Raw genomic sequence first — 57,671 nt, forward strand, 5'->3', positions numbered from 1 at the left:
GAGGGAGGACCCGACGAACATCAGCGACTTGCCTACTGGGCCGAGCGGGTACTCCGGCCGCCAGTCGCCGACGCCGCCATGCGGCGAGTTATCGGGCAGGTATGCCACGGCTTTCTGCAGGCCGGAAATCGGGATCATGCGCGGGCCGTGGCCCGCGTTCGTCGCGAACAGGCTCGGCTGCCCATTGAACAACACCGAAACCAGGCTGAGCGGCTGGCCGTTGCCCATATCGCCGACCGTCCTGCCTGTCACCTTGGCGCCGTCCTTGAGCTGTGCAGTCGGAATGAGAACGATCGGGCTGCAGGTGTAGGCGGCGACGAGGGTGTCCTCGCCATCGATGGTGGCGAACTGCATGGCGCGGATGGGCGCGCGGGTCTCGTAGCGCTCGTGGGCGACGTGGTAAATTCGGACGGCCGTCGATGAGGACTGGCCGTCGAAGGGATAGGACACGCGCCGAAGAGTCGATGAAAATTCCTCGTTGGAGATACCGGCAACGAACAGCTCCCCATTGTGGAACTTCATGTCGACAATGGTCATTGATCGCATCGGCGTCATCGCCTTCTGACGGTACTTGTCGCCCGCTGGGACCGGCCAGTCTCCGGTGCGGTCGCGGAAGTGCTCGTCCGGGGTCGGCGCATCGGGGATGGACCAGCTGGTGGGCTTGGCGCGCGCCAAGTCGACCTGGGAAAGCGCTCCGGCCGGCGAGACCTTCACGACGGCCGGCCTTCCAGCACCGAACGCAACCGCGAGATAGACGTCGTGGGTGATGGGATGGACTGCCATGCCGTTGATGTGGATGCTGGATTTGGACGCCTTGAGCATCGCTGCAATCCGGTCGTCGATGCCATCCATCTCCAGTGGTGGCGCGGCGGCGGGGGCCACCCCTTCGCCCATCGGGTAGGCGAAGACCGCGCCGCTGACGTTGTCGCCAACAAACAGCACTCCGTCTGGGCTGAAGGTTAGGACCCCCGCGTATTGCAGCTTAGCCGGGGTTCGTGAGGACGCAGCTGCGACGGACGCGGGGGCGGCGTGCGCGAGCGTGGGGACCATCGCTGGCGCGGCGATCAGCACGGCGCTCACTGTGGCAAGCAGGGTAAACTTTTTCATATCGATTGCTCCATTTCTTGTGGCAGCGCTGGTGGCGTGGCCGAGATAAACTTGGGCTGGGGGGTGGGGAGTTCAGACCGCGCCCATGCCCCGTCGACGGGCGCACGGGTAGAGATGAGGAGCCGCGAAGGGTTTAGTCAGTGGGTCGCCGGGAATATGGTTTATCACCGCGAGGAATAGACGAATCACGCCCGGATCCGACTGTGTTCGTCCCCCGGTGCGCCAAGGCGGCCGGGCGAGGCGTCATCACAGGAGTGAGCCTTGCCGCACCGCTCCGGCATTCCATATGAGAATGGGTGTTAGTCTTCCGGCACGTCTGTGGAGCGCCTGGATTGCCCACATAGAGTGGGATCAACGACCACTTGGCGGAGATTCAGTGAATGCTCGGGCGATACTCGACATGAGTGGCAGGCCTCGGTCTAGGAACGCGACCGGCGGGGCGCCGCTTTCAGCAACTGAAATCGCCTGCCGCGCGGCGCAGGCACTGACAGCCTCAGGAGCCGCAAGGCGTGGCCTCAGGGCTGGCGTGCCAGCCCCCGGCTTCAGTCTCTATGATTGCGAGGGCGGGGCAGTGTCGCTGAGCGACGCTTTGAGCTCCGGACCGGCCGTCGTGACGTTCCACGGCGGTTTATGGTGTCCAACCTGCATCGCGGATTTGCAGGCCCTGGAGGCTGCGTTGCCCGAATATACCTACCGTGGGACCACGCTGCTTGCGATCTCACCACAGACCCCGAACCACAATCGAGCCGTCAGGGAGCAGGCCGGAACAAGCTTTCCCCTGCTCGCGGACCCGCGAAATCGCGTGGCGGCCTCCTTCGGGGTTCTTGTGAAACTGACCCCAGGGCTGATCGATCTCTACCAGCGGTCTGGAATCGACCTGCCGACACTGAATGGTGACGAGAGTTGGACGCTACCACTACCGGCCCGCTTCGTCATCGCTACGGATCGCTCCATCCGGTACGCCGAAGTGAGTGCCGACTTCACGCGCCGGACCGATCCCCTGGAGCTGCTGCCGGTTCTACGCGGCGCCAGCCCGTCCGCCTGACGGCGCGAGGACCACTCTACTGGCCCGCCGCTCGAAGCAGGGGACGCGTCAGACGATCGTCGACGGAGCCGCCGCATCGGCCATCAAGCTGTCGACAAAGCTGACAAACGACCTTGCCTTAGCGGTCGCGGTGCGACCGGCAGGATAGACCGCCCAGAGATCGATCGACGGCAATTGCCATTCCGTCAAAGCCCGCTGGACGGTGCCGTCGGCCAGCTCTGGCGTGAACATCCACTCAGACGCAACAGTGAGTCCCGCGCCAGCGAGCACCGCGGCGCGGATGCCTTCAGCCGCGGTGATCTTCAGGCGGCTATTGACCGTAACGGATACCTCCGAGCCATCCTTCCGAAACGCCCACACATCGCTCCCGCCGCTGTGCGGGTAGACGATCGCTTGGTGGAGTGCCAGTTCGCCCGGCAGCATCGGCTTGCCGCACCGTTCGAAGTAGGCCGCAGCGCCGAGGACTGCCCGGGGACACGAGGCGATCTTTCTCGCGGTCAAACTGGAATCCGGCATCGACCCGAAGCGCAGGGCGACGTCGATCCCTTCCTGGACCAGGTCAATGTTCCGGTCATCGAGGACGACCTCCATTTCGAGGTCAGGGTTCTGCGCCAGGAATTCAGCGATCTTTGGGACGATATGCAGGCGCGCAAAGGTTACGGCGGCGCAGACCCGCAACTTGCCGGATAGACCGGTGCCGGCGCCGCGCGCCGCAAGCTCGGCCTCTTCGGCCTCCTCGACCGATCGCCGCGCCCGTTCGTAGAAATTCAGGCCAGCCTCCGTCGGCGCAAGCCCACGGGTAGATCGCACCAGCAGCTTCACCCCCAGCCGCCGCTCAAGCTGGGCTATAGTCTTGGACACGGCGGGCTGCCCGACGCTCAGTTGCCGCGCGGCCTTCGAAAACGACCCTGTATCGACGACGGTCAGGAAGGTCTGCATTGTCGCGAAGCGATCCATCGGCATGCCCTGCAGGAAATGGCGGAGACGCCACGCAGTTCACTGCCCGTCGCCGTCCCAAGCTTAAAACTTAGCCATTGCCAGCCGTCTCGCAAGGCATGGTTGCGGCCCGGGTGGAAGAAGCGTGGCCAGGAGACGGATCGCCTCGAGCATTCCTAGACGGAATTGATGATGTTGTCGCTAACCAGACGGTTCAGGCAGACGCCTTGCCGATTGAGGCGCCGCCATCAACAAATAGGGTTTGGCCGGTGATGAAGCCCGCATCTTCAGACAGCAGGAATTCGGCAGCCGCTGCGATCTCCCAAGGCTTCGCAAAACGACGGGCCGGCACCGCGGCGAGAAAGCGGGCTTCGGCTTCACTGCCATTGGGGGTGGTGGTTCGGAAGAGCTCCGTTTCAGTTGGTCCCGGCGCCACACCGTTTACGGTGATGCCCTCCTCGGCCAGCTCAAGAGCCCAGGTCCGCGTAAAGGCGATCAGTCCGGCCTTGGCGGCCGAATAGCTAGACCGTTGGCGCATGCCGAGCGCCACCAAGCTTGAGATGTTGACCACGCGTCCGAAACCTGCCGCCCGCATCGCCGGCAGGGCGGCCTGCACCGTCTGCAGGGCCGGGCGCAAGTTAAGATCGAGGACGGATATGAGCTCGTGCGTGGGGATATCGCCAAGCTCGCGGAGCTTGACCAGTCCAACGTTGTTGACCACGGCGGTGATCGCCTCTTCGGAGGCAAGAGCTTTTAGGATCGCTTCGGTCGCCGCTGCGTCCGCCAAGTCGACGGCGACGGCGCGACCCGGAAAATCGGTCGGCAACGTACGCGCGAGCCCAATGACACGTTGGCCATTTCGGGCCAGCCGCTCCGCCAGGGCTCGGCCAATGCCTTTGGTCGCTCCAGTGATAAGAACGGTGCGTTGGGTCATGAGGATTCTTTGTATGGGGACTGAGGTGGCCCCGGGCAGATCTGCGGTAACCGAGGCGGCTGGCGGACAATGGCAACTGGGCGAGCCGAAGCTCGCCCAGCTAAAGTTGTCAGATCTGCGAGACGCCGCCGTCCACTTCGAGTTCGATGCCGTGGATGTATTCGCTGTCGCTGGATGCCAGGAACACCGCAGCCTTGCCGAGATCGGCAGGGGTGCCGAGACGACCGAGCGGAATGGTCGTCGCGACGTGGTCTTCGGCCCCAGCCGGCAACAAGGTCTTCAGACCAGGCGTCAGGGTATGACCGGGGCTCAGCACGTTGATGCGGAAGCCCAGTTCCTTGGTGTCGTGGATCCAACCCCGGATCAAGCTGCGGATCGCCGCCTTGGTCGAGGAGTAGACGGACATCGCCGGGATGCCGATTTGGCTGGCGATCGAGCCGGTCAGGATCACCGAGGCGCCCTTGGGCAGCAGGGGCAGCGCCTTCTGCAGGGTGAACAGCAAGCCCTTCACGTTCGTGTTGTAGTGCCTGTCGAAGTGCTCTTCGGTGATCTCGCCGAATTTCGCGAATTCGTAGAAGCCCGCGTTCAGGGCGAGGACGTCGATCCGGCCATCGGTCGCCTTGACCTGGGCGAACAGCTTGTCGACGTCGGCCATATTCGCAGCGTCTCCTTGAACGCCGACCGCGCCGTGGCCGATTTCGGCCAGGGCCTTGTCCAGCTCGCTCTGGCGGCGGCCGGTGATATAGACCTTGGCGCCTTCGGCGGCGAAGGCCTTGGCGACGCCCAGACCGATACCGGCGCTAGCGCCGGTGACGACAGCGATCTTGCCGTCGAGTTTCTTGCTCATTTGTGACGTCCTTAAATTATTCCCGGACAACGGCGGCCGGGGCTCCGCAATGCTCGGCGCCGGGGTGACGCGAGCGGATGAGAGATATGGGACTGGGCGAAACCCAGTAGTGCTCGTGTTTGACTAAGCCTTATTCCTCCCAGGAATGAAGAAGGCCGAGGTCATCGCTATGGCCACCCCTTTCGGAATGGGTCGGAACGGACTTGCCGGCGACAAGAGCGCTGTGCGCGCATGCAATGGCCAATGCCCGAGGCCGGTTGCGCCTCCGTTGCGAACAGTCTCGGTAAAGCAGCGGTTGGCCTGGTGGCGTGGCCTACGCTGGCGGGACGAGGGCGGTCACCCGTTCAAGAGCGCGTTGGACTGCCGGGCGCGCCGAAATCCCTTCGTACCAACGAGCAATATTCGGCGTCGCCTCGAAGTCGATGCCGGCGAAGTCGCGTCGCCACAGCCAGCCGAAGTGAACGATATCGGCGATCGAGAAGTCCGGACCGGCCGCGAACTTGCGATGCGCCAGCACCCCGTCCAGGACCGCCAAGACCCGCTCCGCCTCCTTTTGGAAACGATCGATCGCGAGGGGAAGGTTCTCCGAAGCCTGACGCTTGAAAAACCCGACCTGACCAAGGGCGGGCCCGATCCCGGTCAGGTGGAAGAACATCTGCTCGAACACGCGGGCGCGAGCGGCCCCGCTCCTGGGCAATAGCTCGCCGGTCTTTTCAGCCAGGTAGATGAGGATCGCGCCCGACTCGGTCAGGGTTAGCGTTTCGCCGTCCGGGCCTTCGGGGTCAACCAGGACCGGGACCTTGCCGTTGGGGTTGATCGCCAGGTAGCCTGGCTGCTTCTGGTCGCCCTTGCGGACGTTTACGGCGTTTAGCTTGTAGTCCAGGCCAAGCTCTTCCAGGGCGATCGGAATCCGGAGGCTGTTTGGGGTCGCGAAGGCATATACTTGCAACATGAGGGTCCCGTTCAAAATTGGACGTGTTGTCCCCGTCGAAACGCCTGGCCACGAGCCGAGGCCCGCAATCTGACCTGTCGAGCAGACGCTCGACAGACGGAGTACGGTCATTTGCACTCGTTCGATCGATGCCCGGTAGACAGCATGCAGACATATCCATCATTCCGGCGGGGAATGAATGCCAATCAGGAGTGCCGACGTTGGGAGACTTTTGAGGGAGCCGGCATCGACTTCCTGCCTACTTACTGCCGGTCTATTAGCCGAAGCGGTGCGGCGTGAAGTTGATTGTCCCGGTCCGGGGGCGCCCGGCCACGCCCACGTCATGGTCCAGAGCCTCGCCTAACCTGTTGCCGCAAACGTCTTCGAAACGGTCTGACACGACGAGACTTTGCTCCCCCGCGCTCCAGGGGTGGCCCGGGATAAGCTGCATTGCTGTTCCATCGGATGAGAGGGACAGCCGCGTCGCGACGACCGCTCCGCAAGACGTCAAGACTCTGATCTCATCCTCGCAAAGGGCAGCGTCCATAACGCGTCCGAAGTGTACGGCGACGGGATCGAGGCTCCCCACATTTGGGGAGACGATCCGCCAGGCCGCCTCGTCGATCGCCTCCAGGACGGGACCGCTTACACGGAAGGTGTGACGCACCGTTTGCCCGAGGGCCGTGACGACAAGGCTGTACGTGCGCCCGACGACAAGCGCCGGCTCGTGAGACGGATCTACGCCAAGACCGCGCTTGATCCTTCCTGGCTCCATCAGCACCGTCAGGCGGCACCCATCAATGGACCAGAGCTCCTGTGAGAGGACGAGGAAGGGGTCAGGCACAACCTGCTCCTCGTCGTTCAGGAGCCAGAGTTGGTCACGATCGAAGTGCGCCTCTCCTGGCCTCGGAAAATGTATATAGAAACGCAGCATGTTGGCGGGAAGGACCTTGGCTTGAGGAGAGATGCGCATCGGCATGTCTGGCGAAGTTTGGATCCGCATCTCTGGCGCCTTCAAAAGTCACGCCCGCCGTTCACGCCGACGGCTTCGGTGGGAACTGGGCGCCCGGGAAATCGAACTCCACCCAGATCTTGTCTAACCGTCCGGGAAGCGGGCTGGTCATCAGGGTCTCGAGCGTCAGATCGCCGGTATCTGCGTAGCGGGTCAGGGAGACGAAGAAGCGGTCGCTGAACAGGTCGGCCCGCAACGACGACCCGACGAACAGCACCTGCTTGCCGACCGGCCCGGCCGGCATGGTAGGGTGTTGGTCCAGCATCTTGTCTTGGGTCGGCCGGTTCTCGGGCGTGTAGCCTTCAGCGGAGCGGATACCCGAGAGCGGAACGATCATGGGGCCGCGACTGAGATTGGTGATGAACAGCTTGTCCTCGTCCCCATCCCGGAAGGCGACCATGCTGATGGGCTGGCCGTTGCCCATGTCGCCGATCGTCTTGCCTCTCACCTTTGCGCCGTGCTTCAAGTCTGAGACCGGAATGGTGACGAGCGGACTGCATGCGTAGGCGGCGACGAGCGTGTCCTCGCCATTGATGGTGGCGAACTGCATGGTCCGGATCGGCGCCCGCGTCTCGTAGTGGCCGTGAGCGAGGTGGTAGATTTCCACTTGGGTCTCGCTGGCGGCGCCAGTGAACGGATAGGGGATACGCCGCAGCGTGGAGGAGAACTCCTGGTTCGAGACGCCGGCGACGAACACATCGCCATTGTGAAACTTCAGATCCACGATCGTCATGGATCGGAGCGGCGTGCGCGCCTTCTCGTCGAAGACCGCGGCCGGCGGATAGGGGAAAGAACCGGCCCGCGACTTAAAGGTCTTGTCCTCGTCGGGAACGTCGGTCAGCCTGTGTACTGTCCTCTTCGACGATGAGAGATCGAAGGGGCGGACCTCACCGGAAAGCGAGACGCTCACGACCGCGGGCTCCAGGCGATCGCCGTTGCGCACTCCGACAGACAGGTATGGCTCCCGCGTGACGGGATGGATGGCCATCCCGTTCATCACCAAGCTCTTCACCGTCACGCCCAGCGCCTCGGCGATCTTCTCGTCAATCGACTCGAAGAGGAAGGGATCCAGCGAGGCTGGGGCCTGGCCCCGTTCCGTCTTGAAGGCGAAGACGGCTCCGAGCTTGTTGTCGCCCAAGAAGAGGACTCCGTCAGGGCTGAAAGCCAGAGCCCCCGCCGCTCGCGGGGTGATTTGGACATTTGTGTTCACTATGGTCTCCATCGCTCAACTGATCATCCGCTCCCGGCGTCCGCAGAGGCGTTTTGCCTGTAAGAACAGTGAGCCTTCAGCGAGATAGGCTGTAGCGACGCTGTGCGACTAGCTGTTATTCCGAGGCGGAATGGAAGACGGCGACAGCCGCGCGCACAAAGCGCGTTCCGTCTCGCCGGCACCGCTTGCGTCAGGACGCGACCTCCGCTTTACCCTAGCGAACTCGATCGAACTCACCCGCGGGCGCAGCAGCCATTCTTTGGTGCACTAAATGAGCGGCTGCTTTTGGGCGCGGCGATCATCACTTCGACCGGCATGCCGTTTGACCAGATCTGGAGTTCCGCTGCAGGACACGGATGCACGATATCGTCTGGATTCACAATCCAAGTGCTCGCTTCTTTCCAAAGGTCCAATCCACTCCGCCCCCTGCACCGATGAGGCCGGAAACATGCTTTCCCAGCTGCCGCTCGACAGACGGCGACCAAGGCACAAGCCCGAAGCCGAGCCCGTCATCAATCATCGCGAAGCGGCCGGAGACGAGCGAAAACCTCTGTCGATAGATGCCAGCTACTTCGTCGCCTTCAGAAGCTTTCGCGAACGGCAGTCCGGTCTCGGCCGCGAGCCGAGCGCTAAGTGCGTTCACCTCGCGATCGCGTAGCGTGTCGATCAGGTTATGAGCGAAGATGACGCGCTGACCTTCGTGTCGTGCGAGGCCCTCCTTGACAAGATGATCGGTGCGAACCTGAAGCGCCTGTTTCACTTCCTGGCCGAAGCCGCCCTCCCCGATTTCGGCGGGTTTGCTCGCGACAAGCTGACGGTCGAGCCAAGTCGCGCCGCCGGCACTGATCTGCTCCTCGATGGAGAAGTCTGAACGGATGGCGAGCGCGACACGACCGCGGCCCTTTGCATCCTCGTAGCGGCGCAGTTCAACGATCGAGCCCGGCGCGGAATCTCCGGTTGCGTCGAGATCTTGAAACCGGATGTGATGGACGCGTCCGTCGACACCATCGACGACTGCATATGCCGAGCCCCGCAGCTCGTTGTCGAGCCCCCGCTCCAACAGCCGACCGATGACAGGATTGGCTGTCTGCTCAGTTGCAAGGACATAGTCGGCCGCGCGTCTCTCGGCGCCACGGCCGGATAGGCTGCGATGCATGCGCTTGATGATGTCGCCACGCTCGCCGAGCGCATGCAACGTCGTCTCAGCCTCCTCCGCAATGGTCCACTGGCCAGGACGGATCTCGCTGGCGAGGCCAAGCCCTTCCAACTTGCGCAGCCGCCCGATCTTAAGCGTGAGGAACTCGTCGGGCTCGTGGCTGCGGAGCGGCGCGAGATCGATGATACCAAGGCGATCGGCATCGCGAACAAGCTGGCGATCGAGCTGTGTCCACCGCTCGGTGTCGATCTGCCGTTCGACTGTTCGGCGGATGTCATTGTCGGTCCGAGGCCCCAGCGTCTGGGTGAGAATGTCGCTTGCTCGGTCGCGCATGCCCTGGCGGATGTAGTCGCGTGAGATGACGAGGTTCTCGCCATCATCGGCCACGCCGCGCACCAGAATGTGGACGTGAGGGTGTTCGGTGTTCCAGTGATCGATCCCGATCCAGTCGAGGTTGGTGCCGAGGTCGCGCTCCATATCGACCATGAGGCCGCGAGCAAAACTCTTGAGGTCACCCAACTCTTGGGCATCATCAGGAGAGACGATGAAACGGAAATGGTGCCGATCATCCTTGCAGCGTTCTGAGAAGGCATCATGATCAGCCCCGTCCTCGTCCGGCCCGAACATTTTTGCTTTTTCGCCATCGCGGGCCACACCCTCGCGACCAAGATATTTGAGATGGGCGGCCAGCGGCGTCGATCCCCTGAACTGCCGGACAACGCGTGCCTTTACGACGGCGCCGCGTGAGCGGCCGTTAATGAGCCGATTGGCGCGGATGCTCGCCGACCTGCCACGACCGAACGTCGAGGCGCGCGAGGAGATGACGTTTCCCTTGCGCGAGATATGTCCCCCTGCCCTTTGTGCAGCGGCCAGTGCCTGGGAGATGAAGGGGCGTGCACGCTGACTGGCCCGGGAACGAATGCGGCCAGGCCGGACGCGGAATTCGTTATCCGTGCTCATGAGCATTCTTCCCGCGAGGTGCGGCTTCTGTTGAAAACTTTGAGAAATTGCTGATCGCGCACATCGCGGATTTCTCGCGCACATCGCAGAACCGGTGCGCAAACCCTTGAGATCCAACACCCCGACCGAGCCGCACATCGCGGCCCTTTATCCTGCCATCCCTCTTCGCCCTCTCTCACGGCCAACCCTCCCGCCGCAATTTCCGCGACGGAACAGGTCGGAATGCGATTGACCAGGAATGCTGAGATCATTGTGGAGTCGCGGCGGAGGTCTGCACAAACGGATTACGAACAGCGGGGTTCGGACTGATACGCCTTCACTGCGCGAGCCGTCCGGTTGCGGTACAAGGGCCGTAAGATCGGTGACCGCTTTGTCCACGGGTGCTCGCACGCTGGGTGAACGGGTCGCCGTGAAGACGGTCTCTACGGGAACATCAGTCTCGCGCTCACCCTGCGGAACCGAGCTATTCCGTGTGTTCACGACGTGCGCGAAAATCGACGCTTCGAGTGCGCTCGCTCTGCCCGCTCCATGTCGTGCGCGAGTTGGAATGGGAACCGCACCGTTGATCAGCGGCACGAGTTTTCGGACGTAGTCGACTGTCTCTCGCGGCAGCGGCCGGCCCGTCGCAAGATGTTCCTGGTAGCGCCTGGGACCGGCATTGTAGGCAGCAAGGAAGCCGTTCCGGCCGAAGCGGTCGAGCATCTCGCGGAGGTAAGCGGCGCCGGCAAGAATGTTGTCGTGCGGTTGGTAAGGATCGTCGCCAAGATGATGCTTGATCCGCAGTTCTTCCCACGTCGCCGGCATGATCTGCATCAGGCCCATCGCGCCCTTGCTCGACACAGCATGAACATCGCCAAAGCTCTCGACCTGCATGACGGCGCGCAGCAATCGCTCGGAAAGGGCAAACCGCTTTGCAGCCTCCTGGATATGCACAGACCAGGGGTCGGCGGACCAAGTCTTGCTGCTCGGACGCGCCGGCCGCTCATTGCGCGATAGTGGTTCCGCGCAAATTGCGGATACTGAGAGGATGAGGATCACGCATGCGGATAGAATGGCCGTGCCTCTGTGGACGGCAGCGCATGCACCGCCGTCCCGACGTGCGAAAACCCTGCCACCGTGCTCGCTTCCGTCAAGGGCAAGGCTTCGCCGGCCGGACTTGCTTGCCGCAAACAGCTCGGCGATGAGCGTCCGCAGCGATTGGCAAGCGTCCGGCCGCCCTTGACCTTCGCTGTGCGCGGCGGCGGCCTGACAGGCGATCGGGTCGAAGGGTTTGACCAGCGCCCGATCGATCAAAGGGTTTGCTGTGAGCGGTTCGCTGTCGCGGGGTCGAGGCATCCGATCAGCCTCACTCGGCACGCTTGGACGGCCGGCTCCAGTGCAAGGCCCAGACATTTTTCTCGGCATCGGACTGGAACAGATTGGCGCGGATCGCTTGTATGAAGGAGGGATCGTCGATGGCGACGGAGAGATAGGCGCCGGCCTTCTCGCCAGTGCGTTCCCACGCCGCACCGATCTCCATTCCTTCGCAGAAGACGCGGTGGTCCGGCGCGTTGTCGGCATCCGATTTCTCGGCAGGCAGGATGGCGAGCTTCGCGTCGAGCGTCAGCGTCGAGACGTTGCCGAAGAAGCCGTCGTTGTTGCGGGTGAAGGTGCCGATCTGGGCCATTGCAGTGCTCCTTTCATGAGCGTTTGACGATGATTGGCACGAGCCTCACGGCTCGCCGGGAACGGGATCTTTGAGAATATTCGGCGTTGGAGCGGTGCGGCGGGTCACCCACACAGGAACAGCGCGACCGATGATCGAAGTGAGCGGCAACGGCCCGAAATACCGGCCGTCGAAACTGTCGGCGACATCCCGGTTCATGAGAAAGACTTCGCCGTCGGCGATCACGCGGCAGCCCTGCCAGACGGGCAACGATCGGCCGCGACTATCGCGCTCGCGCGCAAGTCCAACGGTCACGTCATGGGTGATGGTAGCGGTGCCCTCCCGGCAGACAGTCGTGCCTTGGAGCGCTAACACGCGCTTCAGAAGCGGCACGCCGTGCGGTAGATATTGACGCTCAGCCAGGAAGCTCGCGAGCGGTTCAGGCAGCATGACGACGGCGATGTCGGCGACGTCGATCCTGCTGGCCGGCTCGACACGATACAACCCGATGGGGACGCTTGCAGATGCGTTCCAGATGAAGCTCGGGCGATGGGCGATCCATGCCGGAGCGACGGCGAGAACCCCGCCGCAAAGCATTCCTGCGATGATCGTTGCGCGCATGCTCATGGTTCAATCCTGCGGCGCAGGAGCCAGGCTTCATGGCGCTGGCGCGTGTAGGGCCTGGGCGCCTCGCGCCCGGCAAACCTACAGTGGGCATGGCGCCAGTAATCCGGTGACACATCGACAGGTTCGATGCCGATAGCCTCGATGGCGTCGATGATCTTCAGCACCTTTTCGACGTTCCGCCATCCGATCGCTGTGAGCAGGATCTCGGCGCCAGGGCGCACATAGGCGACGGTCGAGCAGCGCCGACCGGCGGCGACTGCACGCAGTATGTCGATGCGGGACGCGACGGTGCCGAAGTCGTTGCCCATCCACCGGACGAAAGCGAAGATGCTGCCAGGCGTGAAGGTGACGGCACGACGAGTGCGGTCGATGTTCCTGTTCGAAGCAACCGTGCCGAAGCGGATGTGGTTCTCGATGCGCTTCTTCAGCCACACCAGTTCGACCGAGGTGAGATCGCTCATGCCGGCCTCCATGACAGGAGGCCACGAGCAAGCATGGCGAAGCGAGGGGCGGAAAAAGTGATCTTGTTTCGGTAAGAGCAGTGGACGTCGATCGCTCTCGGCATCGCCGAAAGATCAGGGCTCGGCCGTCGCCCACAGCCTCGCCGACCCGCGCTTCGCGTTAGAAAGAATCCGAAGGATTCTCGGTTAGAAACGTTAGAGGAGCCGGTTCGGCAATCGCCACAATGGCTTAGGATCGAATCCGGTTCCTGATAGCACGGGAACCCGGTTCCCGATGGCACGGGAGTTGCGGTTCCTGATAGCACGGGGCTGTCCACAGTCATTTCACAGCCTTGGTCGTTCTGGCGCGCGACGCGCGTTGCGCCGCGTACGATTCTGGCGGGGTGGGTTGAAAGGTCAGGCGCGATCGACCGTCAGCATCGATGACGAGTGCCAGCCGATAGCCAGGCAGGGGTTGGCGACCGACGATCTCGCGAAGGTCGAAGGTGAAGCGCTTGAAGGGCGACAGACCGCCTGACTTCAGATGGAGATGGTGGAGATCAAAGCTCCAACCATAGGTTTGGCGGCCCCCATGTTTTCGCACCAGACGGTAGAGCCATCGCTCCAGGCCCCCCGTCAGCCCAAAGTACTCACGATCAATGGTGAGGATCAGAGCATCGTCGAGAACGCCGGCATAGAACCAGTCGGGCAGGATGAGCTCGATGCCGAGCGGGCGGCCGCTGGCGTCCATTCGCTCCTTCCACTCGTTGATCCAGGAGAAACGATGCCGCCGCCGTTCGGCCGGCTGTCGGATCGATGTGGCAACGGTGGTCGACTGCAGCCGGTCAAGTGCAGCCTTCAGTCTGTCGTAGCTGCGGGCGGAATCGCCACGGCCGATGAAGGCAAGAATCTCATAGGGAGTTGCCGCCATCAAACGCGACGTACGAAGGCCGTTGTCTCGTGCGTCGACGATCTGGCTGGCCGCCCAGATCAGAATGTCGGCGTCCCAGATGGTCGCCATCCCATGTTCGAGGGTCGCCTCGACACGGATCGACACATCTCCCATGTGAAAGTCAATCGGCGTGACGCGGCGGGATTTGGCGAGCGAGAAGAACGGCCACGACATGAGATCCTGCGCGTCGCGCGGCGTGACGACGCTGGCGCGCGCGTGAAACAGGTCAAGCTGGCCTTCGGAGCGGTACTGCACTGACGCCACCCGTGCTGTCAGGAGTCACGATCGCGCCGGCCGGCATAGGCAGGCGCGCGCGCGGCATGGGGCTTGGCCGGCGGAACAAAGGTCGCGTTCGCATCACTGGTGGAGGTACGCGCGCCGAGTTCGATCCAGGCGTGCAGGTCATCGATGTCGTAGAGCACGCGCCCACCGACCTTGCGGTATTTAGGACCGGTCCCATAGGTCCGGTGCTTTTCCAGCGTGCGAGCACAAAGACCGACGATGGGTGCAGCCTCCTTGGTTCGCAGGTATTTTTGGGGCGCGTCCGCGGGACCCTTCGACATCGCTCGATCTCCATCCGGTTTTGCTGTCATCCTGGCCTGCCGGGACGCGCGAAACGGACGATGGTCGAATTGAGGAAAAGCGAGGGAGGGCAAACATCGGGGGATGTGTTTTTGCTACCCCTCGAAGAGGGGCTTCAGCGCCGGGATTTCGGGCTGCGGCTGTGTGGATAGAAAAGAAGGTCGCGGTAGCCGCCGGCGACCAGGCGATCCGCTCTTTGCAGGATCGCCCGTACCTTGTGCCTGAGGTGATGGTCGCGCCAATCTCGTGGCACGATTGGATCTCGTGACAGCAGCGCCTCCGCGATCATGCGAGAGGAGGCCGCTGCGCGGCGGGCGTCGTGAGCGCGCAGATTGAGGATATGCCTGATCTTCGTCTGCTGGGGCAGCGCGCCATAGACTGGGCCGGGCGATCGACCGTTTAGTGCCCGCCAGAACTGGCGTGCGGCGTCCAGTCTTGTTTCGAAGGCTTCGTCGAGCGGGAGAATGATGGCATTGATGCCAAGTGAACCGTCGCAACTCTCGGCAATCAGGCGATGCGTTGCGGTCGAAGCCGACCAAAGAGCCTCAAGGTCTTCGCCCTGCTCCCAAACGCTAGCGTTGCTGAGTTCGCTAGGTAACACGCTCCGATACGATGAGCCAATCGAGGCAGGCATCCGTGTGGCCCGGAGCACGCGCGGCGAGGCCTGTTCCGTCCAGACGATGTTCTCGGCAGATGGAAGTCCGTTACCGGTGACAGTGAAATCGCGCGCCCCAGCGTGCGGCGAAGTCAGTTGGTCCGAGCAGGTCTCCGGTATTTGCGCCCAGCGACGCAAGCTGACTGCACTCGGCGATGAAGGCGTCGTTCCGGATCAGGTATTCGGCAGCGAACTCGGGCGCTTCGTAGTCGCGCATGTGCACATAGGCCGCTGGATTGGTCCAATCGCCTTGCAATTTGCCAGGTCCTCTCCCGATGCCAGCACTTGGCTGCGAGCTTCGGAATCAGCATCGGCGTCGATGCGCGTGCTGGGTAGTTGGAGAGTCAGCAAACCGCTGTGCTGATTCAGCAAAGCGTGGCGCATGGCAGGCTGCACCTAATGGGGCGCACCGCCCGCCAGAAGATACCGATAACCACTCGTCGTCATCCACCGCGCGCGGGCAAGATGGGTCTCCCAGGACTTGAACGCTCTCTCCGGTTCCTGCTCAGGATCGATGTGCAGGACGATCCTGGCGACCTCGCGCCAGTCCGCGTCTTCGGCCGCCGCGTCGAGCAGGCGGATGTAGGTGAGCAGCCGCTCCTCGTCGTATCCGGTCAAGATCGAGGAGTCTGGAGCAACGTCGGCAACATCGGGATCAAGCAGTGGTTTGAGCAAACGCGATTTCCATCTTTGAAGTCATTTTGTAGAGAATACTCCGTGGTTGAATACTCGACAAGACGCTGCACTCGCGGGCATGGAAATACGCGAGGTGTTTGCACGCAATCTGAGGCGGCATCGGCAGGCGGCTGGGCTTTCGCAAGAAGAGCTGGCTCACCGCGCGGAAGTCGATCGCACCTACATCAGCGCGTTGGAGCGCAGCGTCTACGGCGCGACGATCGACGTTGTCGACAAGTTGGCAAATGTTCTCGGGATTGAGGCCGCGGACCTTCTAAGGCGCCCTCTATCGCGCGTCACAAAATAGCGAGTCATTCGGCCTCATTTGTCTTGTTGTGCCTCCATGACAGCAGTCGCATCGCGAGCCGGGCGGAGCCCGGCGAGCGGCCGCCGTGTTTCATAAAAGCGACCGCACGCGCCGACCCCGATGATCTGGTCGCTAGATATTCTTATGATAAGACAATCCGGTTGATGTGGCGGACCAGAAAGGCCGCGCGGCGAGACGTTCGCCGTGCGGCCTTTCGTTCGTTCACGCCGCCTTTTCCAACAGTGCCTTCGCCTTTCCTTCAAGCTCCAGCCGGCTATCCTGATGCGGCTTGGCGCGGGCATGCGCTGTCATGCCTTGAACAAAATCGAAGATGCTTTCGGGTGGGTGACCTTCTTCCTGCAACACAGTCTCGATGATCTTGCCCGTTTCGCCCTTGGAGAAACCGCGCTTGCGCAGGAAGCTTTCGCGGTCCTCGGCGGTGCGGGCTACGATCTTCTCACGCGCGGCCTTGATGCCAGCGATGAACGGCGCCGGGCTTGAGTTCGCAAAGCTAGCTAAAGCCGGCGCTGCCTCATGGGCAAAACGCTGCGCGGCAAATTTTGAGTGCCGGATTGTGATTTCCTCGAAACCCTCCACGCCCCACAGATTGCGGTTCATGCAGACGGCGCGCAGATAGAAACTCGCAATGCCCAGGGTCTTCGAACCGACTTCCGAATTCCAGCAATAGAACCCTCGGAAATACAAATCAGGCTCGCCATTCGGAAGCCGTCCGGCTTCGATCGGGTGTGTGTCGTCCACCAGAAACAGGAACACGTCGCGGTCGCTGGCGTAAAGCGTCGTGGTGTCCTTGGTCACGTCCACGAATGGATTGTGCGTCATCGTCGCCCAGTCCAGAACGCCCGGCACCTTCCAGATAGTGTCGCCAGTTCCGTTGCCCGCTATCTTCATGACGGCGGCGACAAGCTCGTGATCCCAGATGCGGCCATAGTCCGGACCCGTGACGGCGCGAAGCTCAATGCGTCCGTCTTCCGTCTCGAGCGTCTTCATCAACTCCGCCCGATGGCTCAAAAGGCCATGCTGCAAATTGATGCCAGCAAGCGGCGCGGGCAGCTGGCGCATATAGGTGGCCGGCGCGCTGACAAGGCTGCAAAGCTGGCCGAAGCTCCAATGCGTCGGCGCGATTGGCTGCTCCTGTCCGGGAACGATAAGCGAAAGCCGCTCTGCATTGTCGCGGGTAGCTTCCACGCGCACGGCGCGGCTCTCAACGGTGCGGGCGGTCGCTCGGTCCGCGCGCTGCTTCACGGCATCATAGAGCTCGGTAAGGCTCAGATAGCGCTCGTCATCGGGACGCGAAAACCATTCGGAGGAAACTCGTCCGATCCTCTCGCCGCGCGAGATATCCACGCGAAAGCCGCTGGAAGCCACCTGTTCCTGCCTGTTGCTCTCGCTGTTGATAATGGTGGTCATGTTCATTGTGCTCACTCCTTTTTCCGTCAATGCCGAAGGCATGTCCCCCGGCATGCCTTCCGGGGGCGCGTGAGCGCGCGGGAGTGATGGGGGCCAATGCCGGCGAGCGAAGCCGGGTTGCACGGTCGAGCGGAGCGGATGGAAATTGATGGCCACTGTTGCTGCTGTCGGGCCGCTTTGCGAGCCTGCGGCCCTGCTCTGCACAGGCGGCATTGGCGGGGAAGCGAGGGGAAGTTCCTCGCTTCCCATCGAGTCTACAAGGGTATCCGCAGTCGATCAGAACGATGAATGCGAAGCTTACTCTTATAATGTTGTGCAAGAGATTTGGATTTTACAGAGAAACGTACTATTTGCCTCATTGGCGGGACGGGGAAATCAAACGTCGCTCAATTCGTCCGATACAATAAGAGGAAATTAGATGACCACTGCTCTCGAACAAGACGGTCAACTGGATACCGTGTCCATAGCGGCTGACATTGTCGCCGCCTATGTGTCGAACAATCCACTGCCGGTCGCCGAGCTGCCGAAGTTGATCGGCGATATCCATGCCGCTTTGAAAGGCATCGGCACGCCGACGATAGAGCCGGTGATCAAGCAGGAACCGGCGGTATCGATCAAGAAGTCGGTGACGCCGGATTTCATCATCTGTCTGGAAGACGGAAAGAAATTCAAATCGCTCAAGCGGCATCTTCAGCATTTTAATCTGACCCCCGACGAATACCGGCAGAAATGGAACCTGCCCTCCGACTATCCGATGGTGGCGCCGAATTACGCCGCCACGCGCTCGGCCCTGGCGAAATCAATAGGGCTCGGGCGCAAGGCGGCTGCGCCCACGCCTGCCGCGTCGGAAAAACCAAAACGGCCTGCTCGTGCGGCAGCAGCGACGACGACTGCGGCAGCCATCAAGTCGCCGCTGAAGAAGACGCGCAAGGCACCAGCAAAAGCCTAGACCTCTGCACCCTGGCGGACGTGCCGGGCTGTGTAGGACCTGAACATGGCGAAGCCCCGCCTTGCAGCGGGGCTTCGTGTTGAGTCGGATCACTCTGCGGTGCGGCGGGACCAGATGAGCGAGAAGTCGCCCTCGGTGTCGGTCTCGACCAGGCTCGCATAGATCGGAGCGGGGAAGCTGGGATCGTCGAGCTTGACAGAGTGGTAGTCGCGTCCCTCGCGCGAGGTCTTCTTCCATGCCGCCCCGAACTCGGTGGCGCCGGCGAAGATTCGGAAGTCGGGACCCTTTTCATTTTCGCCATCGGCCGGAGAGAACGTCACCGTCTTGACGTTGAGGTCGAGGGTCTTGACCGAGCCGGAGAAGCCGTTGGCGGTGCGGGAGAAAGTGCCGATCGTAGCCATTGTGGTGGTTCCTTCTGTTTTTCTCGGACCGCGCCCATCGCGGCCTCGATGGTGGTCGTGAGACCGGGGACGATCGGTCCGCACCCCGAAGGGGCTGAAACGAAGTGGAAGACGGCGACGCGAGGCTTTCTTGAACCGCGAGGAATGGACGCGCAGCGGACAGGGGAAGAAAACGCAGTGGCGTCGTTGCGGGAAGACGATCGAGACTGAGTGCAGCGAAGTCGGTCTTCGGTCAGACCCAATCCATTCGAGGACGCCGTGGGCGTAGCTTGGAATTAGCGGAAGGAACCGCCACCAGGCTGCGATCTGTCACAGCTGATGTCGTCCGTGCTGTGGCGCTTCTCCGTCCTGTCAAAGAACTGGGCCAAACGCCAGAGTATACGGCCCGTCCTCCAACGGATGAAAAAGGAACGGCCGATTTCCTTCATCTTTGGACTGACCCGCCATCGAGTTTCGGGTGGCACCGAAGACGACCGACTGATTGCTGAACGCAGCGGCTTCCAAGCCGCCAACCATCGTGACGATTTCGCGTTTCAGTCGACTGGATGCGAGCCCGGTTGAGGTCGATAGCCAAGAACATTTCATCACGCCCGATCCTCCGCCGCATCGCCGAACGATCCAACTACGCTGACTTCTGCGCATGGTGAGGCATTGCCGGGAATGGGACGCATCCGCACAGGCACCTCACGTGGGCGATGGCACGCCGGGGAGACATTCGTGTCAGGGACGTTCTGGGTTCCACCGCTTGCAAAACCTTGTGCTGTCGAGGTGTCCGGCCGCGTCATTGGCGCGGCCGGAAAATTCTCGAAAGGCAAGTCGGAGCCGCGTGGCGGCTCCGACCCATTGCGGTCACTCGGCGGCAACGTTGAAGGCCTCGGCTTCCTCGGCTGTATCTGGCTGAGAGGGTTTCGGCTCCAGTTCGGCAAAATCCGCCGATCTGGCATCTGCTGCCTCGTCCTGCCGTTCAACCGACATCGCAGGTTGCTCGGTGCGCAAGAGCGCAGGTAGCCATCCAGTCCCGGCGAGCAACTGCTCGGCGGCCTCCGCCATTGGCTGCTTTTTCAGGTCCGACAGCCTCTCTGCCGCGTCTTCGCTGGCAGCTTCGCGCACGGCGTCGAGGATATGTGCCTTGGTGATGCGCCCGAGATACGTCCGGACGCTTGGCGTCCAATGTGCTGTCATGTCGAGGTTGACCGCTGTCGCCAGCCTGTTCGCTGTCTCGTGGGCGCAAGGCTTGCGCTCCCAAGGCTGCTTTACGGCATTGACGGTGAGCGAGGCGCAATGGGCGAACAACGCCATGACGCTGGCGTGGTCGAGTGAGGCGATGAAGCCCCACAGGTCGGCCACATCGCGAGGCATGTCCGCAGCCCACTCCGCATGTCGATCTGCCAATGCCTTGCCTGCCGCCGTATCTTCGATGCCGTCCGCGTGACCGGCGAGGTAGACGCTGGTTGGGCGGATTTCGAGGCAGTGGGCATCAGCACCCTGATAGAAGGTCTGCGCCGCAAGCGTATGGGTAACCGCAACAAGGGCAATGTCCGGCTGTTCGCCAAGCGCAAGGCGAAGCCCAAGCGTACGATAAGCGGTCAAGTCGCGAATAAGAAGGTCCGACAACGGCTTGCCATCATCCTCCGCTTCTTCGTGGCTGCCACCATCGGAATCCGAACCGCTTCCGTCTTCGATGATCTCGCCATCGTCATTGACGGCGTAGTCCTCGCCGTCTGGAAGCGTTTCCGCTTCCGGTCCCACCTGCTCATCCTCGGCGCGGATGAAACCTCGTTCGATGCGCGCCGCTCCATCATGGGAAAGCACGACGAACACGCCACCACGCGAAACAATATCAGCATCGTAGGCGTGACGCAGAGCGTCGATGCGCTCGATCTCGGCTTCAAGTTTGCCGAAACGCTGATCAACATCGTCCGGCAGTTCCTCGGCGCTATTCCATTCATCTGTGAGCCGGTTGAACTCGTCGGATGCCCTTGCGTAGGCAGCTTTGTCTTCCTCCGACAAATCCACCGGCTGTGGGTAGGTACGGCGCAAGCCGTTTGCGTGGGGGAAGTCGATATGGACATCTGCACATTTCCAACCCTCGGCCTGCCTGACGGTTTCAGAGATGCCTTGCAGCTTCTCAATCACCAAGCGGTCGAGCAAAGCGGCATCCTCGTAGAAGCCGCCGCGATCCTCGGTGAACAGGTCGCGCAGGATGGCACCGCCGGCTTCCATGTAGGCTTCCGCGCCGATGAAGACGGCGCGGCGGTCGTTCGCCGCAACATGCGTCCGCGTCAGTTCGCGGCGGATGACGTAGGGCTCGCGATTGTAGGTGAGGCTTTCGAAAACCTGTTCCTGCCGGGCATGATCGTCCGTGATGGCGAAAGCCATCAGCTGATCGAGGGTCAAATCGCCCTCGCGGTAGACCTGCATCAACTTGGGACTGACCGCGCCAAGCCGCAGGCGCTGCCGCACGACATGTGCGGTAATGCCGAAGCGGGCGGCGATTGCCTCCGCACCCCATCCCTTGTTCTCGTGAAGGTCGCGGAACGCCTCGAACTGATCTGCGGGGTGCATGTCCTCGCGGGTGATGTTCTCGTCCAGGCTGATCTCATGCGCATCGTTGACGGTGTCGATGACGCAGCGGATCGGCTCGGTCTTCTTGATCTGCTTGCGCTTCACACGCAGTAACTGCGCCAGCCTGCGGCCCTCGCCGATGGTGACGAAGTAGAACCCTGTTTCCGCGCCCTCGCCGTCGAACTCCGGCTCAATCACAAGGTTTTGCAGGATGCCCTTGGCGGCGATGCTGGCCGCGTAGGCCTCGATGATCGCTTCGCTGTGCGGCATCTTGCGCGCATTGCGAGGCGACTTCTTGAGCTTGTTCAGCGGAATGAAAACTTCCGTGCCGCTCGCGCTGGCGGTTCCGGTCTTCGCGCTCGTTTCATTGGTCGTCATGGTTCTGGTCCTTTCACGTTACATGCCGAAGGCATGCCCCTCGGCATGCCTTCCGGGGGCGCGTGAGCGCGCGGCAGAGAGGGGGGCGAATGCCGGCGAGCGGAGCTGGGCTGCGCGTCGAGCGGGGCGGCTCGGACCAAGTCAGAGGATGTCGGTCATTCGCCGCCTTGCGAGCGGGCGGCCCCGCTTTGCGCAGGCGGCATTCGCGGGGGAGAGATGGCCAAGACCATCTCCCCCTTTTTGGAACCATATGCATCTAATTGCCACGACGTGATTGGCCGCTTTGCGCCTAGTTCGAGACGTTCACTGGCTCTTGTCGAAGACGCCGGAAGCCGCCATTCATTGTCGTCGGTAGTGTTCAATCAGCTCCAAGCCGGGCAATCGACGAAATACGTTCTTCAGGAGAACATCTCGTCATGACCGCGCGCATCCTTGTCGTCGATAACATTCCTGCCAATGTGAGATTGCTCGAAGTCCGGCTGCTTGCCGAATATTTTGAGGTGCTGACGGCGTCCAACGGACTCGACGCCATCGAAACCTGCGAAAATGGCAAGGTCGATGTAGTGCTGCTCGACGTGATGCCCGGCATGGACGGGTTCGAGGTCTGCAGGCGGCTGAAGAGCGATCCGGCGACATCGCATATTCCGGTGGTGATGATCACCGCGCTCGACCAGATTGCGGACCGAGTGCGCGGTCTCGAGGCCGGCGCCGACGATTTCCTGACCAAGCCGGTCAATGACCTGCAGCTGATGACGCGCGTGAAAAGCCTGGTCAGGCTGAAGTCGCTGACTGACGAATTGCGCCTGCGTGCCTCGACCACACGCAACATCGGCATCGAGGAGGTGTTGAGCCGCACCTTCACGTCCGAAAACGCGACGCCAAAAGTTCTGCTGATTGACGAGCGCAAATCTTCGTTTGAGCGCATCCAGAAGATGCTGCGCGACAGTGCCGATCTCGACATTGCCACCGACCCGCATGCCGGCTTCTTCCAGGCTGCCGAAGCGCCCTATGAATGCGTCGTGATCTCGATGGCTTTTGCCGAATTCGATCCGCTGCGGCTATGCTCGCAATTGCGTTCGCTCGATCGCACCCGCTTCCTGCCGATCATCCTTCTGGCCGAGGAAGGCGAGGAGGGGCGGATCATCCGCGGCCTCGAACTCGGCATCAACGACTACCTCATGCGGCCTATAGACCAGCAGGAGCTGGTGGCGCGGATGCGTACGCAAGTGCGCCGCAAACGCTACAATGACCAGCTTCGCGCCAGCGTCACCCAAACCATCGAGATGGCGGTGACCGATGGACTAACCGGGCTGCACAACCGCCGTTACCTCGATAGCCATCTACAGACGTTGTTCGATCGTGCGGTGGCGCGCCAGCGACCATTGTCGGTGATAATCACCGACATCGACCTTCTAAAGTCGGTCAACGACACACACGGTCACGAGGCAGGTGGCGACGTGCTGCGCGAGTGCGCGCGCCGGCTACGCAAGAATGTGCGCGGTATCGACCTTGCATGCGTTTATGGGGTCGATGAATTCGTAGTGGTGATGCCGGACACAGATAGCACGGTGGCCGAAAAGGTCGCCGAACGCATTCGCGCTGAAATCGCCCAGGTGCCATTTGCCATCGGTCGTGAGGGAAAGACGACCGAAGTTACTGTCAGCGTTGGCGTGTCTTCGGTTTTCAAAGGGGCGGATACAGTAGCGGCGCTGATAAAACGCGCCGACGTCGCCCTTTACAAAGCCAAAAACGGCGGCCGCAACCGGGTGGTCGTTGGTCTCGATTGATGGATTGCTGCCCGGCGTTGTTATGGAATTTAGCTTTCTTTATGTGTCGGAAGTCTACTTGGCCTCGTAGGCGGCGGGCGGTTCCCGCGGACTGTTCAACATTGGAGTGACGGCAAGATTGGAGCAGCGCGTCCTAGCTTGGTTGGAAACGCCACCCTCAATAATCTTGGCGGCTTCGACTTCTATCGAAGCAAAAGAGCCCTCCCGCCCGGCAGTTAAGAAAGGCGACGACCTGAACCAAGGAACCAAGCGGTTGCAGACCGTTAATTGAATGCAATCAGCTAGGTTCCGCAAGATGAACGGATCGATGGACCGTTCACCTCGCGATCATGTTCTTTCAGTGGGCTCCTGCACTCTGTCAGACTGAGAATCTGCCGATCAAGAATTTCCGAAGAGCTTCGGCAGACGCACGCGCCGCAAACGGCTTGAAACGGTCCGCCTTGTTGGGATCGGCATGGTCCATCACCCCCTTGATAACGATCCACTCGCCAATACCACACTGCTTTGCGATCTCACCGATTGTGGCCGCTTCCATCTCGAGTCCCAACACGGTGCGCACGCCGCTGCGCTTCAACATGTCCCAAGTCATGCCATTTTTGACAACGACGTTTCCGCTGGCGATTGGGCCAGTCTTGATTTCAAAGGGGAGTGTTTTTGGTGGATCGACATCCATGACAAGTGACCGTTCCACAGCACTTCGTCCTACTTCCGTAAGTTTTATCGACGTCCCCTCTATTAGCAGCTCCCCCGACTTCTCTAGATCAACAAGCGTCGAGGACCACTCCCCGTCCGCGAAGTAGCGTTTACGCGCTGGCAGCACGCGCGGATCGAAGCCTTGATAGAGCTTGTGCATTAGCCATAATTTGCGCTCCCCACCATTTGGATGGCCGAAACTTGGGAGATCACGAGGATCGAGAGACTGCGCCGCCGCAAGCCACTCCTTAGATATTCGTGCCTGGCGGATATCGCTGAGGAACTCGTCCTTTTCCCGTTTTCCCTCGTCGTATTGATAGGCAAGCTCCGAGACGATGAGATCACCAAGCTCAACATCGCCTGGGTTACCAGCGCAAACCCCACACATCACAAGGCACTTTGGTCGGAGATAGTTGGCGAGGTTTGTCGCCACCGGACTGGTGCTCACGGACCCCATGCGACTCGGTTTCGCTAAAGCTATACTGAAACGCTCTTCACCTCCTACGACGAAGGACCCGACTAGATAATCGTCGTTGAGATGGGTCTTTCGCGGCAGCCATTCCGACACGCCTTCAGGCGACCCAGCACGGGTGCCAAACACCGCGCGTGCCTCGGTAAATTCATCGGCAATGGCTGTTATTAACAAAACATCCACCGATTCCCCCTGTGGTCCCATTACCGCAGCCTGAGACTCGCGGCTGAGTTTGAAGAAGCCCTTCGACAATTGGCTGGTCCAATAGTTCCCGCTCAATTCGCCGGTATGTTCATTTAGTCGAAGGATCGCCGCACCCTTGTATGGGTTGACTGCGTCAGACCACATAGCCTTGGGTTCTACCTCGTACATGTAATGAATGACGGGGCGTCCTGAGACCTCGTGGCTGGGCTTGGCGAGGATCGTGCGGGAATCCGAGCCGATCGAATACACTTGCATGTCGATCCCCCAATCGCTCTGACGAATGATGGCGGTTGCATCGACCTTTCCGGTACGGTCACCCCGTTGCCAATGGATTTCCATCTTCCAAGTGCCGCTCACGGTCGGGAACGCGCCGTCGTCCGACCTTGTCGCTGCGTGCGGCCCGGTCTCCACTGAACGATCATCATCAGGCATCTGTGGCTACCTCCATACCGTCTTTGAAAATGACCACGCCGTAATGTGCACTCGCCACACCTGCCGCCATCACGCCTGGCAACGCCGACCCGAACAGGGCTGCCAGGTACCGTCCGCCATGCCTTGGGTTGGGATGCGGCATTACCACCGACCGCAGGATCGGGGGCGAAAAATACAGGGAGAGCGAGCTGATCTCCAAGGTCGATGAAAGAAGATGGAATCCGTCATGGAAATCGCTGGAGTCCCTGGATATTGAACTCAAGACCTCAGTTGTAGACCCTCTGGGGGGCGTGACAGCCCTTGGCCGTAACGGAAAAGTAGGAAGCGTATCGGGGGTGTCACTTACCAAGACCCCGATACCTGAAAACAGTGCTCCGCTTTCATCGCGAACGCTTCGCAGCAAGCCGTAAAGGCTTCCAACTATAGTTTTTTCTTGGTCTGTCATCATCTCCACAACCTACATAGTTTTCGCAGCACAGACTCCATGCAAGTGCGGTCCGCCTTGCGTCCCGGAGCCGGCAGCCATTAAGCATGGAAAGAAACGTGTAGTCCGTCTGGAAACGGTGCCAGACCGACGATGCAAAGTAGCAGACCCGAAGTATAGAAGGTCGAATTTCTGACTACGCTCTCGATACTGGCGATATCGTCGTGAGACGGCGTCGGGGCCTTCTCCGGATGTGTATGCCAGTCCCCCACGTACTCAAGCCCTGTTGCGAAATGCTGGTCAATCTCCTTCTGCTCCGCTTTGCGATCCGGCCAAAAATGAAACCGCCCCCGTCGATCCGCCGGCCTGGGGCCAGTCGCCGCTAACACACGCCAAACGTCACCCTCGATGTCGGCGAACAGCTGTCCTCCGGCCTCCCTACTGAACCAGCCCGTCTGTCGGTAGCCGTCGAAGACCCTGAGCACGTCTGGCGAGAACCGGACGGTTACGCGGTGGAACCGAGCAACGACTGAACTATCTTCGAGGGTTACAGCCATTGTCGCTCCATCACTCCTGACACCGACACCGTGGGCTTCATCGCCTTGAACTCCTCCGTCCATTGCCCTTTGGCACGGGCGAGATTGCGATCCGAAGTCCACCATGTCCGCCACGTGTCGGCCAACCCTGACTCTTGCAATCGATCGAGGCAGAGCTCGGCGATCATCGCCTGGACCGCGACAACCTCAGGTGCCCCGAAAGGTGTCGTGGCGTTACCGCATTCCTTGGGCGGCTGACGATCGTTCCGCGATGCCGGACGCCGAGGCGCGCCCTTCTCAAACCCATCCGTGAACCGGGCGCCATCTCCCGACAGCAGTAACGCGTGCCCGGCCACCCCCCATGCCTCCATCCAGCCAAACACCACGGCTATCGGTGGAGTCCCGTGCCGCGCGAGCTCGGCGATGTAGTTGTCGGCGTGCAAGGATCCCGTAGTGGCCACGATGAGGTCCGCACCCTTCAATATGTCGCTCCCGGACACGACGAGGTCCTGGATGGTTTTCGAGAAAGCCCTCACTTCGACCACCTCCGGCAAGTCTTGTCGTAGGTCCGATGCTAAGGCTTCCGGCTTCGAATGGCGGACGCTACGGCCACCAAGCTCATGACGTCGAATGTTCTCCCAGCCAAGAGTCTCGTGATCAACGAGATCTAAGCGTCCGACGCCTGCCTTCGCGAGTAGGCGCGCGACGCCCGCGCCGACAGCGCCACATCCGACTACGACTACTCTCTTGTCGGCGATATTGGTCAGGTCGACGATGCTGCGGGACGCCGAACTGTCAAGCAGTGAAGTCCGCAGGCGCTGAATGGTATAGTGCTCGAGAAGGTCGCCCACGGCGAGTTTGTCACGGGGTCGAAGCTTGAGCCTCGGCTTCCGTCGAGAGCCCTTCTTCTGCGGAGGAAGAGTTTTCAGCAGGCGGACACCCGCAAATTGGCGGCGGCCGGAAGGCGCAACGCCGACTAGCACCAAGACGATCCCATTCGGCACCGCACTCACAGCCTTCAACAATGCCTCTCCACCATCGACGGCGTGCGTCTGGAGGAGTTTGACAAGGCCTAAAGAATCCGTGGGAAACTCGGACGGCAAAGGGAACTTCTTGAGCTCGACGAAAAGGGCGGCATTCGTATGCTTGGGTGCCTCCCCGTTCCGATTCCCCCACCACCGAAGCATCAATTCCTTGCTGGCAAATACAAAGACCTCGTTGCCAGTCAGGAGATATGACCCTGTCGATGCACGTTCCTCGTAGAGCAACGAGAGCGTCGGGCTGCCGACATGAGCACGTTGGCTCCAGTAGTTGGTGAAGTCTTCCTTGAGATCCTCGTCTTCAGACCCTGTCTGATGCGCATAAAGGAGCTCGAGGGCTTCCGCCAGCACCTGCCGGGCGGCATCTGCCGGATCGGTAGTAAACTCAACCTTCGTCAGGCATAAGCGGCCATCAAGCTCGACATGCGGCAGGTTTCGCTGGACGTCGTAGTTGATGATATAGGCGTTCGGTCGCGAATACGGGAACGCGGCGTCGGCCACGATGGACAGATCCTGGCCCCACACCTCGAACAACCACAGATGACGGCCCGTCGGTCGCCCTTTGGCATCCTCGCAGGCGCGATATCCCCTGTACTCCGGCCGATAGGCCTCGAAGAGCGCCGAGACAGCGTCAATGGCCTGAGCGATGGTGAGCAATGGACCGCGCGCTCAGGCGTACCGTGTCTCACCCCGCTTGACCGCCGGACCTACTTTCTGGGTGAGGGACTTTGCCCCATCCGGGTCGGGCTGCTGGGAGAACCAGTCCGTATTGAAGAACTTGTCCCAGGCGCTCATCGCTTTCGCGTGGTCGCAGTCCCATTCGTCGAGAACGTCGAGATGCTTGAGGTTCTCATCGAGTTTGTCGTGGAGGAACTTGGCCTTCGCATTGCCGTCCTCGATAATGTTATCGTCAAGAACCGGATGCTTGACCACCTGTTTCCAGGCAAGCGTGTCCCTAATCGCCTTCGCGATATTGCGAAGCGTCTTGTCATCGTGGTCAGCAACCTCGGCCCAATGATCGGCCACGAGCTTCGAGATGACGAATCCATTCGAAATCTTTCCCTTCCAGCTTGAGCGGCTCCGCGCAAAGGCTTTGAGAAGCCTGACTACTTCAACAAACTGTCCCTTATCGCCGTCCTTGGACGCATTGGCGCAATTGTTCTTGTTGAAGTCCTGGAACCACGAAGTCACTGCCAACGCATCCGATCGCTTCCAGCTGGAGCTAGCCAGCTCGTAGTGGTCAGACTCCTTTCCGGTCCAGGCGTCCTTCACAACGACGTGGCGGTAGACGGGCACGTCGATGTGGTAACCCTCGTGGTAATAGACCCGCACGCAGTTCTTGAGGACTTCTCGCGAGTCTTTGAAACGATCGTCCTGCAAAGCGTTGCACACCATTTCACGGGCCGCGAGGGGTGACTTGTCAGCTCCTTTCGACCCGACGAGGTCCTCCTTCTTGAAATAGACGCCGTCGTCGATGTCATAGTCTTCGCCCTTTTCGACGATCATTGTGCGCATCGCGTAGGAGCCCTGAGTCCGCTGTCCGATCGGGGTCGGATCGTTGTTGGCGGCTAGGCCGTCCTTCAGCCGCTTCCGGTTGGTCTTTGCCTTGGTGAAGATGCCTTTGCGGCTGTCATTCGGAAGCCGCACCTCGTCACGCTGGTATTTCGCTAATTGGAGATGGCAATCTCTCATTCGAAAAACTCCTTGGGTACGCCTGCCTCCGGCATCGTAGGCAGAGACATCATGAGATTGTGGATCAATTGACCCTGCGGGTTCCGAGGATCATCACAGGCACTCTTGACCATGTCGGCGTCCGTCGACGCCTGGCTCAAGAGCGCATTCATCGCCTCCGACCTACTGTCGTCGAGACCGAGATACTCGAGTTTCGAGGCCGGGATTTTCTGCTGCGGAAAGCGAACGTGGTGCACCTCCCTGCCGCATTTGCTCAAAACATTGGCGAACATGCGGGCCATATTATCAAAGGCGAACTCCTGGGCCGTGATGCTAAGCGGCGCGACATCGGCACCCAGCTTCCACTGGAGCATCGACCTGTGGACTTGTGTCGACGAAATCTCCTCTCCCTCAGGTCGAGAGCATGTGCCCAAGGAGAATATCTGGATGGGCTGTCCCTCGTCAGCGTTCATTAGCGCATCCAGCATCCCCACCATGACTGGGTTGTTCGCCCACAATCCACCGTCTGCAAAAACCTCAATCTGCTCGTGCTTGCTGTCGGGGTTCTTTATCGCCGCCAGGGACCGGTAGATCGGCGCCGCGCTTGAGGCCAAGCAGATATCGACTAGCTTATAATTGTCATCGCGGACTCCGCTCGTCTTCGTCTTCTTGAAAACCCACGCCCGGTGGGTGCTCATGGCCACCGTGGGGATCGAAAGCGAAATCCCTCGCTTCCTGTAGACATCGAGCATGGTGATGTCTCCGAGCTCCACCCTGAGGGCTTCCCGCAGCGCTGCATCGCCGGCTCTGACTATGCTGCCACCCTTCGCTATACGGGCAATGAGCTTTACTCTGCTCTCGGTAATGCGCTCGGGGAAAATCTTCCTGCCCCAGACTTGGTAGAGCCTGACTAGATCGCTCATAGGGCGGCCGATTGCCGCGGCGCAGGCGATGATGGCCCCCGTGCTCGTTCCAGCGATGAGATCGAAGCCGCCGCCCAGGTCGAGATGTTCCTCCCCGCGTGTCCTGCGATATTGATCGAGCAAGCGATCGAGAAACGCCGCAGTGTAGATGCCACGCATACCGCCGCCGTCGAGGCACAGGACTCTGAAGGGCCTTCCAACGGGAGTTGTAAGTTCAGCAGCTTCTTCCATTGAAATGGATGCCTTTTTTATTCCCTGCGAGCTACGGATTGTGCGTCAGAAATCTAAAGTATCCCGATTCTTCCCTCATTCCGAGAACATACCATGCTCAAGTATGATTTATAACGTCGCGCAAATTCGAGGCGACGAAATATGTTGTAAGATGAAATGGTGCCTTCGAATTCGGTCGTACGATTCGGCGCCCTAACCTACGATGAGGACGATCTTTGGAAATAGCAGCTATTGGCGCGAAGCCGCCATCACGTATACTGATTCTAGTGGCCGATTCCGGCGAGACATCAGTGCCGCCGTTTCGAGTGTAGTGGGTTGGCTGTCCGAATGGCAGCTGTTCGGTCAAGACGCCCGCCAGCGGACGGTCTCCTCCCGGCCCCCAATCCGGTCATTCCGTACCGCATGCTGAGATGGCCGCTCCTGGCAGAAAGTAGACATTCTATTCGGTGGCCCAAACTGGGCGAAGGGTTATATCACTTTGGCCTGCGGCGCGAACCCTAGAAGCGTCCCATAATGGAGTTGGTCACTGAGCGCTTACTCGGCAGTAATCCGCAAAGCGTTCAACGTCTCGGGTGTAATGGTACCCGTAACTTTGAGGTTGTAGTCAGACTGCATTTTTTCAAGGCCAGCCCTCATCTCCGGGCTCATCTTGCCGTCCAGTTCGCCATTGTAGTAGCCGAACGACAGCATGGCGAATTGGACCTGAAGAACGATTTCCTTGAATTTGTTGGCGTTGCCGGGAAGCACGACTAAAGGCGCTGGAGCCGCCGGCGCAGTTGTGGGCGGCTGGTAGGTCGGTGCTTGATAGACCGGTGCCGGCGCCTGATAGACGGGCGCTGGCGGCGGGTAGTATGTGCCGCCTGCCGACGATCGGTGGCTGCTGTGCGAGCTGTGGCTGCTGTGTGAACTGTGGCCTGCCAATGTGAATTTGTGATCCAGCTTAAAAATATCGAAAAGCGATTTTGTCTTGCCGCCATCGCCGGGAGGCACAAGAGGCATTGCGACGCTCTCGATCGGCATGAAACCGGCAGCGAGCAACGATGGGATCGCGAAAAGCCGCTTTTTCATGCGACGCCAAACCTCTCGTATCCATGTGCCTTCGGATGCCACTCAAAGAAACCGCCGCACTCGTTGCGCAGACTACAATCGGCGCAATCCGAGACGTAGGCTCTTTTCCAGTCCGAGATAGTCGAAGGTGCGAACATCCGATAATTGGCGGGAACTGTGCAGAGCGGAAAGTTATAGAGCTTGGTCTCGATCCCGCGGCTGATCGCAAAATCCAGTGCCTTGCCGACTACGTCGAAGCCCTTGGAACTGTCATAGAACAACGAGCTCCAATTCTGCCGGCCGTAGCCAATGTTTTCGAGCTGCATGATTGCCCATTTGTCGACGAAAGGCAGCGCGGTCGTCACAAACTTCGCCAGGTCAAATAGCTTGGGAGCATTGGGTTTCATAAGGACTGTGCGCAGTTCAATCTTTGCGCCAGCCTCGCAAAGGAGTGACAGGCTTTTTCTAACCTGGTCGAACGCACCTGGTTTCCCCACGATGCGATCGTGGACATCACGATCGCTTGAGTACACAGGGATGCCCCAAAGGATACGATCCAGGTCCATACGACGAAGTCTGACGACGTCGTCACGGTCAAAATGCTGGGCATTGGTCAGGACGTGGAAATTGATGTCGCGACGGGCGGACATTGTTGTGTCCAGAAACTCGAGCAACTCCGATTTGAAGAGCGTGGGCTCCCCTCCCGATATGCCGATGGTCGAATTTCCTGGCGATAAGAGCACGGCCGTTTCGAAGAATGGAAACATGTCGATGTGCCGCTCTTTCGGAGGTTGAGAGCACATCAAACAGAGCTGATCGCACCGTTCCGTGATCAAGAGGGTGTTGTGTCGGGAATTCGCTCGGATGAGGCGGTGCGCCGTCCCTCGCCAGGGCACGACAAACATCACATCACCATTGACCTCGCTCGGATCGACGCCGAATACACGAAGCTTGCCCATCGCTCCGGCGAAGTCGGCGTTTTCCGCACTGGCATTCTCCAACGTCGCGTCCAGCGAACCGGCATCGCTACAGTCCTCCGACAATCCTTCGAACGACCTGAGGCGAACAACGTAGGGATCTACGACATCGGTTTCGATTTTGAGACGAAGCGGGATCATACATGCACCGGGATCATGTGATCCCCCCACGATGGCACGCGGGCCCAGCTGGCGAGCGACCGGATCGCCGCATCGTCGCGGCGACTGACTACCTCGACGACCTTATCGAAAAGGGAAATGTGTCTCTTGCAGAACCAGGTCTCGTTGCGAACCAGATCAACGCGTCCGTCCCGCGACAGGTCATCGACGACGTCCGTTCCGCAGAAGGGTTGATAGACGCAGTGGATGCAGTCGGCGTCGAAGTTGTTGATCGACGCGTGGTTCAGGAGCCGAACTTTCGTCTGATCAAGACCTTCGGCAACTGTGCCAATCGACAGATCAACGCGTCCTATACGCGAAAGCATCCGAGCTTCGTCGGTAGGGTACAATTGCCCATCGTGATCGACGACGATATAGTCCGACGCGAAGAAATTTGGATTGCGCAGGTCGACGTGGTCATCGGCTCCCGATCTGAGAAACCGGCGCAAACACTGGCTGAAATAATACTCCTCGACAAATCGGCCGGTGCGGTGATTGCGGTCGATAAGGGAGTCGATGAAATCAGAGTGAAGCGCATTCCATTTGGCTATTGAATTTGGATCGCGCTTTCGACGTCGTGCGAAACCTTGGTGATTTATCGGCCGCAGATAGATCGATCTTATTCCGTGAAGCTCGAAATTATCGACGAGGTCTGTGAAATCTGGCGGTCGGTCTACGTCTATCGTCGGCAAGGCTGAAACCCTGCCGGGGCCAAGGCGACGCACGGCCTCTGCCAGGTTGCCAAAGAACGTGTCGGTAACCAGAGGATCATGCGTACGCTGACGCGTGTGGGTCTCGTGATTTCCGTCCAACGAGGTGCTGACGAACGTGTCCGGCTGGTCAAGGAAAGTCCACTCTTGGTCGCCCAAGCGCTGCAAATTTGTGCAGACAACAAACTGGCTATTCGGAAACTTTGAGCGGGTGAAAGCGCGAACCTGCTCGAGCAGATCGATCCGAAGCAAGGGTTCTCCACCCTGAAACTCGATCTTGATCTCCGGACCCTTCATCGCGTCGATGAAGTCGAGCACGGCCTTCAATGTTTCAGCGTTCCAGTCGAAGCCCTGTGCGGATTCCGGGGCGCGCGAAACCTGGCAATAGCCGCACGTCAAATTGCAGCGGAGTGTGGGGACCAAGATAAGGTAGGAGAGGTCTTGCTGCTTCGACTGCCTCCGTGCCCATCGATAGGCAAATGACATCCAGTCAGGATCGCCTTCGCGTTCGAACGTGTGACCGTTTTCGCGAAGAAAATGCCGATCGACAACCGACAAAGCGCCGCCTGTGTACCTCTCTAGAAAGTCACGATCTGCTGCGAAGAATCCACCGGCATCATCGGTGAAAAGAAGTTCGCCGTTTGGACGCTCTCGAAACTTAAGTGGCCAAACGTTCATTTCGCAGTGACCGCATTGATCAGCGCCTGGCGAAGCGGCAGGGTCTCGACGTAGATCTTTTCTCGATAAACGGTATGCAGAATGCTCTTGCGCACCTTATCCAGATGGTCCGGCGGAAGAGAAGCTATCTCTATGCCCTCACTTGATACTGAAAAGCCAAGCGACGGATACTGGGCTTGAACGCGCAGCAAAGCGCCTTCCACAAAACTTCGAAAGCTCTGTGGAATTTCGATTGTAATCCGCTCTAGATTGCGTCCGTCCACCACACAGAGGCCCCCCCAGCCTCTCGCCACTATACTTAAGATTCTCGGTTTTGACATCAACGCAATTCGATCTGGGTAAATTTGCGAGTCGATCGTGTCGGACTGAATTGCTTCATATGCTGTGACCACCAACCGGTTGGCCCTTGGCAAGCTGAGATGGCCGGGTGTTGACCGATTGATGCCTCGAATAACCGGTCCTTTGAGAGGGCCGCTTTGACAACCGTCTCGGCGGGCGAGTGACCAGCGGGGCTTGCGGATTCGCTGCGATTCCGCAATCCTAATGAAATGCGACGTTTGTCTATTGGGTTCGTGCTGGCTCTGGCAAAAGTACGAGTGGCTGAAAGGCCTTCAGCGAGTGCGGAGCAGTGGAAACCGCTATCGACGGCCGCGGCAGCCGCGACGACTATCCCCGAGTTGTACTACCCGCTAGAGATGTTGGAACGCTGGCGCGAAAACACGAGGCGAGCTAGGGAGCACGCCTCCGCCTACATTACAGCGGAGCTGGAAAAGAAAAAGGGGCGCAGAGAACGGCGCCACAACCGACGATGACGCGCCTGTCCTTTGCTGAAGAGCTTGAAAGCGCCGCGGATCGCATTGCCAACATGTCGCGACCGGATCTGCAGATCATCCTTCGTCGCGCGGCTTTGATGCTCAGGAACGTTGCCGGCGTGTCCTTAGAGCCAGCGACCGAGGACGCGCTCAACAGTACAGCGGCGGGTATGAAAATAGGCCGATCGGACGTCATACAGATTGTGTTGCGCGAGTGGCTGGAGACGAACGCGTATCTGCCGGTATGTGCGGTCGACGAGGAGAGCGACACAGACGGCAGCGCTTAGCCGTGGATGAATTCCATCGTCGCCCTTCAATCACAGGATCGATGCCGGGCCCGGAATCGGCAATTCGATGAGTACAGGCGATGGACGCTGGCGCGGCCGCTAAGCCGCGCTATTTGGCATAACCTCGCAACCGACGGAACGCGTGGGGCAGCTATGTGCAATGATTACGAGCAGCATATCGCCTGGGCAGAATATTGCCGGATGATGCAATCGCTGGCGCTCGACATTCCCACCCATCAAACTGAACTGGATCTGCTGCAGGCGGATGACATCCGCATCAGTGACCCCGCCCCGATCATGTGCGCCGCCGGCGACACGATCGAACTCACGCGCATGACCTTTGCCTTTCCGCCCTCCGGGCCAAAAGGCGGGCCGGTCTTCAACTTCCGCTCTGACGGACGGAGTTTCTCCAACAGCAAGCGCTGCCTTATTCCGGCATCAGCTTTTTTCGAATTCACCGGGAAGAAGTCTCCAAAGGCGAAGCATCGCTTCACGCTCAATGGCGCTCCCTTCATGGCGATCGCCGGCCTGTGGCGCGATGGCGAAGGCAACAATCCACCGACATTCGCCATGCTGACGACAGAACCCGGGCCGGATGTAGCGCCCATCCACAATCGCCAGATTGTGGTGCTGCGCCCGGAGGACTGGGCGGCATGGATACACCTCACGAAACCGGAGGGCGAGCTCTTGAAGGCCCTCCCGGCCGGGTCGCTGGCGGTAGAAACCGTACGAGAAGGGAGCGACTGACTCGGCTATTCTTAACGTCAACGGGGCATTCATCGACCCAAGGGGTATATGGGACAAAGTAACCTTTCACCTGTCCGGTTCTGAGCCTCAGCAAACCCTCCGACGTGAAGCCAGCATGACTGCTTTGCGCCCAACGTCGGCCGTTTGCCTCCATCTGCCTAATTTCTGCAAGCGGACGTTCTCCTGGGCTCTCAGGCCTTGGACGCTGACTTCGACAGGCTCTCCTTCATCTTGCGCTAGTATGTACGGGTAACTTCGACGGCAGGCCGGGTTACGACCATGAAATCGTGCCCATCGGGACGGGCGGTCAGCAATGCCGCAGAATAAGGGGATTGGGCAACGGAGTATCCTGCCGCGTCTATCCATTCGATCCCATCGGCTCCGACAATTGGACGAACGTCATAGGATTCTCGTCGCCCATCCACATGCGTAAGCTGAGCCGCACTTCCCCGCACTATCTCGACGGCATCTCTCTGTGCCGCAAGCGACCTTTGCCACGCCAGGAAGCATTGCGGATCTATCAGCGTCTCGGCGTTGAGATAGAGCCCCTCCCCTACAAGCCACGCTTCGAACTCGGGACGCCGGGCAACGGCTTCTTGACGCGTTCGCGCCAGCCCTTGCGCAAGTGCGAAGGCGACGAATGGATCGAGCGTTCCCCAACGCAGCAGCTCGCGAAACCAGAAACCGATCCAAGGCAGGCCGCTGGTCGCGCGCCAGGTCTCGAGGGTCGGCGTTTCCAGCGTACCGGCCTTGTCACCCCAGGCCTGCGCCACCGCCGCGCCGACCGCGACCCCAAGCTTGAATTCAACATTCTCAGCCACGAACCGCTGCCACGCCCGGAGGCGCTCGGCGTCCGGCGCAACCGCGCCTGGCAATTGCATCCACCATCCAAGGACGCCGCGCCAGTTGGCCAGAACCAGCTGGTCGCCGACCGTGTCGCGGACCCGAAAGCCGATCCCGGGCTCGGCGCGCACCCGTTCACCCAGCCGGACTAGCAAAGCGAAGCGCTGCTCAGCCGTCCATGTCCCATACTCAGCAGCCGCTTGTAGCTCCGAGATCAGCTGCGGCGCGACCAGCTCGAAACGACGTCCGATGTAGGGCGTGAAGCCATACTGGTAGAGCCGGCGCCGTTGCTGGGGATCAGGGTAGAGCCGCTCGACAAATGCCCGCCCGCGCTTGATGAAACTGGCCTCCAGCCACGCCTCCTCGGCTGCGGCGACCCGGGCGAATGTGCGTTGCCAGAGGTCGCGCAGGAAGGCTTCGGTTCTCGCACCATCGATGCCCACCAGCTCAATTCGCGTCAGCTCCTCGCTGGCGGCGAGAAGAAACCCATCGAGCTCATCGAGGCTGTCGCCAAGCTGGTCAGCCGTCGTTCGCGACACCACACCTAGGTTGGCGCCGGCCGCTTCGGGCAGCGTCACTTCCAGCCAGGCGAGGAACTGATCGAGGTTCTGCAGCCCGAACTGCGCCGCAGCCTTCACCCAGATCGAACGCAACAGTACGACCAGCGGACTGTGGACGACACCGGCTGTATCCTCAGCCTGTAGCCGACCAAGCAGGTTATTATAGTCCTGTGCCGCCGTCTGTATTTGATTCAGCTGCTCGTTGCGGTGGCTCGGCGCCGTGGTTGAAGGCGCCTCGGGCACGGCTACCAGCGTCATGCCCTCGATTGATTCAGCCGCCCCCGGCCGCCCGGCTCGACCTGCTAGGTTACGGAACTCCGCAGTCGACATCGGCACGACAATCGCTTGTTGCGCCTGCGCATCGAAGCTCCTTCTCTCGAGGCTGGTCAGGAATATGATGTCGAACGGCAGGTTCACCCCTTCCGTGAGTGTTGCCGTCGCAAGTGTGACCGGACAGATTCTACGGTCGATGAGATCCGTCATCAGCCGCCGCAGGCGTTGTGGCATCTGGCCATGGCTTGTCGCGATGCCGTGGTCGATCAGCCGCACCTCAAACGACCCCGCACCGCAATAGTCGATGCAGGCTGCGCGGGTTTCCTGGAAACGCGCTTGTCCATCCGGATCAGCCGGGGGCACGAACTGCGGCACATTCTGCCAGCCCGGTAGATCGAAAGCCTCGGCGTAGCGCTTCATGAGCCGTTCGGGTGACTGGGCCACGGATATCAACACCCGCCGGTTGCCTTCGAGCAGATGCAGCGCAGTCCACAGCACATAGAGCTGATTGTAGTGCGGCAGGCTGTTCCGGATGATCGGTGCGGGGAGCGGCATCAAAGGGATGCGCAGTGGCAGATAGACTGGAGCATCACGCCCGCGAACGTAAAGCATCTGCCCGTTCATAATATCGAGCACGGCTTCCGGTGCACGTCGGGTGTCCACTCTTAGCCCGCCTATCAGCTGTCGGCTGCTGCGATAGCTGAGCCCAACTGGCGTCGCGTCTAGGCGGCCTTCTATCCATTGGGCGACAGGGAGCGCTGCGCCGCCCGCCACCGCCGTCAACGCGATCCGCGCCATGTCGGGCTTGATCGCCAGCAAACGCGAGACCATCGACTCAAGTCGCATCGCGCGACTGCTGTGAGACGCAAGCGCTTCCTGCGCACTGGCGTCGACCTCGCTGACAACCTGATGCGCCTCGTCGATGATGAGGAGACGCAGCCGCTGGACAAGCAGATGGCCCACATAGCGCATCAGCGCTTCTGCCTTCTCGACGGTCGCGATCAACACGACGGGACGATCAGCGGTCAACCAATAGTCTGTAATACCCCAATCCGCCCCGCCATAGAGGCCAGTCACGATTAGGTCGTTCCCCAGCTCAGCCGTCAGCTTTGCTTCCACCTCGCTCGCCAGGGCCCGCGATGGGACAAGATACAGCGCCAGCGGCGCTTGTCCCGGCTGGGCATCGACGAGAAGTAGCTCCTTCACGATCGCCATATTCGCGACGAGCGTTTTTCCCGATCCGGTCGGCGTACAAAGCGCGAAGCTGTCGCTCGCAATCAGGCGCTCCAGACCCTGGACCTGCGACGTCCACAAGACGCCCCGACCCCGGGCGAACTGTTCACGAGCGAACCGCCACATGCGAGGCTGTAGCTCGGGCGCCCGCTCGGCGAGCCGCGCTACGCGGCGATGGAGGCTGTTGGCCGCAAAGCGCCCTGCTGTTGCCTCGATAAGGTTGATCAGGATCCATAGTTCATCGCTCGAGAGACGGGTCGCCAGTGCGCTGAGGCCAGATAATTTGGTGATTGCCTGTGTGAGCCTGTCCTCATTGCCACGGCGCAGGCTGTCGCCAATGAGACCGACGGCCCGCACCAGCTCGACCACCACATACCACCCGATCTTGCTCTCGGTGCGTGGCGCCTCGCCGACGTGTGGATCGCCCCCCGCGAAGGCGGCCTGAGGACCGTCTTCGGCGGGATCGTCAGTCTCGGTATCCGCCTCATCTTCAGCGGCCAGCAATGGGCCCGAGCCGTCGCGGCCAGTGAGCGCCGCGTTGTCAGCCCAAAAGGCCGCAGTACGCGCGAGCAGACGCTCGAAATCTGCGCCAAGGAAGGCTGCGAAGATCTCGGCGACGCCACCACCGTAGCGACCCTGGCGTAGCAGGCTGGTCGCCATCGCCGGCAGCCCGGCCAGCTGGTACGCGCCGGCGGCAAGCAGGCCGACTGGCACATCGCGTGTCACCGGATCGGAGGATCGCGCGAGCCATTCGAGCAGCTCGGCCGCGCGACGATAGCAGCTAAGCGATTCCGGCGAGTCCTCACCATCAATCTCACGGAAGATCCCGGCGCCATGCAGAAGTCGCCGCGCATCATCGAACTGCTCATGCGATTCTCGCGGCCCCCACGCGATCGGCGGCACCAGCCACGAGGTTTGCAGGCTTCGGACGAACAGACGTGCCTGCGCGGGCGTCAGCTCATTCTCGGCGCCGCGATCGGAGCGAATGTTCATTGCGAGGGCGCGCCGTTGCTCGTCGAGCCGCGCCATCAGGGATTGACCCAAAGCGAGCGATAGAGCCGCTCGATGAGGTCGACGCCCCCCTCGACAACCAGCTCGATCACTTGGAGTGGCCGTCCTGCGGTGTATTCCACTGGCGGTGCGACGCCCGGCAAATAGGTATCGCCGGGATTCCGTCTAGCGGCCTTGTTCCCCGCCACAAATACCAGATCGGTTCGCGGAAGAGGGGTAGCGCCTATCAGCAGAGCGCGATCAAGCGACACGATCGCCTCAGCATACTGCTCGCGCGCCTTCTCGCACAGCAGGCGGTGCATCTGCTCCAGGCCCTGCGGCGCCGTCAGACCGCGGTTCAGCTCATTCCAGACGCCATCATTGGCACGAACACGAGCGTCCGCCGGGCCGGTCCAACTGCCGAGCATCATCTCGTCCATCACGCTTGGCGTAAGCGAAGCGCGCCATTTGGCCTCGCCGGCTATGAACCGCACCACTTGGCCCGTGGCCGGATCGATCCCGAGCGCGATGAAGTCGTTGCCATGACGGCCGGAGATTTCCCGGACGCGCGCCGGATCCCGCGCCAGATCGAAGATATAGGCCTCGACCTCCGCATGGTAGCGGAACAAGAAGATCGGGATCGACCATTGGTGGCCGCCGATGAACTGGTAGGCCTGGGTCATGAGCCCGGCCATCACCTCGCCGAACAGCCCTTTCTTGGCGGTGGCGGGCAAACAATTTGGATACTGCGCATTGCCACCTGGGCCGTCGGCATCGGGATGCAGGTCTATTCGGGCGGCACTGTGAAACACGTCACGCGCGTCGAAGTGCGCGGATTCGAAATAGGGCCGCAGTTCAGCGACGACATCATCATCGATCGGCGCCGCCTGCTCGAACAGCAGATGTCCGTAATTGCCATTCACCCGCGCAGCTCCGCGCAGCCAACGGTTGAGGAGCGGTATTGGCGGGGGACAGTTATGAAGCATCTGTGTTGGCACTCACTAGGTTGAGGTCTGCGCGATGTTCAGTATCGTGTGTTGGACCATGCGCAACGCTTGATTATTTTTCGCCTTAAAAACGATGAAAGGGTTCATAGTCAGGCTCTATTATCAAGTGCCGGTGCCGACAACGGACATGTTGCGCGGATTGCGCGCGGCGTCGCTGACTCCCAAAGCGCTGGCCACTCTTTTTACGGAATTGCATGCGAGCCTACAGCTCGCCAAATTAGCCTGCAGCAAAAGTGACTGGGCGAATCGATGGCGCAACTAACAACCACTGACATGGCGTTGATTGACAACATCTTTGGGATGTACGGGGGCTACGTGCTGGACTTCAGCAACGACCGGTTCGCAGCGTTCTTCAATCGTGATCTTAAGATCGACATCTACCACGACCGCTACGCAATACATGGAACGTCCAAGGGGAAGCACTTCCGCGCCTTTCTCGAAATAGCGCCCAGTACCGAGGTAGTGCGGACGCTCACGGCCCTGTGGGAGTATCGCGAAGCGGGCATGCTTGACCGCGGCGAGGCCGAGACCGTGTACAATGCTCGGCAGCGCCTAGGCAACCTCCTGGTCAAACTTGGGGGAAAACCGCTGCCGACCGATCCGAACGCCGCGCCACCGCCACCACCGATGCCTGAGCCGAAGGGGCCGAGCGATGCCGTAATCGCAGCTATGGAGCAGGAATTCCTGGCGATGACTGCGATGGACGAGGCGCCGCAGAAGCGGGGCTACGCGTTCGAGCGCTTTCTCAAACGCTGGTGCGACATGTGGGGCTTGGATGCCCACGCCTCTTTCCGCACTGTTGGAGAGCAGATCGACGGCTCGTTCCAGCATGACAGCAGTACCTATCTGGTCGAGGCCAAGTGGCAGACGCGCCCGGTCGATGCCGCGATGCTGCATGGCTTTCAGGGGAAGCTGCTTGAGCGCCCGGATTGGACAAGGGGCCTCTACGTCTCGTATGGCGGCTTCTCGGGCGAGAGTTTCGACGCCTTCACCGCACGCCGCTTGATCATGATGGACGGAACCGACATCTACCACGCACTCAATCGGCGGCTCGACTTAGGGGAGATCATCCGCAAGAAGGCGCGCCATCACTCTGAGCGACGACAGCCGTTCGCCCGAGTGACCGACCTGTTCCGGGCGTGAGGTGAGACGATGAAGCTGTTTGCCACCTGCGTCTGGGGCTTTGGCTTCTCGCGAGCGCCGCTCGCCACCATGAAGGGGCACGTCGATCGACTGCACGGTCTCGCGTACCGAGGCGATTGCGTAGCGTTGGTAGGCACGCAGACTGATAGCAATGTCATGGAGCGCCGACCCGCCCTGCGGATGACGATGTTGACACTTGGCACCCCACACTTCCAAGATCCGCGTTTGGCATCGACAGCGGAAGGACCGCTTTAGATGATCTCGTCCCGTTAGCTGTCGGTCTATCCGGCCCAGATCTGTCGATCAGGAATGCGCCCAAATTTCGGTCGGCAGAGACAGGCGGCCCGCATGCCAGGAGGGGACGTTCGCGCCGCTTGATTTTGGCAGGCATCGAGATTCCATTCGCGGACGCTAAGTCGTGGTAGCAAGCGACGTTCGAACTCGATGCAGCAGACCTAGATGCTCAGAGTCACGAGCCCGCAATGCGATCACCTAGCCGCTTTCGGACAGCCTCTCGTAGTTGAACCTTGCCAATGTCGTCCAGGATGGAGGCGGGGACCCGCTTGCGGTTGGCACCAGATAGCCATTGCCCAATACCAGCTCAACCTGCCATAGCTCCTAGGCCGCTGCCACAGTGTTGATGCCTTAAATCGAGTATGGATCGGCCGCAGTCGCGGCAGCCAGGGCAGGCTTCCAAAAGGCATGCGCCTCACCCATCCAGATCTCCTCCCTTTCCTTGAAATCGAGGTTGCACCCCCGAAACGCAATGCACGCATGCGAGACAAGATCCGACGCAATATCGAGCAGGAGAAATAGCTCGTTGTAGCGATTGGCGTTCCAAACCCGCGGTTCGGCGTAAAGGTGCGCGACGTGGTCATCACGGAAAACACCCAACGCGGCTGCTGCGCGTCGACCAAGAGGCGATGTCAGGCGGCGTGCAGTATCGTCGCAGCGATGCAAAGCCGCCATGCAATCGCCTTCCCACATCTTCGACATGCCGAGAGAATTTCCATCCCAGCCTGTCGACGCTCGTTCGACCAATTTGGCACGGCAACGTTTCTGCCTGAGCAGATGAAGGAACACTGGGATTGAAGCCAGGTCGCTGCGGTTGAAGGCCGTCACCTCGGACTTTCCCTGACGGCCGCGCGGCCTCTCGAATAGCTTGCAGAGCGACAGGATTAGAGCTGTCTGCGTGCTGTTTCGAAGCACATTGTAGCAGTTGGCACCATCAAACGTTTGGCCGTGATAGTCGGCCATCACGATAGTGTTTCCGACCTCAAGCGTCGCCTTCGCCCAGATCGCGCCCCTTATCTCACTTTCGAGGGCCTTCAGCATAAGGTCGAGCCGACACATGGCGTCGGAAACGGGCACCGGTTTGGAGCGATTTGCTTTTCTCTTCTGGCTCCCAGCCACCTCGACCTCGATCGCCATTCGAATCTAGCTGGACCAGCCAGACGTATCATCTACCTTCTTCATTGCGTCACGTGTCCAACATGTCCCATTCGTTGCCGAGCACCCAGCGCAAAGCCGAGAGTTTGCCGTTGAGCATACCCCATTCGAAATCGTCCCAAGGACCAAGGTTATCCGAGCCAACCTCATCCTCAGTTCGCTTGGCTGCTTCAAGCGCTGCGGCCCACGTGTCGCGCGTCATCAGGGATGTGACCGGGCGCTGCGTCAGGTCGATCGCATCTACCAACTTGGTCTCACCGGTGCTGACTCGACGCCGCAGATTCTGGTGGCGATTATACCAAACCTGCCGAAACAGCAGATGTTCGGCTTCGAGCAATTCTGACAACTTCCGAGGCTCCTCATAGAAGTCATCTCCGAAAGTGTACTCGTCGAGGATGCTTTCGTCGACATCGCGGATCACGTCGGCGATCTGGGTCGAGTAGGTGGATCTCTGGTCGGCGAAGTGCGGTTCGAGGTCGGGGTGGGGCATCTGCTTGTCGCCGGCACCGCGGAAAAGTCGTTGGTGTTGGTCGTGACGAAGACGAATTGACTGTCCGGCGCGCCGTCCGCCGCCATGGCCTCGAGATAAGCCTCGAGGATTATGGCATCGGCGATACTGTTCTTGGTCTGGTGACACGGCGCCGCACGCGTAAGCGACCGGTCGGCGGCCTTCAGCTTAACGCTGTCGGTCACGGCGATCACTGGTGCCTTCGCCATTAACTCCGTGATCCGCGTTATCACCTTCTCACCGGTGTCTGCGGTGAGCGCCAGCTTGTGGTCGATGGCGCTGACAGCCTGCAGTGCCTGCTCGCGCTCGGCCTCGCTGTCGATCTGCGACAGCGCTTCGCGAAAACGTTTCACGGTCCCGACTAGCGTGGTCTTTCTGGCGTCCTTGACCCTGTCCTTGTTCCTGTCGAACTCGAACACGATCTGTTCTGGCATGATCAGCGAAATGGCTTCGACGGCGACCAGGTCCTCGATCGCGGTGAGCACCGGATCGAGACGGGCGTTCTTTAGGATGTCCAACCAGACGCTGCTGTCTATGAGGATGCGTATAGTCATTACCTGGCTGCGCCTTCCCGTTGCCGACCAAATGCTGTCACAGGTTTCGGTGAATCTCATATGCCCCTGCTCGTGTCATCCGACTTGAGTCCGCTTCTGGCGACCAACGGCCTGACCTAGATCAGACAACGCCGTCGTTCGGGTCGGACTCAGGGGGTTTGTCGAAAGGAATTCGTGCACGGCCTTCAATTTGCCGAGCAGTTCGTCGAAAGTGATGACTACGACTTCGCGCTGGTTTCCTCTGAACAGTTCGAACGACTGCCTCAGCCACTTGTCTTGCGGACTGGTGCCAATGATGAGAAAGCACGGAACGGACCAAGCGTCGATGTGCATGTTGTCGTCGATCGACCGTTTGATATGGATGTTAGCGACAAGGTTGTAGCGCTGCTCAAGTACCTGATTCACGCCACCTGAGCGCGAGCCAATTCAATCTGCAGCATCCTGAGACCCGCCTCCGTGACGAGGTTAATCCGATCGGAGATAGGGCGAGCCGGCAAGATGGTTTCCGACGCGGCGTCTGCACTTTCCTACTTAGCAAATGCTACGCTCAATTGTTCGGGTCTCCTATCAGACTCTTGGATGCCGGTGGCGTCATCATGTCCAGGGTCGCCGTCCATGATGAACCCGTCCATGATGGGACGTCTCTGTCGGCCGAGCCCTTAGGAACAAGAGACTGGCGTGCCTGCGTCTTCAAGGTTCAAGTGCTCAACCTAGCCAGAGCCACCCCCAGCCGATTTCCGCGCTCAGAACTATTTGAAATCCCGTGTCCTCACCTTGATCTGGTCAATATGCAGATAGGGATCGATGATATTCCTCGGCCGCGGCCCTTTCGGCAGTCCGCGCGGGTCGGGCGTCGGGCTGCCGTGATGAAACTCGTCACCGCGCCCATGCGGCAGGGGGAAGGCAGCATCCCGATCACCAACGCTAGCCAGATCGGCGGAAAGATCGCTCAAACGGTGAGCGACGAGATGGACCACCTCGCCTTCGCGCTGAATCCGCCCATGGACGCCGATCATGCCGGCGCCGAGCACGACCCTGCGATATTTTTCGAACACCTTGACCCACACAACCAGGTTGGCGATCCCGGTCTCGTCCTCGATCGTGATGAACATCACGCCCTTGGCTGAGCCAGGCCGTTGGCGAACCAGCACGAGCCCGGCCGCCTCCAGCCATTGTCGGTCACGCGCCTGCATTGCTTCTCGACAAGAGACGATGCGCTTGCGGCGCAGATCGGCGCGCAGGAACGAAACAGGATGCTCGCGCAGAGTCAGCCCGACATGTCCGTAGTCTTCGACGACCTCGCCGCCTGATGTCATGGCACGCAGCGTAACGCTGGGCTCCTGGATCTCCGGCACCGTCCGCTGCTCGCGCGCGGAGGCGGCAGCAAACAGCGGTAGCGGCTCGTCGCGTAGGGCCTTGATCGCCCACAAGGCCTCCCGCCTCGCCAACGACAATGAAGGCTGAAACGCGTCGGCCTGGGCGAGTTCAACCAGCGAGGCGGCGGGAACACCGGCTCGATGCCAGAGGTCGTCTACGGACACAAACGGTTGATCGGCTCGTGTGGTGACAATGGTCGCCGCATCGGCATTGGCCAGGCTGCGGACCATCCGCATGCCGAGGCGAACGGCAAACCGATCTTCTTCGTGCTCAGTGGGCTCCAGCGTACAGTCCCAGCGTGAAGCGTTGACGCAGACTGGACGCACCTCGACGCCATGGTCGCGGGCATCGCGAACGATCTGCGCCGGCGCGTAGAAGCCCATCGGCTGAGCATTGAGGAGAGCGGCGCAGAAGACATCGGGGTGATGGCATTTCATCCAAGAGGAGGCGTAGGCGATCAGCGCGAAGCTCGCGGCATGGCTTTCGGGAAAGCCGTAGCTGCCGAAGCCTTCCAGCTGCTTGAAGGTCTTTTCGGCGAACTCGCGCTCATAGCCGTTTTTCACCATGCCGCCGATCAGCTTGGCGCCGAAGCTGGAGACGCCACCAGTGTGTTTGAAGGTCGCCATGGCGCGGCGCAGCTGATCGGCCTCGCCTGGCGTGAAGCCGGCGCATTCGATCGCCACCCGCATTGCCTGTTCCTGGAACAGCGGCACGCCCAGCGTTTTTCCGAGCACCTTTTCGAGCTCAGGCTTGGGATAGACCACCTCTTCCTTGCCTTCACGCCGGCGCAGATAGGGATGCACCATGTCGCCCTGGATCGGCCCTGGCCGCACGATCGCTACCTCGATCACCAGGTCATAAAAGGTCCGCGGCTTGATGCGCGGCAGCATCGACATTTGGGCGCGGGATTCGATCTGGAAGGTGCCCAGCGTATCGGCCTTGCGGATCATGGCGTAGGTGCGCGGATCCTCTGCCGGGATCGTTGCGAGATCGAGCGTGATGCCCTTGTGTTGCGACAGGAGATCGAAGCCACGCTTCATGCAGGACAGCATGCCGAGCGCCAACACGTCGACCTTCATGAACTTCAGCGCATCGATGTCGTCCTTGTCCCATTCGATGACCTGACGATCCTTCATCGCGGCTGGCTCGATCGGCACCAGATCGTCCAGCCGATCGCGGGTCAGGACGAAACCACCGGGATGTTGCGACAAATGCCGCGGCGCGCCGATCAACTGCCTGGCCAGATCAAGCGCCAGACGCAGCCGGCGATCGCCGAGATTGAGGTTCAGCTCCTCGGCGTGCTTGGGTTGGACGCCTTCGTCCGACCAGCCCCACACCTGCGACGACAGCATCTTGATCAGGTCTTCAGGCAGCCCGAGCGCCTTTCCGACATCGCGCAGGGCGCCTTTGGAGCGATAGCGAATGACGGTAGAGCACAAAGCCGCGTGTTCACGGCCGTAGGTGTCGAACACCCACTGCATGACGATTTCTCGCCGATCATGTTCGAAGTCGACATCGATGTCGGGTGGCTCGCGGCGCTCTTCCGAGACGAAGCGTTCGAACAGAAGATCGTTGCGGTCGGGATCGATCGACGTGATGCCCAGGACATAACAGACGGCGCTGTTGGCGGCCGACCCCCTGCCCTGGCAAAGGATGTCCTGACTGCGGGCAAAGCGAACGATCGCATTGACCGTCAGAAAATAGGGCGCGTATTGCAGCTTCTCGATGAGCTGCAATTCATGCCTGAGCGTGCCGACAACCTTGTCCGGCACACCTTCGGGAAAGCGCTCCTTCGCGCCTTCCCATGTCAGTTTCTCCAAGGCCTGCTGCGGTGTCAGACCCGGCAGCATGCGCTCCTCGGGATATTGATAGGCAAGCTCGCCCAATGAGAACCGGCAACGCTCGGCGATTTCAAGCGTCCGCGTAAGCGCCTCGGGGTAGCGACCAAAAAGCCGTGCCATTTCGTCCGGCGGTTTCAGGTAGCGGTCGGCATGCCGCTCGCGGCGAAACCCGGCATCATCGATCGTGACATTGTGGCGGATGCAGGTGACGATATCCTGCAGAATGCGCCGTGATGGTTTATGGAAAAGGACATCATTGGTGACGACCGTTAGCACGCCGGCCTGTCCGGCAAGATTGGACAGATCGTGCAGCCGCAGCGCGTCATTGGGACGGCGCCGCAGCGTAAGCGCCATGTAAGCCCGATCGCCAAATGCCTCGCGCAGCCGCCGCAGCCACATCGAGCATGTGTCGTCGGCCTGGTCGGGGACGAGCACCGCAACAAGGCCTTCGCCATAGGCGACAAGGTCGGCCCAATGGAGCATGCATTTCGCCTTGCCGCCACGCTTCTTGCCCAGCGACAGCAAGCGGCAAAGCCGTGAATAAGCCGCGCGATCGGTCGGATAGACCAGGATGGAAATCTCTTCCGCCAGATCCAGCCGGCAACCGACGATCAGCCTGACACCGGTTGCCTTGGCGGCCTCATGCGCGCGGACAATGCCGGCCAGACTGTTGCGATCACAGATGGCAAGTGCCGGCATCTCCATGCATGCTGCTTGGGCAAACAATTCCTCGCAGGAGCTAGCGCCGCGAAGGAAGGAGAAATGCGAGGTGCATTGCAATTCGACGTAGGAAGCCGTCATCCAAAAATGCCGTGCAGAAACCACAAATGGGAACCGGTCGCGGCATCCTCGCCATCGCCTGCGCGATAGATCCAGAACCGCTCGCCGGCTTCATCTTCGACCTGGAAATAGTCGCGCACGGCGGCAAGCTCGGCATCGCGCTTCCACCACTCGCCGAAAACCCGCTCAGGACCATCGGCGCGCTTGACCCGTCGCCGGATGCCTCTCCAGGTAAAGCTCGCCGGCGGATGATCGGGCAGTAGCGCTATCGCCTCGATTAGCTCTGGAACGGCAAACAAGCGGGCCGGACGCGGCCAATGGTCTGGCCATGCCTGGCCAGTTTCGGCTGAGGCGGGGGCCACCCGCCGGAATGATCGCTCGGGCACGTCGCTGGCCACCGGGGCAAACCGATAGAGCCTCTCCTCGCCGACACGATTGCCGAGGATGTCGATCAGGTCTGAGATGTCCGCGTCCTGTTGCTCGATGAGTGACGAAATGGTCTGCCTGGGTGTCAGCGGTTCGGCCACAGGTGCGGACAAGCGCATCAACTCGATCCCGAAGCCCGGATCGACCGTCTCGATCTTGTCGCAGAGCAACCGCGTCAGCCGCTTCACATCGCGGACAGGCAAGGCCATGCCGACGCGAACGGCTTCGATGCGGTTATCGACGCGGTAGAGCAGCAGGTCGAGCCGCCGTGCGCCGAGGCCTTTGCCCTCCAGTTCGGCACATAGCGCTTGAACAAGCTTGCCGACATAGCGCGCGATTGTCTCGGCCGCACCAATCGGCTCGCCAAAGGCACGTTTGACTTCGACCACATCCGCTGACCGCACCGGCTCTATCGGCTCGGCGAGGCGTCCAGCAGCCTGGTCAAGGCGGCGGCCGAGTTCCGGCCCGAAGCGTAACGTCAGTGGCGCGCGCGGCTGCTGCAGAAGCTCGCCTACCCTGTCGAAGCCGAGAACCTGCAAACCCCTGACGATTGCGTCGGGCAACCGCAGTGCCGCGATGGGCAGTGGAAGAATCGCATCCTGGGTTGCGTTGATGGCGACCACGCTGACGGTCTGCTTGACGTAACGCGCAACAGCGTAAGCAGCACCCCAGCTATCCGCTATGGCTGCGCGCGCCGAGAAGCCGACCTGGCTGAGACGTTCGACCATATCGGCCAGCATCAACTGTTCGCCGCCATGAAGGTGGTCGGCGCCTGTGGTATCCATGACCAATCCGTCCCGAGGATCCACAGCGACGATCGGCGCGTACCGCCGCAATGCCCACAGGGCCAGCCGCTCCAATGCCTCAGCGTCTGCCTCGGGTTCGGCATCCATGACCGCCAGCCCCTGAACGAGCGCCTGTGCCTTCGTTGCCGGCATTCCCACCCGCAGGCCCGCTTCCACAGCCGCGCGATCTGTTGCTACCACCAAGCGACGGTTGCCTTGCTGCCCGACCAGCACCAAGGGTCTATCCGGTGGCGGCGAGACGTCGCCCAATTTCCTTCTGAGCCGGTCGGTCGACCACCTTGGAAGGAAGAGCGAGACGACCCTTTGCATCACAAGCCTCCACTTCGATATCGAGCGTTTCCCCTCCACGTGATCGGATCAATTCAAGTTGCCATCGTGCCCGGCCGACGCCTGGCACGGGAAGCGGTCGCGACGGCAAGACAGAAACCCGCCAGCGCGTAACAGACGCCGTCGGCTGCCCGAAATCGGCGGCTTCGGTCTGGCGGCGCCAGCGGCGGATGGCGATGCCCATCGCGCCGGAGCCTTCCGATGCGAGCTGCAAACGTCGCGAGGCCGTCATCGACAGCCGGGCAACTTCGGCAACCACAGCGCCAAGCCCCACATGCCGCAAACCTTCCTCGAAGCAGGCGAGCAAGGATTTGTCGTCACCGGCTTCGACATAGATCACTCGGTCGGGGTGAAGTCCGACCTGGGCGATTGCCGGCGCAAACAGATCCTGGCGCGTCACGCACCACAGCACCTTGCCTTGCGTTCTGGCCGCAATACCCGCCGCAAAAAGCGATGCGGCGGCGCCATCGATGACGCCGTTGCCGCCGCCGGCAACTTCATGGAGCGCGCCAAGAGCCACACCGCCCCCTGGCAGATGGCTGTCGATGGCAGTGACGCCGAAGGGGAGCACCGCTCGTTCGCGCGTATTGCCGCCTTCGAGACGCGCAATGCGCTCTCGCAGATCGGTAATGGCAGCGTTTGGCGCCGATGCACTCATCTGTCCCCTGAACGCGAAATGCCGATGGTATGTTCCTCATTTGTTCTCTTCCTAATAAAGAGTCAATGGCACGGCGAGGTGGCGCTGCGGAAGAAAGGTTTGGAGCGACCACTGCCTGGTGACGCCGATAGAGTCGTTTACCGACAGCACGATACGGTCGAAGGCCACGATAGCCCGCTGGGCGTCGCGCCGGCGACTGCCGGCGGCCAAAGGAAAAACGGCGCATAAACCGCAGTCCTGCGCGCGTCCGCAAATGCGGACATTGTCGCGCGCAGGACGGAGGACATTCGCCCCCGCCGCGGGCGGTTAACAGGACAGCCGTAGGAGCGTCAGCATAGCGCCGGCCGCAGGACGGGACGCGGGACCGACTGTCCCCGTCCGCGGCGGTCCGCATCTTGATCGGCGATGGAAGCAGTTGCCTTGGAAACGGGATCATGCGTCGATCATTGTCCAGTGGGCTATCGCGTTGAAAAGACAGATCTTATTCTTGTGTCGGCAACAGCCTATTGACTCCAATGTTCTTATTTTGTTCACTGTCAACACGATTGGCACAGGAGGCGAACCATGGAACTTCGCTTGAACATTGAAGGTGCAACGTCCAAAGAACTGGCACGCGGTGTCGCGGCAGCCGAAGCAGTTTTCGCGCGAGCCGGCATAACGGCCTTGCAAGGCGCGGAAGGTTTGTTCGCGTTGGAAGGGTGGGATATCAAAGGCTTTCCGGAAGACGACAAACCTACCGAGGATGAGGACCGAGCGGCCATAATCTGGGAAGAAGCCGACGAAGCTGCGACAATTGCATGTTGTGCGGGCTGGCCGGAGGACACAATTCCGCGCCATCAGGTCATGGAACTGATCGACGTTCCCCGAACGAGATTGCAAGCCGAGGCGCTTCCGGACACGTGGCCGGCGCGCAAACAGCTCTATCCTGACGTCGTCAAACGGCTTGAGGTCACAGCTGGCCCGGACCGCCAGATTGATTTCGATATTGCCTTCGTTCTTGGTTGGGTGCCCGAGCGGCCGACGCTGGATCGGGTCGAGCCGCTTTCGGAAGATGGCGACCGTATCCCCTTCTTCACCAGCGACCTTGCCCAGGTGGAAGAAATGGCCCGCAAGGCGCTCAAGGACTGGACGATCGAGGTTGAGCGAGATCCTTGCGACGCTCACGTCTTCAACCCGGCAGCCGGGGATGATGATGATGACGAATTGCGCATGGCGGCGTGGCGCGACTTCGACGGTTCCTTGCTTATGGAGAAGCCGCCTGCAAATCCTGCAATCGCACTGACCCTGGCGATGATGCGCGGCCAGTCGATGCATTTCGAATAGTGGTGAGCGGGTTCATGGCCGCCATCATCTGTCGATCGCGCTTGGCCACTTCAGTTCGCACGGCCGGATGGCCGAACTGCCGACAAGCCCACACCGCATCTGAGGAGAGAGACCATGTCAGAAAAACCACCCTATATGCCGACCGGCATTGGAATGGGCATGATGAGCGACGCCGAGACCAAGGTCGGCGTTCTGATATTCGAAACGGTGCAAGGTAACTTCGATTTCGCCGTCAATCTGCAGGCTGTCGATGTCCTCACCAAGGCAATCAACAAGATCGAGATGCATCTCCGCTCCGGCAGGACGCACTGAGTGTCCGACGATGTGCCAGATCAGAAAAAGCCGAAGCTGATCGTTGTCGTCGCGTTCGACCGCGGCGAGGATGGCGACCTGTTCACCGCATACGGCCCGACCGACCAGCAAAGCGAAGACCGCGCGATCCGCACGGCAAAGGCGCTGGCTTCAAACCACGTCGGTGTCATAGCATGGAGTCGCGACGCCGACCCGGCGCTTGGCGACTATGGGCCGCCGACAGTGCTGTTCACCAACGGCGAAGTGCCGGACATGGAGTGAAGAATGATCGATTCGCCCAGACACCAGGATGACCATGACTACGCGGACCGCGCGCTAGACTGCCAGGAGGCCATGGAGCCCGGCTTTCAGGCGATCCTCGATTGCATGTTGGAGGTGGGCTGGACGCGGGGTGAGACATTGCGGGCGCTGAAGCGGCTCATTGCCGCCGACAACATGACCCAGAAAGAGAATGCCAAGACGGAAGCCGAGCTCGCGATCGCACGAGCTATGGTACGCGCCGGCAAGCCGCTCTAGCCTGTTAGCTACAGTTTGCTGACCCCAGCTTCATCGACCTCCGCTTCCATCTGATCGCCGACGGGCTCGGCCTTGCCGGCACCCTGGATGGACTGGCCATCGAAGCCCTGCAACCAGGCGTCGGCATATTCCCTCCAGAACTCCGGCACGACCCGCTCCCTTCCGTCCTTGCGCGCTTGCACCCCATAGAGCCAGGCATATCCGACGCGCTCCTGATCCTTCTTAGCCACGGCCATAATCGTCCTCGCGCAAGATGTCTGCGTCAGCCGCGGCCTTCACGAACGCCGCCCTTGCCACGCTGGCTTCTTTGATCCCGTCCAAGACCGCCAGGCAGGCCCTTCGAGCGGCCACATGGCTTTTCCCCGTCACCGCCGGCCAACGATTGAGAAGCACATCGGCCGCCTGCGCCACGCGCTCAACCTTGTAGATAGTGTTGCCCGACCGGCCTAACGCGACCGAAACGGGCATATCGAAACGCTTGTCTTGCATCACGCCACCCAGAGCTACTCGAACCCGATTCAAGCATCGGCGCGCGATTCAGTTCCGCGTGGCACCCCGGAATGCCGCCCGCACTGTTGGCGACGGCTGCGACCATGATCGCGAAATACCGACCTTGGCTGCATCCTCCATCGCCCGGTCGGCAAGATCTGTCAGCAGGGAAGGATCAGTTAAGGGACATTCGGGCCGTGCGATGGACCCTTTTGCACGCCGCAATGTCCTAATTGCCCCACCAGCGATCCCATGCCGTTCCCACACTGCTCTCGGTGCGTACATTGCCCGCGCAAACATCTGGAAAAGGGAACAACGCACGTGACCCAGAACCGACTTATGCCATGCGTCCATCCAACAACATCAGGGGTCGAAGTCTGATGATCGTAGCGCACCTGCTCGATATGGACGGGGTTTTAGTCCGCGGCGGCCAGCCGATTGCAGGCTCGATCGACTATGTCGCCGGGCTGGTCTCAAACGGCAAGCCGTTTCAGATCTTCACCAATAACTCCCGCTTCACGCCGGAGGATCATGCCGAACGTTTGAGGGCGGTTGGCTTCCTCGTTCAGCCTGAGCACATCTACACATCGGCGCTCGCCACTGCGCGGTTCGTGGAGCTGCAAAAGCCCGGATCATCCGCGTATGTCATCGGCGACAACGGACTGGTCGAGGCCCTTCGGCACGCAGGCTGTCGGATCACGCAGTTTGCCCCGGATTTCGTGGTCCTCGGCGACACCACTTCGTACCACTATGAGCAGATCGCCGCCGGCGCCGAGCTTGTGGCAAAGGGCGCGTGGTTTCTCGCCACCAATCCGGATGCCACCGGCCCGACCGAGCGCGGCTTCCATCCGGCCTGCGGCGCGGTCGCAGCCCTGATCGAAAAGGCTACCGGCCGTCAGCCCTATTTCGTCGGCAAACCGAACCCGTTCATGATGCGAAGCGCGCTCGACCGCCTAGGAGTTAGCGCAGCCGATACGATCATGGTCGGAGACAGAATGGATACGGACGTTGTCGCCGGATTGGAATCGGGTCTGAAGACAGCCCTTGTTCTTACTGGGGTGAGCACGCGGGCTGACATGGAGCGATTTCCATTCAGACCGGACCACGTGATCGACCGCCTCGCCGATCTTGGCGAGATCCTCAAAAAGGAATGAACATGTGGAAACGACGCGCACTGGTGCCTACCCGGTCGGTCGCAATCTCTTTGTGGGCTTCCGTTGTCCCGGACCCGTCGAGCGCACCCGACAGGATTCGAACCTGCAACCCCCGCCTTCGGACGGCATCGGCTAACCTCTGTCTCGAAATTGGAAAGTTTTGCACTAAGCCGCGTGCCTCCGATAGCAGAAGAGCGCCCCCTCAATAGTGGGTCTTGCGATGTAGCGCTCTTCCGACTCGAACGCCAAGATAAGGGCATCGATCAAAGTCGCAACACTGCAGATCCAGACCCACCAGTTTCCTTCATCAGCGCGCGCAATTCGGCTGGAGGCTCAAGGCAGCAAGTTCGGAAGGCATGCAATAACCCCAGTCGGTTCTTGATTATAGAACCGCCAATCGTTTGCGGGTCCGCTCTTCTACCCTAAAAACGGCAGAAGCTTAATTATGGAACTAATATTTATCTCGTCTTATCAAAGACTTAGATTCTAATAGTATCCATTATGTTAAATCGCTTCAATGAGGTGTTTCCGACCGCGATCGCCGAAGCCAAGGGATGGCAAAGAGGTAAAGCGCCTGGACCGCTTCGCGCGTGATGTGCCACGGGTCCAGTGACGTGAGGAAACCTTCGAGATTTTGCCCGAGTGCAACGTCCAGGCGTTAAGACACAGAATAGGGCTGTTCAATCAGATGCGGGGCCAGAGCAGGTACGGGCACGTAGGCTGGAGGCGGGGTGCCGAGATTTGCTTCATTAAGACGCCAGTCCTTCCGCAAAGGAATGTTGGTGAGGCCCACAGGGAAGACCGTAACTTTGTCGTTTTGAATGCGCAGCCTCAGGAAATGCCGGTGGGTGTCACGCCGCATCGAACTGAACGCGTCGTTGTGGTTCATATTCAGCCAGCGTGATGTGCCGTAGAGGTAGACCCCGAACAGAGTGCCGGCAATCACACCGCCAACCACGATCATCTCGGCCCCGTAAAGGCAAAATGACAAGCGGGGCCATGCCCCTAGGTCAACAAAGCGAGCGTTGAACCGTGATACGATGTCAGTGGTCGCAGCTGCGCCCAGGCAATGCAAAAGAGCATTTGCAGCCGACACCAGCATGGTCTTGGCGCCACCACCTTCTTGCTTACTTGTATATCCCCAGAAACCCGCAAAAAACAAAACCGGTGCAATGTAATAGATGTCGACAGGCAGGAGCCGCCCCGCCAAAGCCACCAGCCAATAGAGTCCGCCCAGCACCATAGCGAACGGAGGATTATAAGCCGCGAAAGCGAAGTTCCCGGCCAACATGGACAGGCTTTCGGTTTTCGACGGGTACACCGCTTCCCCACCCTGTCCATCGGTCGCCAAGGTCAGTTTCTTAATGTGGCCATTCAGCCAGCTGTAGCCGTCGTCTGGGCGATTGAGATCGACTGACGCTTCCACCTGATGGGTGGGATGAAGGAAGGCTCCTCCCCCACCGGATGTGACGAACTGGGTATTGCCATCATCCGCAACATATCTGCTGTAATGATGAGTATCGCCAGACAAGACGAGTGACACAGTCAGCCCTCGCCGCTGGTTCAAGGCGATCCATCCGATATAGCTCATGACACTCAGGGCTTTGTTTCCGGCCTGCCCTGTGTAAAGCCAGCCGGGTTCCGGACCGCAGAGAATGATCTTCGCATTGTCCGGCATGGCCTTGGCGATTTCGAGAAAATACTCTTTCTGGGGTTGGTCGACATCGTCGTCCAATTGGGCATCGATCGCCCATATCCACCAATTGTCTGTCAGCTGGACGGCAAAGTAGCTGCGTCGCTGATGCGAGCGCCATCCTCCAAGATGCAAATGGTCCTTCCGGCAGAAAAGCGAAAGGAAGACGACCAGGCCGTCGTACCAGTCATGATTACCCGGCAACGCGTAAACGGGAGGACCTTTTACAAGGCGCAGGTTGGGATCCGGGAATGCCCATTCGTAAGGATCGCGCAACTGCTTTCGATATGTTTCCGAGGTCGCGCGCGGGTAGACTTCGTCTCCTCCCATGAAAAGCATCTGTCCGCGTTTCAAGTCATGGCCATCGATTGAAAGCTTCTCCTGCGCGAGAAGCGATGCAATCGCATAGGTAGCGTCGAACCCGTCCCCCAGATCAGCTACAAAATCGATCCAGATGGCGCCCTCACCGTCCGGCTCCAAGGTCCACAGCTGCTCGTTGTCCTTACCAGGCAGGAACTGCTGGGCGCGGGCGACCAGCTCTTCAGGAGGAACTGTATCAAGCGCCGCGACGATAAGCCGTCGATCCGCATATTGCCCGAAGAGGTCTGAAAGAATGACCCGCCACATCAGGCGCAGAAGCAGCACTGGACTAAACCAGCCGGTCATGGTGGGGTACTTGGAAAGGCCTTTGAGATCGGGCGGGGCCGTCGGCATATTCCAACTCCAAATAGAGCGGCAGAGACTCGGATACATCCCTACGCCGACTCGCGACAGAGTCTAGTACCGATAGAAATAATAAACAGGATTCGTTACTCACCTACTTTGTCCTAGCGCGGCTCTGCTAATGCTAGCAGAGATATTCAGGCATCGCATGCAATACGACTTAAATTGCGTGACAGTTTGATCCCGGCTGAAACACGAGGAAGTCAAATACACCTAAACTGACCCGAACTAGACCGGAGGTCTCCCTCACGAAAGATCAAACGGTCAGGACATGACCGGAATGCGGAATTTGAGTTTGAAAACGCGCTGACCGCGGCGACGATCTAGGAGGCGACATCCCGTGCTAAAGACAACCATCTTGCCGTCATTACCGATATCAGCTGAAAGCTTCTGTTCTACGTCGGTCGCGACTAAAGGAAGCCGGCAAATAGGTGAGTGATGGACCTTTCGGCGTACTTCGATGACTCCGGCAGCGATATCGGTGAACGCGATCTCGTATTCGCGGGACTGGTTAATCGCGACGACGCTTGGGAGCAATTCAGCGTAGCGTGGAGTCTGGCGCTGGCAAAGTATCCGACGATTGGGTACCTCAAGATGGCGGAGGCGAACAGTCTACGCGGTCAGTTCGCGGGTTGGACCCGAGAAGCTCGCGACCAAAAACTGGAGGGGTTGGCAGAGGTCATCGATCGCATTCGGCCCCCTTGGACTTTTGATATTTCAGTCAGTCGGGCAGACTACGAAAGTCACGTGTCCCCGGCGTCGCCTCGGGGCCTTTCCACGGCCTATTTCAGCCTTACCTTTGGAGCGGTTTCGGTCGTCGCACGTCATTTGGCTGGCATGGGCACCATCACACCGGTCAGGTTCATCTTTGATGAGCAGAGCGGGGTAAACACGGACGTCGCCCTGTTTTTCGATTATATGGTGGAAAATTTAGACTCGGTATCTCGTGGCCTGATCAAAATGCCTATCGGCTACGGCGACGATATGCGGGACTTACCGCTGCAAGCGGCAGACATGTTGGCGTGGCACATTCGCCGCCAACGTGAGGGCAACGGAGACCCTACGGTAAATCGCCGAGCTAAGTACCTCCGCTCGGAGAGCCATATCGAGGCCC

53 protein-coding genes and 1 pseudogene (1 of these 54 running past the window's edge) are annotated in these 57,671 nt (G+C 60.4%); 14 read left to right on the plus strand and 40 right to left on the minus strand.

Annotated features, from left to right (window positions below; genetic code table 11):
* A partial coding sequence (locus tag EOC83_RS28830; RefSeq protein ID WP_127326004.1) for a hypothetical protein occupies positions 1-1,107 on the minus strand: 1,107 nt, incomplete at its 3' end.
* Between the two features lie 400 nt (positions 1,108-1,507).
* Between EOC83_RS28830 and EOC83_RS28835 the strand changes: the two genes are divergently transcribed.
* A complete protein-coding gene (locus EOC83_RS28835; RefSeq protein ID WP_063170722.1) occupies positions 1,508-2,152 on the plus strand; it encodes a peroxiredoxin-like family protein in 645 nt (214 codons plus the stop codon).
* 48 nt (positions 2,153-2,200) lie between these two features.
* Here the strand turns inward: EOC83_RS28835 and EOC83_RS28840 are convergent, their stop codons facing one another.
* The 16 genes from EOC83_RS28840 to EOC83_RS28910 form a co-directional block, all read right to left on the minus strand.
* Complete coding sequence (locus EOC83_RS28840) at positions 2,201-3,109, minus strand: LysR family transcriptional regulator (RefSeq protein WP_063170723.1); 909 nt, start codon at positions 3,107-3,109, stop codon at positions 2,201-2,203.
* A gap of 193 nt (positions 3,110-3,302) precedes the next feature.
* A complete protein-coding gene (locus EOC83_RS28845) occupies positions 3,303-4,022 on the minus strand; it encodes an SDR family oxidoreductase (protein WP_063170724.1) in 720 nt (239 codons plus the stop codon).
* Between the two features lie 109 nt (positions 4,023-4,131).
* On the minus strand, positions 4,132-4,869 hold the full coding sequence (locus EOC83_RS28850; protein ID WP_063170725.1) for an SDR family oxidoreductase: 738 nt from the start codon (positions 4,867-4,869) through the stop codon (positions 4,132-4,134).
* A 313-nt stretch (positions 4,870-5,182) separates the two neighbouring features.
* Positions 5,183-5,821, minus strand: a complete 639-nt coding sequence (locus EOC83_RS28855) for a glutathione S-transferase N-terminal domain-containing protein (RefSeq protein ID WP_063170726.1) — start codon at positions 5,819-5,821, stop codon at positions 5,183-5,185.
* 256 nt (positions 5,822-6,077) lie between these two features.
* A complete protein-coding gene (locus EOC83_RS28860) occupies positions 6,078-6,803 on the minus strand; it encodes a hypothetical protein (protein ID WP_063170727.1) in 726 nt (241 codons plus the stop codon).
* Positions 6,804-6,834: 31 nt separating this feature from the next.
* Positions 6,835-7,950: a hypothetical protein gene (locus EOC83_RS28865; protein ID WP_063170728.1), complete on the minus strand. Its 1,116-nt coding sequence runs from the start codon at positions 7,948-7,950 to the stop codon at positions 6,835-6,837.
* A 448-nt stretch (positions 7,951-8,398) separates the two neighbouring features.
* Positions 8,399-10,138 carry a VirD2 family relaxase/mobilization nuclease gene (locus tag EOC83_RS28870; RefSeq protein ID WP_063170729.1) on the minus strand — a complete coding sequence of 580 codons (1,740 nt, stop codon included), beginning with the start codon at positions 10,136-10,138 and terminating at the stop codon, positions 8,399-8,401.
* A 147-nt stretch (positions 10,139-10,285) separates the two neighbouring features.
* Positions 10,286-11,431 (minus strand): lytic transglycosylase domain-containing protein, encoded by a 1,146-nt coding sequence (locus EOC83_RS28875; protein WP_063170730.1) that lies wholly within the window; start codon positions 11,429-11,431, stop codon positions 10,286-10,288.
* Positions 11,432-11,483: 52 nt separating this feature from the next.
* Positions 11,484-11,804, minus strand: a complete 321-nt coding sequence (locus tag EOC83_RS28880) for a DUF736 domain-containing protein (protein ID WP_063170731.1) — start codon at positions 11,802-11,804, stop codon at positions 11,484-11,486.
* Between the two features lie 45 nt (positions 11,805-11,849).
* Complete coding sequence (locus EOC83_RS28885) at positions 11,850-12,410, minus strand: S26 family signal peptidase (RefSeq protein WP_063170732.1); 561 nt, start codon at positions 12,408-12,410, stop codon at positions 11,850-11,852.
* Positions 12,407-12,871 (minus strand): DUF2840 domain-containing protein, encoded by a 465-nt coding sequence (locus EOC83_RS28890; RefSeq protein ID WP_063170733.1) that lies wholly within the window; start codon positions 12,869-12,871, stop codon positions 12,407-12,409. The genes EOC83_RS28885 and EOC83_RS28890 overlap by 4 nt, the downstream gene beginning before the upstream one ends.
* Positions 12,872-13,190: 319 nt before the next feature.
* On the minus strand, positions 13,191-14,057 hold the full coding sequence (locus EOC83_RS28895; protein ID WP_245441365.1) for a replication initiator protein A: 867 nt from the start codon (positions 14,055-14,057) through the stop codon (positions 13,191-13,193).
* 17 nt (positions 14,058-14,074) lie between these two features.
* Complete coding sequence (locus EOC83_RS28900; RefSeq protein WP_063170735.1) at positions 14,075-14,365, minus strand: helix-turn-helix domain-containing protein; 291 nt, start codon at positions 14,363-14,365, stop codon at positions 14,075-14,077.
* A gap of 134 nt (positions 14,366-14,499) precedes the next feature.
* Positions 14,500-15,018 carry a DUF2285 domain-containing protein gene (locus EOC83_RS28905; RefSeq protein ID WP_063170736.1) on the minus strand — a complete coding sequence of 173 codons (519 nt, stop codon included), beginning with the start codon at positions 15,016-15,018 and terminating at the stop codon, positions 14,500-14,502.
* A gap of 70 nt (positions 15,019-15,088) precedes the next feature.
* Positions 15,089-15,295, minus strand: coding sequence for a DUF6499 domain-containing protein (locus EOC83_RS32915; protein WP_063170737.1), 207 nt, complete (start codon positions 15,293-15,295; stop codon positions 15,089-15,091).
* Between the two features lie 140 nt (positions 15,296-15,435).
* Positions 15,436-15,714: a DUF2285 domain-containing protein gene (locus EOC83_RS28910; RefSeq protein WP_063170738.1), complete on the minus strand. Its 279-nt coding sequence runs from the start codon at positions 15,712-15,714 to the stop codon at positions 15,436-15,438.
* Between the two features lie 79 nt (positions 15,715-15,793).
* Here EOC83_RS28910 and EOC83_RS28915 point away from each other — a divergent pair, with 79 nt between their 5' ends.
* Positions 15,794-16,021, plus strand: coding sequence for a helix-turn-helix transcriptional regulator (locus EOC83_RS28915; RefSeq protein ID WP_063170739.1), 228 nt, complete (start codon positions 15,794-15,796; stop codon positions 16,019-16,021).
* Between the two features lie 222 nt (positions 16,022-16,243).
* Here the strand turns inward: EOC83_RS28915 and EOC83_RS28920 are convergent, their stop codons facing one another.
* Positions 16,244-17,449, minus strand: coding sequence for a DUF932 domain-containing protein (locus tag EOC83_RS28920; RefSeq protein WP_127224555.1), 1,206 nt, complete (start codon positions 17,447-17,449; stop codon positions 16,244-16,246).
* Between the two features lie 418 nt (positions 17,450-17,867).
* Between EOC83_RS28920 and EOC83_RS28925 the strand changes: the two genes are divergently transcribed.
* Entirely contained in the window at positions 17,868-18,398 is a 531-nt protein-coding gene (locus EOC83_RS28925) for a MucR family transcriptional regulator (RefSeq protein ID WP_063170741.1), read from the plus strand.
* An 89-nt stretch (positions 18,399-18,487) separates the two neighbouring features.
* Here the strand turns inward: EOC83_RS28925 and EOC83_RS28930 are convergent, their stop codons facing one another.
* Both EOC83_RS28930 and EOC83_RS28935 read right to left on the minus strand, forming a co-directional pair.
* Complete coding sequence (locus EOC83_RS28930) at positions 18,488-18,799, minus strand: DUF736 domain-containing protein (RefSeq protein ID WP_063170742.1); 312 nt, start codon at positions 18,797-18,799, stop codon at positions 18,488-18,490.
* Between the two features lie 849 nt (positions 18,800-19,648).
* Positions 19,649-21,742 carry a ParB/RepB/Spo0J family partition protein gene (locus EOC83_RS28935; RefSeq protein WP_063170744.1) on the minus strand — a complete coding sequence of 698 codons (2,094 nt, stop codon included), beginning with the start codon at positions 21,740-21,742 and terminating at the stop codon, positions 19,649-19,651.
* A gap of 416 nt (positions 21,743-22,158) precedes the next feature.
* Here EOC83_RS28935 and EOC83_RS28940 point away from each other — a divergent pair, with 416 nt between their 5' ends.
* Positions 22,159-23,529, plus strand: coding sequence for a PleD family two-component system response regulator (locus tag EOC83_RS28940; protein ID WP_063170745.1), 1,371 nt, complete (start codon positions 22,159-22,161; stop codon positions 23,527-23,529).
* Positions 23,530-23,887: 358 nt separating this feature from the next.
* Here EOC83_RS28940 and EOC83_RS28945 read toward each other — a convergent pair whose 3' ends face one another.
* The 8 genes from EOC83_RS28945 to EOC83_RS28985 form a co-directional block, all read right to left on the minus strand.
* Positions 23,888-25,330 carry a hypothetical protein gene (locus EOC83_RS28945; protein WP_063170746.1) on the minus strand — a complete coding sequence of 481 codons (1,443 nt, stop codon included), beginning with the start codon at positions 25,328-25,330 and terminating at the stop codon, positions 23,888-23,890.
* Between the two features lie 971 nt (positions 25,331-26,301).
* Positions 26,302-27,987, minus strand: coding sequence for a ThiF family adenylyltransferase (locus EOC83_RS28955; protein WP_063170748.1), 1,686 nt, complete (start codon positions 27,985-27,987; stop codon positions 26,302-26,304).
* A gap of 12 nt (positions 27,988-27,999) precedes the next feature.
* Complete coding sequence (locus EOC83_RS28960) at positions 28,000-29,022, minus strand: cyclic GMP-AMP synthase DncV-like nucleotidyltransferase (protein ID WP_063170749.1); 1,023 nt, start codon at positions 29,020-29,022, stop codon at positions 28,000-28,002.
* Positions 29,019-30,155, minus strand: a complete 1,137-nt coding sequence (locus tag EOC83_RS28965; protein ID WP_082826781.1) for a patatin-like phospholipase family protein — start codon at positions 30,153-30,155, stop codon at positions 29,019-29,021. Before EOC83_RS28965 ends, EOC83_RS28960 begins: the two co-directional genes overlap by 4 nt.
* A gap of 534 nt (positions 30,156-30,689) precedes the next feature.
* Entirely contained in the window at positions 30,690-31,223 is a 534-nt protein-coding gene (gene hxsA, locus EOC83_RS28970; protein WP_063170750.1) for a His-Xaa-Ser repeat protein HxsA, read from the minus strand.
* Positions 31,220-32,320 carry a His-Xaa-Ser system radical SAM maturase HxsC gene (hxsC, locus tag EOC83_RS28975; protein ID WP_063170751.1) on the minus strand — a complete coding sequence of 367 codons (1,101 nt, stop codon included), beginning with the start codon at positions 32,318-32,320 and terminating at the stop codon, positions 31,220-31,222. The genes hxsA and hxsC overlap by 4 nt, the downstream gene beginning before the upstream one ends.
* The gene (gene hxsB / locus EOC83_RS28980; protein WP_063170752.1) at positions 32,317-33,726 is read right to left on the minus strand and encodes a His-Xaa-Ser system radical SAM maturase HxsB; all 1,410 of its coding nucleotides are present in this window, start codon (positions 33,724-33,726) and stop codon (positions 32,317-32,319) included. Before hxsB ends, hxsC begins: the two co-directional genes overlap by 4 nt.
* On the minus strand, positions 33,723-33,992 hold the full coding sequence (locus EOC83_RS28985; RefSeq protein WP_127224628.1) for a hypothetical protein: 270 nt from the start codon (positions 33,990-33,992) through the stop codon (positions 33,723-33,725). Before EOC83_RS28985 ends, hxsB begins: the two co-directional genes overlap by 4 nt.
* 542 nt (positions 33,993-34,534) lie before the next feature.
* Here EOC83_RS28985 and EOC83_RS28990 point away from each other — a divergent pair.
* A complete protein-coding gene (locus EOC83_RS28990; RefSeq protein WP_063170754.1) occupies positions 34,535-34,825 on the plus strand; it encodes a hypothetical protein in 291 nt (96 codons plus the stop codon).
* Between the two features lie 153 nt (positions 34,826-34,978).
* Entirely contained in the window at positions 34,979-35,572 is a 594-nt protein-coding gene (locus EOC83_RS28995; RefSeq protein ID WP_063170755.1) for an SOS response-associated peptidase family protein, read from the plus strand.
* 236 nt (positions 35,573-35,808) lie between these two features.
* Here EOC83_RS28995 and EOC83_RS29000 read toward each other — a convergent pair whose 3' ends face one another.
* Together EOC83_RS29000 and EOC83_RS29005 are read right to left on the minus strand one after the other, a co-directional pair.
* On the minus strand, positions 35,809-39,510 hold the full coding sequence (locus tag EOC83_RS29000) for a DEAD/DEAH box helicase (RefSeq protein ID WP_063170756.1): 3,702 nt from the start codon (positions 39,508-39,510) through the stop codon (positions 35,809-35,811).
* Positions 39,510-40,394 carry an aminotransferase gene (locus tag EOC83_RS29005; RefSeq protein WP_245441364.1) on the minus strand — a complete coding sequence of 295 codons (885 nt, stop codon included), beginning with the start codon at positions 40,392-40,394 and terminating at the stop codon, positions 39,510-39,512. Before EOC83_RS29005 ends, EOC83_RS29000 begins: the two co-directional genes overlap by 1 nt.
* A gap of 333 nt (positions 40,395-40,727) precedes the next feature.
* Between EOC83_RS29005 and EOC83_RS29010 the strand changes: the two genes are divergently transcribed.
* On the plus strand, positions 40,728-41,621 hold the full coding sequence (locus tag EOC83_RS29010; protein WP_063170758.1) for a restriction endonuclease: 894 nt from the start codon (positions 40,728-40,730) through the stop codon (positions 41,619-41,621).
* 645 nt (positions 41,622-42,266) lie between these two features.
* Here EOC83_RS29010 and EOC83_RS29015 read toward each other — a convergent pair.
* Genes EOC83_RS29015 through EOC83_RS29025 form a run of 3 tightly spaced genes read right to left on the minus strand, consistent with a single transcriptional unit; the run spans position 42,267 to position 44,192 of the window.
* Entirely contained in the window at positions 42,267-43,052 is a 786-nt protein-coding gene (locus tag EOC83_RS29015) for a hypothetical protein (RefSeq protein ID WP_063170760.1), read from the minus strand.
* 49 nt (positions 43,053-43,101) lie between these two features.
* A complete protein-coding gene (locus EOC83_RS29020; RefSeq protein WP_063170761.1) occupies positions 43,102-43,491 on the minus strand; it encodes a hypothetical protein in 390 nt (129 codons plus the stop codon).
* Positions 43,488-44,192 carry a PIN domain-containing protein gene (locus EOC83_RS29025; RefSeq protein WP_127224722.1) on the minus strand — a complete coding sequence of 235 codons (705 nt, stop codon included), beginning with the start codon at positions 44,190-44,192 and terminating at the stop codon, positions 43,488-43,490. Before EOC83_RS29025 ends, EOC83_RS29020 begins: the two co-directional genes overlap by 4 nt.
* A gap of 114 nt (positions 44,193-44,306) precedes the next feature.
* On the opposite strand from EOC83_RS29025, the gene EOC83_RS33375 reads away from it, so the two are divergent.
* A complete protein-coding gene (locus tag EOC83_RS33375; RefSeq protein ID WP_244514435.1) occupies positions 44,307-44,546 on the plus strand; it encodes a hypothetical protein in 240 nt (79 codons plus the stop codon).
* Here EOC83_RS33375 and EOC83_RS33380 read toward each other — a convergent pair.
* From EOC83_RS33380 to EOC83_RS29050, 4 genes and pseudogenes are all read right to left on the minus strand, one after another.
* Positions 44,537-44,683: pseudogene (locus EOC83_RS33380) on the minus strand (transcription elongation factor); the annotation flags it as partial. The gene EOC83_RS33375 and the pseudogene EOC83_RS33380 sit on opposite strands and share 10 nt — an antisense overlap.
* 198 nt (positions 44,684-44,881) lie before the next feature.
* The gene (locus EOC83_RS29040; RefSeq protein WP_063170764.1) at positions 44,882-48,151 is read right to left on the minus strand and encodes an error-prone DNA polymerase; all 3,270 of its coding nucleotides are present in this window, start codon (positions 48,149-48,151) and stop codon (positions 44,882-44,884) included.
* Positions 48,148-49,671 carry a DUF6504 family protein gene (locus tag EOC83_RS29045; protein WP_063170765.1) on the minus strand — a complete coding sequence of 508 codons (1,524 nt, stop codon included), beginning with the start codon at positions 49,669-49,671 and terminating at the stop codon, positions 48,148-48,150. Before EOC83_RS29045 ends, EOC83_RS29040 begins: the two co-directional genes overlap by 4 nt.
* A complete protein-coding gene (locus EOC83_RS29050; RefSeq protein WP_063170766.1) occupies positions 49,583-50,347 on the minus strand; it encodes an ImuA family protein in 765 nt (254 codons plus the stop codon). Before EOC83_RS29050 ends, EOC83_RS29045 begins: the two co-directional genes overlap by 89 nt.
* Positions 50,348-50,911: 564 nt before the next feature.
* Between EOC83_RS29050 and EOC83_RS29055 the strand changes: the two genes are divergently transcribed.
* From EOC83_RS29055 to EOC83_RS29070, 4 genes are all read left to right on the plus strand, one after another.
* Positions 50,912-51,670 carry a hypothetical protein gene (locus EOC83_RS29055; RefSeq protein ID WP_063170767.1) on the plus strand — a complete coding sequence of 253 codons (759 nt, stop codon included), beginning with the start codon at positions 50,912-50,914 and terminating at the stop codon, positions 51,668-51,670.
* A 114-nt stretch (positions 51,671-51,784) separates the two neighbouring features.
* Positions 51,785-51,982 carry a hypothetical protein gene (locus tag EOC83_RS29060; protein ID WP_082826783.1) on the plus strand — a complete coding sequence of 66 codons (198 nt, stop codon included), beginning with the start codon at positions 51,785-51,787 and terminating at the stop codon, positions 51,980-51,982.
* Complete coding sequence (locus EOC83_RS29065; protein WP_063170768.1) at positions 51,983-52,243, plus strand: hypothetical protein; 261 nt, start codon at positions 51,983-51,985, stop codon at positions 52,241-52,243.
* A 3-nt stretch (positions 52,244-52,246) separates the two neighbouring features.
* Positions 52,247-52,498: a hypothetical protein gene (locus EOC83_RS29070; protein ID WP_063170769.1), complete on the plus strand. Its 252-nt coding sequence runs from the start codon at positions 52,247-52,249 to the stop codon at positions 52,496-52,498.
* A gap of 8 nt (positions 52,499-52,506) precedes the next feature.
* Here EOC83_RS29070 and EOC83_RS29075 read toward each other — a convergent pair whose 3' ends face one another.
* Both EOC83_RS29075 and EOC83_RS29080 read right to left on the minus strand, forming a co-directional pair.
* Positions 52,507-52,734 carry a hypothetical protein gene (locus tag EOC83_RS29075; protein ID WP_063170770.1) on the minus strand — a complete coding sequence of 76 codons (228 nt, stop codon included), beginning with the start codon at positions 52,732-52,734 and terminating at the stop codon, positions 52,507-52,509.
* The gene (locus EOC83_RS29080; RefSeq protein ID WP_015314855.1) at positions 52,721-52,987 is read right to left on the minus strand and encodes a DUF982 domain-containing protein; all 267 of its coding nucleotides are present in this window, start codon (positions 52,985-52,987) and stop codon (positions 52,721-52,723) included. The genes EOC83_RS29075 and EOC83_RS29080 overlap by 14 nt, the downstream gene beginning before the upstream one ends.
* 380 nt (positions 52,988-53,367) lie before the next feature.
* Between EOC83_RS29080 and EOC83_RS29085 the strand changes: the two genes are divergently transcribed.
* Positions 53,368-54,141 (plus strand): HAD-IIA family hydrolase, encoded by a 774-nt coding sequence (locus EOC83_RS29085; protein ID WP_063170771.1) that lies wholly within the window; start codon positions 53,368-53,370, stop codon positions 54,139-54,141.
* Between the two features lie 658 nt (positions 54,142-54,799).
* Here the strand turns inward: EOC83_RS29085 and EOC83_RS29090 are convergent.
* Entirely contained in the window at positions 54,800-56,548 is a 1,749-nt protein-coding gene (locus EOC83_RS29090) for a metallophosphoesterase (RefSeq protein ID WP_063170772.1), read from the minus strand.
* Between the two features lie 444 nt (positions 56,549-56,992).
* Here EOC83_RS29090 and EOC83_RS29095 point away from each other — a divergent pair, with 444 nt between their 5' ends.
* A protein-coding gene (locus EOC83_RS29095) for a DUF3800 domain-containing protein (protein ID WP_127274560.1) crosses the window boundary here: on the plus strand, positions 56,993-57,671 show its 5' portion. The gene runs 215 nt beyond the window's last position; 679 of the gene's 894 nt are visible here — the first part of the coding sequence; the start codon lies at positions 56,993-56,995; its stop codon lies off the right edge, out of view.

The sequence above is a fragment of the Mesorhizobium sp. Primo-A genome (assembly GCF_003997175.1).
Classification (GTDB): Bacteria; Pseudomonadota; Alphaproteobacteria; order Rhizobiales; family Rhizobiaceae; genus Mesorhizobium; species Mesorhizobium ciceri.

Bases quoted from the DNA above. Each gene is read 5' to 3' on its own strand.
- EOC83_RS28920 (WP_127224555.1), bottom strand. From the start codon at position 17,449: ATGACCACCATTATCAACAGCGAGAGCAACAGGCAGGAACAGGTGGCT.
- EOC83_RS28995 (WP_063170755.1), top strand. From the start codon at position 34,979: ATGTGCAATGATTACGAGCAGCATATCGCCTGGGCAGAATATTGCCGG.
- EOC83_RS28960 (WP_063170749.1), bottom strand. From the start codon at position 29,022: ATGAGAGATTGCCATCTCCAATTAGCGAAATACCAGCGTGACGAGGTG.
- EOC83_RS29000 (WP_063170756.1), bottom strand. From the start codon at position 39,510: ATGGCGCGGCTCGACGAGCAACGGCGCGCCCTCGCAATGAACATTCGC.
- EOC83_RS28990 (WP_063170754.1), top strand. From the start codon at position 34,535: ATGACGCGCCTGTCCTTTGCTGAAGAGCTTGAAAGCGCCGCGGATCGC.
- EOC83_RS28845 (WP_063170724.1), bottom strand. From the start codon at position 4,022: ATGACCCAACGCACCGTTCTTATCACTGGAGCGACCAAAGGCATTGGC.
- EOC83_RS29025 (WP_127224722.1), bottom strand. From the start codon at position 44,192: ATGAGATTCACCGAAACCTGTGACAGCATTTGGTCGGCAACGGGAAGG.
- EOC83_RS28850 (WP_063170725.1), bottom strand. From the start codon at position 4,869: ATGAGCAAGAAACTCGACGGCAAGATCGCTGTCGTCACCGGCGCTAGC.
- EOC83_RS29090 (WP_063170772.1), bottom strand. From the start codon at position 56,548: ATGCCGACGGCCCCGCCCGATCTCAAAGGCCTTTCCAAGTACCCCACC.
- EOC83_RS29010 (WP_063170758.1), top strand. From the start codon at position 40,728: ATGGCGCAACTAACAACCACTGACATGGCGTTGATTGACAACATCTTT.
- EOC83_RS29075 (WP_063170770.1), bottom strand. From the start codon at position 52,734: ATGGCCGTGGCTAAGAAGGATCAGGAGCGCGTCGGATATGCCTGGCTC.
- EOC83_RS28885 (WP_063170732.1), bottom strand. From the start codon at position 12,410: ATGAGCATGCGCGCAACGATCATCGCAGGAATGCTTTGCGGCGGGGTT.
- EOC83_RS28935 (WP_063170744.1), bottom strand. From the start codon at position 21,742: ATGACGACCAATGAAACGAGCGCGAAGACCGGAACCGCCAGCGCGAGC.
- EOC83_RS28840 (WP_063170723.1), bottom strand. From the start codon at position 3,109: ATGGATCGCTTCGCGACAATGCAGACCTTCCTGACCGTCGTCGATACA.
- EOC83_RS29080 (WP_015314855.1), bottom strand. From the start codon at position 52,987: ATGCAAGACAAGCGTTTCGATATGCCCGTTTCGGTCGCGTTAGGCCGG.
- EOC83_RS29050 (WP_063170766.1), bottom strand. From the start codon at position 50,347: ATGAGTGCATCGGCGCCAAACGCTGCCATTACCGATCTGCGAGAGCGC.
- EOC83_RS29045 (WP_063170765.1), bottom strand. From the start codon at position 49,671: ATGCAAAGGGTCGTCTCGCTCTTCCTTCCAAGGTGGTCGACCGACCGG.
- EOC83_RS28900 (WP_063170735.1), bottom strand. From the start codon at position 14,365: ATGTCGAAGGGTCCCGCGGACGCGCCCCAAAAATACCTGCGAACCAAG.
- EOC83_RS28905 (WP_063170736.1), bottom strand. From the start codon at position 15,018: ATGCCTGCCTCGATTGGCTCATCGTATCGGAGCGTGTTACCTAGCGAA.
- EOC83_RS28890 (WP_063170733.1), bottom strand. From the start codon at position 12,871: ATGAGCGATCTCACCTCGGTCGAACTGGTGTGGCTGAAGAAGCGCATC.
- EOC83_RS28855 (WP_063170726.1), bottom strand. From the start codon at position 5,821: ATGTTGCAAGTATATGCCTTCGCGACCCCAAACAGCCTCCGGATTCCG.
- EOC83_RS29040 (WP_063170764.1), bottom strand. From the start codon at position 48,151: ATGACGGCTTCCTACGTCGAATTGCAATGCACCTCGCATTTCTCCTTC.
- EOC83_RS28915 (WP_063170739.1), top strand. From the start codon at position 15,794: ATGGAAATACGCGAGGTGTTTGCACGCAATCTGAGGCGGCATCGGCAG.
- EOC83_RS28940 (WP_063170745.1), top strand. From the start codon at position 22,159: ATGACCGCGCGCATCCTTGTCGTCGATAACATTCCTGCCAATGTGAGA.
- EOC83_RS29015 (WP_063170760.1), bottom strand. From the start codon at position 43,052: ATGGCGATCGAGGTCGAGGTGGCTGGGAGCCAGAAGAGAAAAGCAAAT.
- EOC83_RS28925 (WP_063170741.1), top strand. From the start codon at position 17,868: ATGACCACTGCTCTCGAACAAGACGGTCAACTGGATACCGTGTCCATA.
- EOC83_RS28930 (WP_063170742.1), bottom strand. From the start codon at position 18,799: ATGGCTACGATCGGCACTTTCTCCCGCACCGCCAACGGCTTCTCCGGC.
- hxsC (WP_063170751.1), bottom strand. From the start codon at position 32,320: ATGATCCCGCTTCGTCTCAAAATCGAAACCGATGTCGTAGATCCCTAC.
- EOC83_RS29070 (WP_063170769.1), top strand. From the start codon at position 52,247: ATGATCGATTCGCCCAGACACCAGGATGACCATGACTACGCGGACCGC.
- EOC83_RS28870 (WP_063170729.1), bottom strand. From the start codon at position 10,138: ATGAGCACGGATAACGAATTCCGCGTCCGGCCTGGCCGCATTCGTTCC.
- EOC83_RS29085 (WP_063170771.1), top strand. From the start codon at position 53,368: ATGATCGTAGCGCACCTGCTCGATATGGACGGGGTTTTAGTCCGCGGC.
- EOC83_RS28880 (WP_063170731.1), bottom strand. From the start codon at position 11,804: ATGGCCCAGATCGGCACCTTCACCCGCAACAACGACGGCTTCTTCGGC.
- hxsB (WP_063170752.1), bottom strand. From the start codon at position 33,726: ATGAACGTTTGGCCACTTAAGTTTCGAGAGCGTCCAAACGGCGAACTT.
- hxsA (WP_063170750.1), bottom strand. From the start codon at position 31,223: ATGAAAAAGCGGCTTTTCGCGATCCCATCGTTGCTCGCTGCCGGTTTC.
- EOC83_RS29060 (WP_082826783.1), top strand. From the start codon at position 51,785: ATGTCAGAAAAACCACCCTATATGCCGACCGGCATTGGAATGGGCATG.
- EOC83_RS28860 (WP_063170727.1), bottom strand. From the start codon at position 6,803: ATGCGGATCCAAACTTCGCCAGACATGCCGATGCGCATCTCTCCTCAA.
- EOC83_RS29055 (WP_063170767.1), top strand. From the start codon at position 50,912: ATGGAACTTCGCTTGAACATTGAAGGTGCAACGTCCAAAGAACTGGCA.
- EOC83_RS28945 (WP_063170746.1), bottom strand. From the start codon at position 25,330: ATGCCTGATGATGATCGTTCAGTGGAGACCGGGCCGCACGCAGCGACA.
- EOC83_RS28835 (WP_063170722.1), top strand. From the start codon at position 1,508: ATGAGTGGCAGGCCTCGGTCTAGGAACGCGACCGGCGGGGCGCCGCTT.
- EOC83_RS28965 (WP_082826781.1), bottom strand. From the start codon at position 30,155: ATGGAAGAAGCTGCTGAACTTACAACTCCCGTTGGAAGGCCCTTCAGA.